Genomic DNA, 57,671 nt, shown 5'->3' with positions numbered 1-57,671 from the left:
ATCAAATAAACACGATAAGTGATGCTTTGCTTGGTTGGCACAGCAGCACTATTGTTGTTCTTTTTCGGAGATAACTTCGCCTTTGTTGTTGTAACTGACGATTTTATGTGGTTTGCCGTTTTCGTGATAGTATTGCCAATGGCCGAAGCGGTTGTTGTATCGGTAAGTACCTTTTACTTTGATTTGGCCATTGGGGTAGTAGGCTTTATAGTCTCCCAGTTTTTGGGTTTTGCGATAGGGGATTTCTTCGGAGAGCTTGCCCTGGTCGTCGTATAGGCGTACATAGCCCATTCTTTCGCCTTGGGCATACTCTTCTTCGCGAGCGGGTTTGCCGTTTTCGTGGTAGTGTTTTTGAGTGCCTTCCAACTTGCCGTCCTTGTAGGTTTCTACCAAACGGATTTGGCCATTGGGGTGATAGTATTTTCTTGTTCCGTAGGGCAGTCCATTGCGGTATTCGGCGGCTTCTCGCAGCGTACCGTCGGGATAATACAGCTCTTGGCTGATGTTTTGCTCGTTGTTGGTATAAGTGGTTTTTTCTTTGGTTTTCCCATCAGCATAATAACTCAAGACTGTTCCTTGTCTTGCGCCACGCTTGTAGGTAGCTTTTTGGAGTAGTTGGCCGTTGGGGTAATAAGACAGGTACTCTTGGTCGAGAAGGCCGTTGAGGTAATAACATTGCAACACCAGTTGGCCGTTGCGGTCATATTGTTTGAACTCGCCGGTGCGCTGGCCGTTTTGGTTTTGGGCAATGATTTGGGGGCTGCCATCGTCGAAATAAGTACGAAAAATACCATTGCTGATGCCATCGAGCAGTTCTTCTTCTGATTTTAGTTGACCGTTTTCGTGATAAGTATAGTACATACCGTTGGGCTTCCCGCCGATGAATGTCCCCTCTTCTTTGACCTGCCCACTACGGTAGAAAACCCTCATTTTGCCCTCTACTTGCCCGTTTTGAAATTCGGTTTCTTTACTTTTGTAGCCATCTTCAAACACAGCCAAAAAGCCTTGTAAGGTATCTTGTCGATACTCACCTTGTTGATAAGGCTGCCCGTCGGGCATATAAATGGTAAATGCACCTTGGCGTAGGTTGTCTACAAAGGTCAACTCACTCTGTTTGGTGCCGTTTTCGTAATATGTTTTAAACACACCTTGCTTACGGTTGTTTTCAAACAGCCCTTCGGTGGCCAAGTTGCCGTTGGGGTGGAAGCGCTTGTATTGGCCCTGAATCAAGGTATCGCCTGCTGGGGTAATATCAGCTTGGTATTGCTCTTTGAGCTGTTGGCTGGGGTGGTCATAGTATTTGGTAACCTCAAGACTGCGCTGGGCTTGTGTCGATAGCGAGACCAAACAGCATAGGGTGAAAACTAACAGGGTTTTGAAACAAAGGTGGTACATATACATCGCTCAAGTTTAGGCCAATGAAAAGAAGAAACGGGGATGAAAAGCAAAATTAGATTTTTGTTGCTGTATGAACGAATCATCGCCCAAAATTCATACATTAGCAAGCAAAATTCTATCATTCGTCTCTGTTGCAGATTTATTTTACAAACATCCTCATGTTCAAACAGACTTTTTTGTGGCTTTTGTGCGGTGTATCCTGCCTGGGGATGTGTTCGGTAATGGCGCAAGACCTCAACCTCCCCGCCGAGGCTCCTACTGATCGCGAAAAGAACTTACACTTTATCCCCTTACCGGTATTGTATTATGCCCCCGAAACAAGTCTTGGCTTTGGAGCGTTGGCTTCTTTCAACTTTAAGATAGGAGATGATTGGGACAATACCCGCACCTCTAACGTACGTAGCTATCTGCTATATACGCTCAACCAGCAGTTGGATATCAATGCGATGTATACGCTTTTCTCCGCCGGAGAGCGCTACCTGACGCGGGGGCAAGTGTCATACTCGCGTTTCCCTGAGTTTTTCTATGGGGTGGGCAATGACTTATCCGACGAAAACGAGGAGTTGGTCGATTATCGGCGTATCCGCCTAGAGCACCGCCTAGCCAAGCAAATCTTCCCACATTTTTTTGTGGGGGCGCAATATCGCCTCGCCTATCTGTATGATCTCGTGGCTGTGCCCGGGGGGATGCTAGAGGGCGGCAATATCACCGGAAGCCAAGGTTATACACTTTCAGGACTGGGATTGGCGGCGGTGTATGATACCCGCGACAACATTCTCAACCCTACACGAGGGGTTTATCTAGAGCTTTCGCACCACAGCTACCTACAGCTCTTGGGCAGCACCCAAAGCCCTAGTAGTTTGTTGGTCGATTTGCGCAAGTACGTCGGCCTTTTCGACAGCAAACATGTACTGGCTTTCCAAGGCTTCGGCTTTTTCAATGCGGGGGATGTGCCCTTCAAAGAAATGGGAGAGATGGGAGGCACAATGATTATGCGGGGCTATTACAATGGCCGTTACCGTGCACCACATCATTGGGCTGTACAGGCCGAATACCGTGCCCCTGTGGTTTGGCGCTTGGGACTGACTGGCTGGGCAGGGCTGGGTGATGTCTCTGATGAGCGCGGGCAGTTACGGTTTGATAACCTAAAGCCCAACTATGGCGCAGGGTTGCGCTTTATGATTGATACCGAAGACCGTGTAAACATCCGCCTCGATTATGGTTTTGGCCATAAGGGCATCAGTGGGTTTTATCTCGACATTACGGAAGCATTTTAGATGACTAGGGGCAAACCAAACGCCATAGGCTTAGCCATGTGCCATTATAAACACACGCCACTGGACATTTTTCAAACCCACAGTTAAGACTGTGGGCTAAGTCTTATTTTAACTCCAAAATGAGGCCTCAGCTTGTCTCAGAGCTACTTTATCCAAAAATGTCCAGCGGTGTGACCGAAACACCAATTAGTACAACTGTTCGGTATATTCGTAGAGCGCTTGTAGTAGTAGTTCGTTTTCTTCTGGAGTACCTACCGTTACCCTCAGGCAGTTGTGGCAGAGGGGTTGGTTGCTACGATTACGCACCACTATTTGCCGCTTGAGCAAGTACTCATATAGTTCGTTGGCATTTTTGACACGCATCAGGATAAAGTTGGTTTCTGAAGGGAAAATCTCCTCTATGAAGCTGAGCTTTTGTAGCTCTCCTGACAAAAACCAGCGTTGTTCCCTGATTTCTTCTACCATCAATTCCTTTTCTGAAGCATGTTGGAGGGCGTGAAGGGCTGCTTGCTGGGTATACTCGTTGATATTGTATGGGGGTTTTATCTTGTTGAGTATCTGCACAATAGGCTCGCTAGCGAAGGCCATCCCTAGGCGCAAAGCAGCCAAGCCCCAAGCCTTGGAGAAAGTCTGCAATACAACCACATTGGGGCAGTCGTAGAGCAGGCGCAAGGCCGAAAACTCGCGCTCATCACAGAAATCGATATAAGCCTCATCTACTACAATGATGCCCTCAAAGTGTTGGGCCAAATATTTCAGTTCTTCTATTCTTGCTACCACATTGCCTGTAGGGTTATTGGGAGAGCACAAGAAGACCAGTTTGGGCTGTTCTTTGCGTGCATGTTGGAGCACACGCAGGATGTCGAGGCTGAAATCTTCGTTGAGATTTTCGCGCAGTACCCGCACATCATTGATGTTGGCCGATACTTCATACATTCCATAAGTAGGAGGGGTAATGAGGATGCTGTCTTGGCCGGGTTCGCAAAAAGCCCTGATCAGCAAGTCGATAGGCTCATCACTACCGTTGCCCAAGAAGATATGTGTAGGGGCTACACGTTTGAGACGGGCAATTTGTTGCTTGAGCGCCTGCTGATGTGGGTCTGGGTAACGGTTGTAGGCCTGATTTAGCCCGGTAGAGCCAAAAGGGTTTTCGTTGGCATCAAGATACACCTCGGCCTTGGCCTGAAACTCATCCCGAGCAGAGGAGTAGGGCTTGAGGTACAAAATGTTTTTGCGGAGTAGCTTTTCGAGCGTGAAAGCCATAAAGTGTAAAGTTTTGAAAATATGTGTTTGAACAGTAATGGCGCTGATTAGGTTACAAAATTACACAAAAAACACGGATAAGTACCCTTGTGCCTAGGCTTGTTCAGAGATTTTGCCAAGAGTTTGTGCTTTTGCCCAGAAAAGCGTAGCTTTCTATTTAGCTAATCCCATCAAAGTTGGTTGGGGAAATGTATGCGCTGAAAATCCTTGACAATCAAGTAAATCTTGGTACAACTTAGTGAATCTGTTTTATGCTTGACTGGTATTTTGATACGTTTTGGCCTAAACTCCCCACAACAGCGGATTTGCCTCAAGACCCACAGCTCGATTTTGGCCGTTTGGGCTTACATCAATCTCCCCCCGAAGGGTTACAGAAATACTTGGCCAATCGGTGGGAAAGTCTTACACATTACCCCCAGACGCTGTCTGAGGCCGTAAAGCAGGCCTTGGCCAAACATCACGGGCTGCCGGCAGAGCGTTTTTTGCCGCTCAATGGCCTTTCGGAAGGGATATATCTGCTGGCGCAAGCTCACGCCGGTGCCAAAAGCAGTGTTTTGAGTCCATATCAGGGCTTGCTGCATCAGGCGCTGACAATGTACGGACATCAACTGACGATACAAGCACAGTGGCAACAGCTTTCTGCCACAGACTTGGTCTGGATTGCCAATCCGAATCCTGTTACGGGTAGTTTGTTGTATTTGGATGAGTTAGAGGAGCTTTTGTTACAATACTGCAACACACTCTTTGTAGTAGATGAGTCGTTTATTGCCTGTACACCCAATGTCGGAACTTGTGTGCGTCTAGTGGGCAGGTATCCCAACTTGACTGTCTTGCGTTCTTTTACTGTAGCCTATGCCGTTCCCGGCTTGAGAGTAGGGTATGTTGTCGGCTCCGCACAGCTGATACGTAGTGTGGCAGCCTATCAAATCCCCTTTAGTGTCAATGCAATGGCTCTGGAGACCATGCGCTACTTTCTCAGTCATAAGGAGCAGGTGGAGTTTGATGTAGAGGCAGCTTATGGGCGCGCATTGGCACTCACAAAGATGCTCCGGCAGTTACCGGCTATGGAAGTGCAACATCATCATACGCACTACCTAATAGCGAGGGTATTGCACAAACCCGAAACAGAGGTCAGCAAGTATTTGACCCGTCAAGGAATGGCCTTGCGCAATCTCTCAGAAGTGAGAGGCCTAACGCAGGGATTCTTTGGCGTTGTGGCTAGGGGAGAAGCTGCCAACCTCCAACTGTACCAAGCCCTAGAAGGCTATTTGGCACAGAACCCACCCCCCCAGAAAAAATGATGTTTGAGACAGACGCTAAGGGCTTGTTTTGATGCTGTGTGCCACTAAAACCTCACAACTCACATCAGCTATAGGATGTTGGCTCATCGGGTCGTTAGGAGGGCGGATACGGCGATTTTCGACATACCCTCTGATACTCACCTGTTTGTTGAGGAATGAGTGGATGTTGAGATTGGGGCTATCAGCTGCCGCATCTACTACCAGCTCTTGGCCATCGGCCAATACCAATACCCAATATCCACTGCCTCCGGCGCAGTAGCTTTGCACTGTTTTGCCCCATTGTTTTTGGATGAGCTGCCCGGAGAACAACTGCGTTTCACTACGAGACAATACCTCGTGCCGAGGAGTGTCGGCTGTTTGTTGTTTGCCCTTTTGAGCCCAAAGGCTCAGGCTGCCCAATAAAAGGAAGAGGGCGAGGATGAATGTTTTTTTCATTACTCCACAGATTTGGCCAATAAATAATACCTTCGTGCTTTATTGGCCAAAACGTAGTCAAAGTCAAAAGGTTGTTCCGCTTGGTCTCAACAAAAAAAAGCTTGTATGGTTATACCCCTTTGGACGCACCTATTTTGACATATGTCTACATTGGCTCAAAACCCAAATCTCTGAAATCGAAAGCTATCCCCTGTCTTATGAAACAGTTTGTGCTATTGTTATACATCTGCCTGTTGCCATACTTGAGCGGCGCCCAAACGGCCAAAATTGATCCTAGTTGGGAGTTAACCAAGACCGAGGACGGTATTATGTTGTATCGGAGGCCATACAAAAACACTAGCGATAAAGAGGTATTGGCTGTAATGACGGTTTCGGCAAGCCTCAGCGCACTCGTAGCCTTAATCAAAGACGACGAGGCCGCCCCGCAGTGGATCAACCGGATGAAGACCTTTCAGACTTTGCCCAATGCTCAGGAAGCCAAGTGGTATACTTATGGAGAGCTGAGCCTTCCTTTCCCGTATTACAACCGTGATTTGGTGAGTGAGAATATTCTCACGCAAAACAAACAAACCAAACAAGTACAGATCAATATCCGCAGCCGACCACAATACCAGCCTGAAGTTCAGGGAAAAGTCCGAATTGTGGTGGCTGAAGGTGCTTGGATTTTCACCCCCCTCCCCAACAAGGGTGGGGTAGAGGTACAGTATATGTTCTATGCTGCTTCGAATATCAGCTTGCCCAAGTGGGTTACAGAGCCGCTGGTCATCAAAGGAATCATCAGTACCATGCGCAATATGCGCTTATTGCTCCAACAACCCAAGTATGCCCAAACGCGTTTGTCATACATTGAGGAATAGCGTATCTTGCCCAAAGATTGACTAACAAAAAATTTATTTCTTTATGAAAAACTATATTAAGATAGCCGTTTTGTTGCTCTTAGCTCTGGCTTTCAATGCCTGCAAAAGTAAGAAACCAGAAGAAATGCTTGTAGGCACCTGGCAGTTTGATACAGCAGCTATGAATCAAGCCTTAGACGAGGCGCTCAAAACACAAGAGTGGGGAGCGGAGCAAAAAATGCTAATCGAAATGCTCAAAATGCAGACTTTAGACGGCTTACAAAAAGCTACTCTGACCTTCGAGCCAAAAGGCTTTCTATGGCAAAACGAAGGGGCATCGCTCAAGGGGCAGTGGGCAATCTCAGAAGATAACAAATCTATTCTCTTGACTTTTCAGCTCCCCCAACAAACCTACACACAAAAACTTGATATAGAAGAAATTAGCGAGAAGAAGTTGATTTTGTTTGTGATAGATGACGCACCCAACACACAAACAACACCAGACAGCACAGACAAACAAGCTCCTTTTCAACTCAACTTACCGACCAATCGCTGGGTGTTGACTCCAAAACAACAATAGTCAATAAAACCTCTATTTTAGCACAAAATGGAGGTTTTTGTAAATTTAGCCCCAGACTAATAGGCTTGGAGAGGGGTTGATGATATACTCATAGGTATCAACTTTATTTAGTGTCCTAATCACAGGAACACACATCGCTCGATATTTTCCAACCCCATAGTGAAAACGCGGTGGGTTAAAGCCCCAATACAACAGGGAGTGGGGGGCAAGGCAAAATACTTGAGCATTAATCGGTATAGATAATCTTTTCTCTAAAAATTGTCCCTTTCCACAAGGTAAGTACGACTTGCTTTTTGGAAATAGTGTGTCTATCCGTTATGTGGAACTAAAAAGTTACAAAACAAGTACAGCATTAGGCAATGACGCAGTCAAGCGACTCATTAACTATCTTGCGAACATCGAAAAGCTTTCCGAACTCCGCTATGTATTCAATGCCAAAAACTCTCTGATACAGAAGCCAAAGAAAAAATGCAGGCGGTGTTTCAAGGAAGCAGGAAAGTGGGACGATATTTTTGATGTGCTCTTTATCAGCTTTTTGGCTAAAAAGTAACAGTTCGACGGGCAATTTTAGCAATTTATATCAGGATTCATAGGATTTGATTTTCTTGATTCTCAAGGATTTGCAGCACATATATTTCCCAAACCAATTTTGGTTGGGTATATACCATATGGCGGAGTATTTTGGCTTTCAGTCTGTTGAAGTTTCGTCAAAGCTGAGAACAAAGTATTTGATAAAAGTCCGAATGCCCACAAAGTAGCCATAATCGAGACAAGCTGGGGCAAAAATTTCCCCCATCAGGTATTGGATTCGTTCGTTTGATAGCGGCGGGCTGACCAAGCTGGAGGCTTCCATCCATACTTCTTGGGTCGACTTGTCAAACAGTACAATAGCAGCACGACCCGCTGTGCGCCTACCCAACTGCCAAGCGATGGCCGTGTGGAGGGTGGCCTTGGGGAGTGTTACGGCTTCCGGTAGGCCTTCTACCAAGACAATGACCAATTCAACTCCGAGGCTATCAAGACAAGCCTGAAGGTCGCGGTCTATCCAGCGGGATTCCTCTATGCTACATAGGTCGGCTAGGTCATTGAATTGCATCAAAGGTACAGGCCTAGGCACAAACCAACCTAGGCTGTCGGCGCTTGTCTGTGCCGATAACTCTCCAGCAAGACTCCAACAAAGGCATAGGAGCAAATACAATGTTTTTTTTAAGGTGAACTTCATAATAACAAATTTATGAGTAAACAACAAACTATCACAAGCCACCAGCGGAAGGTGTTTGGGCGGCAGTTTTGAGTTCAATGGTTTGTGTGGGGAAGGCTATCGAAATACCGGCAGCGTCGAACCTCTCCTTGACTTGTTTGTGAAAGGCATCCCGAATATCCCGTTTCTGTCTGGGGTTGGCAATAGCTGTTTCAAAGGCAATGAAGAGGTCTAGCGAGTAAGCATTGAATTGTGTAAAGTTGATTTCATAAGAATCGCGGACTACGCCGGGGGCATTGTCTAGGGCCTCTTTGATAAGATTTTTGGCCTGTTGTAGCTGCGCCAATGTGGTGTCGTAGGTCAGGCCTATGGTAATCATATCTCGGGTATCAGGGTAGGCGCTGAAGTTGGTAATCATACTTTCGGTGATGAGGTGGTTGGGGATGGTTACATATTCTCCCCTGAAGGTTTTGAGGCGGGTAGAGCGCAGGCCGATGCTTTGGACAGTACCTTCGGTGTTGTTGATAATGACCCATTCGCCAAGGCGAAACGGTTGGTCAAACATAATGACAAAACCACTGAAAATGTTGCGTAAAACCTCCTGCGATGCCAAAGCCATAGCCAACCCTCCTAAACCTAGGCTAGCCAATAACGAACTGACGTTATAGCCAAAATTGCTCAAAACGATGATTGTTGTCAAGACAATCAGGCTGTACTTGAGTACTAGGCGAATCAGGGAGAGGACGTGCTTTTGGAGGGTATCTGTGCTTTGATTTTGGATGCTCGTATAACGCTGTGCGAGCGCATCCAAGAAGCGAATCAAAAACCAGGCAAACAAGATAGTAATGCCATTGACAACGAGGATATTAATGCTTGTATCGAGCCATTTGACCAACACCAACTGCGCAGCCGCCAAATACAGACCCACCAGCACAATCACCCCTACGATAGGCTCCTCAAACTTGTCTATAAAAATATCGTCTAAATTAGTCTTGGTTTTGCTTGTAAGGCGGCGGACATATTTTTTGAAAAAATAATAAACCACCCTTGCAGAGGCCAGAAAACCGGCAAAAATCCCCAGAAATAGCAAGTACTGCTGGATTGTATTGCCAAAATAACTTTGCTGTGCATATTGTTCAAAAAAAAGCCGTAGTGTTTCCATAGGTTTAGTGCTAAATAAGGGGGAGGCAACTTACTGACGCTGAATATAACGAGATTGGGGATATTTTTTGATAAAATTATTTGAAAACCGCCGGAAGCGGTGTATTTTGCATATAATCTCCTAAACTTAAAAAATCTATGATAGTATTTGAAAACAGCTTCATTTTTTTGGATTATGACGAGGAGCAGTCATTGGTAATGTTTGTGTATAAGCCCGAAACGACGGCTCATATGACGGATGAACAGTTTCAGGAGAATATGCGCCAATATGCCGACATTGTAGAGCAGAACAAGCCCACAAGGCTAATAGTAGACAACCGGGAGCTGCGCTATACCATCATCCCGGAGATGCAAGACTGGGTGTCGCAGGAAATAGCCCCACGCACAACAGCACTCAAAAAGTTGGCCTTTATTGTCAGCAAAGACCTCTTCGCCCAAGTATCTATGGAGCAGATGATGGAAGAAAAGGCCGTCTCAGAGGTGTACAATGTCCGTTACTTTGACAGCTTTGATGAGGCCAAAATTTGGGTGTTTGCCAAAGACTAAGCCGTAAGGCTTATTCATCATAAAGCTTGACACCGAGGGTCATAAAATAGTGTTGCTTGTCTACAGGAGTCAGCGATATTTCAGGGGCATTGCCGGAGCGGCGCGCAATATCAATCAATCCGATATTGCCTCCGCTCTTTTTTTGCTCGTGAGGTTTGGCGCGTTGCGATTTGTAAAACTCCTTCAGTTCATCGCTATTCATTCCGGCAATCTTGAGGCAACGCTCTTGCACTCGTTCGCCATCTTCACGTTTGATTTTATTGCCCGAGATAATTTCAACACCTACAGGGCTTAGGATATTACGCACCAATACAATACCGTGACCAATCTCCTTACCGTCGCGCTTGGAGAAAGTACGCTCAGCAGAGTGGATGAGAATGTTCTGGGTCATTTCAATAAAAATCGAAAACAAACGTTTGCTAAAAAGCAGGCTAGGGTTATCGGTTTTGCCTTCGAGCGCCATTCCAAGGTCGATCAAAATACCTTGCGAAAAGGCTCCATTATAAGCCATAATCACGTGGTCGGTTTTGAGGCGTTGGTAGTAGTTGAGGGTATCAAGCGATGAAGATGGGGTGGGAGCAGAATTCATAATAGAGGTTCATGACAAAGGTGTGTGTGATGTCTGAGTATATTTTGGCTTAGTGTGCTAGAGATGTATTGATGTTTAAACGATAATTGTCTTCATACGGTTGTCAACTAAATTAGCGCTTTTGCTGTAGCCCTACAAACAATAATCGACCAATGGCCTCAGCCAAGAGACCAAAAGCTTGTTTGCATCTATGTAAGTATTACTGGAAGCGATGGACAGCAGGCGGTTTTTGTTCAAGTATTGTGAGGATATGCGTATCTTTGTCGAGAGACACAAAGCGCCACACACCCTTGATGAATCAAATACCTCGAAATATACCAAGAGCATCTACAGAACAAATAGCCGCTCGCACACGCTGGTATAGGCGCTGGCACAGGCGTTTGTCTATCTTGAGTTTGGCAGCCATATTATTGGTCAGTATCACGGGGATACTCCTTGCTTGGAAAAAGCCTGTAGGCCTGATGCCGCCCACTCAAAAGGCCAAGTCCGAAGCACCGGCCATCAGTCTTGACAGCCTACAGTTAGCCGCCAAGCGCTATGTTCGGGATAGCTTAGCCTTAGATGATACCATCGAGCGTATAGACATCCGCCCGACCAAGGGCGTAGCCAAAGTGCGGTTTGAGCACCACTACATAGAATTACAACTAGCCTTACACGACGGGCAGGTATTGCAGGTAGCCACCCGCTATGCCGATTGGGTAGAAGCCCTACACGACGGCTCTCTATTTGATCGATACCTAGGCATCAAAAGCGAGGCTGCTAAGCTGATTTATAGCACGTTGGTGGGCGGCGGGCTGCTTTTTTTGTCGCTCAGTGGCTTTTGGCTTTGGTACAATCCGCGCCGCCTGCGGCAGCGCAAGCGGGTTACCAAAGCAAGAGGTTAAAGCATCAAAATATACCCAAGCTTACTTGTTGGTCAACAATATAAGATTTGTATGGAAAATAAAAACCGTTTTTGGCCGCTATATTGGCCCTTATTACTGCTGACCGGCTTGGTAGGAGCCTGTATTCCCTCTACCATTATGCCCACCCCCGAGCAAACAGGGCAGAGCTTTGCTGCGCTCGAAGTCGGTAATTTTGTAGACTATGAAGTAGAGCGAGTAGATTTTTTCTTGCTCGATGCCCCCGAAGTACAGCGCTTTCAGTTGCGAGAGATAGTGGTGGATACTTTTACCAATATCCAAGGGAGTAAAAGCTACCGGATAGAACGCTACCGCCGTGCCAATGCACAGCAGTTTTGGCGGATTGACTCTATATGGACTGCCCGCATCGAAGGAGCGCAATACATCCGTACCGAAAACAACATCCCTTACATACGCCTTGTGTTTCCGCCTCGCAACGGCCTTACTTGGGATGGGAACCAAGTCAATGCCCTGCGTTCACAACAATATGTTGTCAAAGAGCTGGGGCAGGAACGCATCATCAACAATCAACCTTTTTTAAGCACCCTCAAAGTAGAACAAGCCAACGACTCTAGCTTGGTAGAGCTGAACCGTGCCTATGAGATTTATGCTCAAGGAGTGGGCTTGGTTGAAAAGTCCTTGCAGCGCTTTTTTTATTGCCAAGGCAATGACTGCATTGGCAATAATATTATTAGTTTTGGATTCACCTATACCCAAAAAGTAACTACCTATGGCAAACTTTCCACTACACCGACCGCTATATTGGGTCCTACTTTTGCTGATTATCAGTCCGGTAGCCGCCAAGGCCCAACGTCAGAATAATGTAGCCAAATACTTTGTAGCCTTTACCGACAAGAAAGACTCTCCCTACAGCCTCTCACGCAAAGGAGCCAAAGCCTATCTTTCGGATCGCTCGCTGGAGCGCCGCAAGCGGCAGGGTATCAAACTGACAGAGCGCGACCTGCCTGTGAATCCAAATTATGTGGTGAAGGTAATGGAGGCCGGCGCAGAGGTATGGTATAGCTCTCGATGGATGAATGGAGTGGTGGTGAGTGTACACGTAATCGAACGTGAGAAAGTCAGACAGCTGCCTTTTGTCAAAGAACTCATACCGCTTACCAGTGGCCCTGGGCATACCCGTGTAACAGCCCCCCCAGTGGAGTTGCCCAGCGGCGAAGTCATCAATATCAAGATAGAAGCTGACGAAGACTATGGTCAGGCGCTCAACCAAATTCAACAGCTGGGCGCACACGAAATGCACCGACAGGGCTTCAAAGGCAAGGGGATGCTTGTAGCTGTGTTTGATGCCGGATTTGAAAATCTTCCCCAACTTGATGCTATGCGTCATTTGTTTGTCAATGGACGTATTTTGGATACCTACAACTTTGTCGAAGACAATGGATATGTGTATGGTAAAGGGGGCGACCACGGCACCAAGGTGCTCTCTACTATGGCGGCCTATGACCCGGGCAAAATCATTGGCACAGCCCCCGAGGCAAGTTATTTGCTTTACCGTACAGAGGATGCTTCGTCGGAGTATCGTATTGAGGAGTTTAACTGGCTGTTGGCTGCCGAGCGCGCCGACAGCGCCGGAGCCGATGTCATCAACTCTTCATTGGGTTACAATAACTTCGACGACAAATCGATGAGCTACACTTATGAGCAGATGGATGGCAACACGGCTTATGTTACTCAAGCCGCCGATATGGCCGCCGCCGTCGGAATGCTCGTCGTAACCAGCGCCGGAAACGAAGGACGGAGCAAGTGGAAATACATCACTGCTCCCGCCGATGCCGACTCTGTCCTCACTGTAGGGGCTGTAGACAGCAAAGGCAGCTATGCCGAGTTTAGCTCCAAAGGCAATACCCCCGACGGGCGCACCAAGCCTGATGTAGTGGCCAAAGGCGCGGCAACCACGGTCGTCTCTCCCGGAAACCGCGTAACGGTCTCCAACGGCACTTCTTTCTCCAGCCCACTGATGGCAGGCTTTGCCACAAGCCTATGGCAAGCCTATCCCAAGCTCAACAATATGGAGGTGATTGACATCTTGCGGCGAAGCGGCAGCCAAGCCCAAAAACCTGACTCGCTACTAGGTTATGGTATCCCTGACTACGAGCGCGCTAAAGAAGCTTCCGGCAAAAAACCCAAGATGCAAGGATGGTTTGATACCCTAGAGTCATTGCCCAAAAGCTTGCCTATAGACCCCCGCAGCGGCATTCATACCGGGCAAAACACTCCTGTGTTACAAGCCGATACCCTAGTGGTGTTGCTCAACTACGACCTGACACAACCCATAGAGCGATTGCTCCAAGCAGAAGCGAAGGCGCACCATACAGAATAATGGTGTATCACAAAACACTAGGTCTCAAAAATACGATGTACACCAGCCAAGACTCACAAGGTTTGAGGATTGACAGGATTTGGTTTGCTTGATTCTCAAGGGTTTTCAGTGGACATATTTCCAAAATCAATTTTGATTTTGGGGTAATAACCCTGATAATCAGTGGTTTACTTACGTGTTTTGAGACCTCCCTCACGCCACGGGACGTTTTTGGAAAAGTAGCCTAGTGTTCCAGCTTCGAGACAAGCAGAGGCCTTATTTTTTGGGCAAAATGAGACTTAACCCATAGTTCTAACGGTCGGATTTGAAAAATACCTAATCAAGCCAAGAACAATAGCACCCAAGTATAGCGCCATTGGGATATAGAAAGCAGTGATGACCATCGAGGTAATCCAAGCGGCAAAACTACCCACAAACAGCAACAGACTAACTACCCAGAGCCAAGTGTGGGAAGTATCAAACCCCCACGTAAAACAAAAAAGCCTACAAACAGCATACTCAGCGCACTGGCAACGAGCATCATCCACAGGGCAAATTGGGGATAGAGCAGCCATAGGAGCAATGGGCTTAAGATAATACCACCAAAAAATGAGTAAAGAAACACAACACTTAGCAACGACCAAAAGGAATTGTTCCGATACCGACGGGTGCGCTTTTGATGGCGTGTTGTAACTTGTTTTTTTGATTGCTTGGGGTTGACTTTGTCGCCTTGTATGTGTTGGCTACTTGGGGAGCGCAAGAGCACAACCTCCGGATAAGCGGTGTGAGACATTACAAAAACTGCTGAATATCAATAGACCAAGAGTGTAACGGTAAGCAATATAGGCGCTTTTGCGGTACATAGGCTAGAGGTACTTAGTGAGAGTGAGATGCCCTTGCTTTACGTGTAGCAGAGAGAGAGGTTGTGTTTGGATGCGTCAAAACTTTTACGCATCTTGTAAGCAACTAACAACTAACAAACCCCTACTATGCGTTATTTCAAATGGTTTTTATTAGCCTTGTCAGCCCTTGGTCTGCTGTACCTCTTGGCTGCTCCCGTAAACATCACACCTGTGGTGTGGAAGCCTGACACGGCTCCGGCGCTCTCAGAAGCCCCCTACCAACCCCACACCGACTTGGCCGCGTTGACAACCATCGAACTCGATGGAGTAGGGCCTGAAGACATAGATTTTGCCCCTGACGGCCTGTTGTATACCGGCTTGGAAGATGGACGCATTATGGCCATAGACCCGCAAACGGGTAAATCGAAAATCGTTGCCAAAACCAAAGGACGACCACTAGGGTTACGCTTTGATGCGAAGGGGCAACTATATATCGCCGATGCATATAAGGGATTGTTGCGCTTAGACCCTAGTAGCGGGCAGCTCAACCTCTTGACCAATACCGCAGATAGCCTGCCTTTTAAATTTACTGACGACCTCGACATAGCCCGCGATGGAACGGTCTATTTTAGTGATGCTTCATACAAGTTTGCCTACCACGACAAGGTGGCTTACCCTCTCGAAAGCGGACTGCATGGGCGCTTGCTCAGCTACCACCCTAAGCTTGGGATGGCAAAGGTCTTGCTGGATGAATTAGGGTTTGCCAATGGCGTAACACTCAGTCCTGACGAAGATTACCTGCTTGTAACCGAAACGCTCCGCTATCGAGTTCGTAAATATTGGCTCAAGGGTGATAAAAAAGGACAGAGCGAAATCTGGCTCGATAACTTGCCGGGCTTCCCCGATGGCATTCTCTACGATGGGCAAGGACTGTATTGGATAGCCCTGTACAACCCTCGCAATGCCATTCTTGACCGTATTTTGCCATCGCCTATGTTGCGCAAAGTAGTATATCGTTTGCCGACTTTTTTGCAGCCCAAAGTTACCAATACGGCGCTGGCCATCGCAGTAGACGCACAAGGGAAGGTAAAGCATACCCTTTATGATACGTCGGGTAAGTATGGCAACCTGACCAATATCGTCCGCCGAGGGGATACACTCTACTTTGGGTCGTTACACGAACGCAGCATTGGAGTATTGTCGCTTAGCGCCCTTAAGTAGCCCATCTCGACACTTACTCAGCCTTACCGAGCACATTCCTGATGGCTTCCGCGTCCATTCCTGTCTGTAGGCGTGGGTCATAGAGCCATCGGATGAGCTGACGGTCATAGTTGGTGAAGTGTTGGGTAAGCGTCCATTTTTCATAAAAAATACTTCCTGCGTAGCGGTCTGCGTCTTTCATCAGCCCCAGGGCTTGGGTGAGCTCCTCGCGCAGGAGGTGTCTTTGTGCCACTGGATCCGTGAGGCGTTCGGTATCTACCCAAACACCTCCTTGTTGGATACATCCTTGCATATCATATCTGACTGCAAAAAGCCCTCTATTATATTTGATAAAGCTTTTGGGCAGTTCAAAACGTTTGGCAAAAGCTTTGCCACTGCCCGTGAAGAGCTGTAAATTGGCCGGCAGGTCAGGAGGACATTTTTGGAGCCTCACCTCCGGCAGGTCAATCAACCCATTCAGCTCTGCTATTAGGCTGTCGAGCGTGGGCTGCAAATGTATCGGTAGGTACTCATACCCGCCAATCAGGATGGCTTGTTCCCAACGAATGAGCGTTTGGGGGGTATCGCCATACTCACTGCCTAGGGCTACTTCCAAGAAATAATCTAAGGTTTGTTCGAAATTGGCAGGGGCAGTGTGTACCGGCGTATCGTTTTGGCAAGCCATAAGGCAAGTACTCAGAAATAGGAAGGCAGCACAAAATCGGCACATTGCTTAAGGGAGGAGGTGAATATAAACCTTTGTTTGGGGTAGTTGGGCTTGTATGTCCTTGCCAAGGGTAGCCTTGACAGCCATTAGGTAGCGGCGTGTATGTTGTCGGGTTGTACTGTCGTTAGTCGACGGGTACAGCCGTTTGTCGACCCAAATATACACTTTACGCAGACTAGGAACTGCTGTACAGACTTGTAGGTTATGCAGATGTTCTTGAATACTCTTACGAATGTCACGCCGAACACTTTCATTGCTGTCGGGTATTGCTACCTGCAAGATGAGGTGTAAGTGGGTGAAAGGTGGCCATTCACATAAATCTTCCAATAAATAGCCAAGGTGTATCAAATCATTGCGCTCTTCGTGTACCAAGAGCTTGAAATGCGACACTTCAGGCTTAAATTTGACCTGATATAGAGAAACGGCAGTGTCAGGATAGTTTTTGGTCGTATTTTTGAGAATCACTTTTTGGGCAACAAGTGGCATTTGACCAAGCAAGAATAGAAGACAAAACACCAACGGTATAGTGATATTTTGTAACAATATTGGGGGTGTTTTTAAGATAGGGTAGATTTTATGACAAAACATCATTTCGCAATAGTATATTTGAATTTGACAAACAGGCTCAATACCTAAAGCAACCTACCTACACAACGGATAACCAAACTAATAGTTGAATAAAACAAGTTTTTTCGTTTGTAGCTCTCAGGGGCGCTTTATTATAAAGACAAACAGTAAGTTATACAACGCGCACCACATCATCGTTTATGCAAATCGCAGGTTATCAGGTCAAGGAGTATCTACAGCAAGGCAACTATACCCAAATAGCAGAAGGGTTTAGTGGGGATGAGCGGGTAATCTTGAAAATAAGCAGGTTAGAGGGTAGCTATCAAGATACTTCCTCAAGTTTATATGAAGAGTATCAGACGATGAAAAGCCTGGAGGGTTCATTTTTCTTGCGCCCCATAGCGCTCTTAGAACACGAAAGCAAGGCCGTATTGGTTAGGGATTTTTTTGAAGGTTTATCGCTCAAGAAACACCTCTCCCAGAAGCGTCTTTCGATAGCAGAGTTTTTTGACTTGGCCTTGCAAATAACCGATGCCCTGATAGCTATCCATCAGTCACAAATTATCCACAAAGACCTCAATCCAAACAATATCCTGTATAATCCCGAAACCGGTGAAATCAGGGTAATCGATTTTGGGATGTCGTCGCGTATCAGCCTGAAATCCAAAAACCTAGGAAACCCGCAACGCTTAGAAGGCACACTGTCTTATATGGCTCCTGAGCAAACTGGGCGGATGAACCGCATGGTTGATCACCGCAGCGACTTGTACAGCCTAGGGGTTACGTTTTATGAGATGCTCAGCCAGCGCCTGCCTTTTGAGTACACCACTGCGATAGAGCTAGTGCATGCCCATTTGGCCTTAGCGCCACCACCCGTCCAAACACATCGTAGCGATGTGCCACGAATGTTGTCGGAAATTGTTGCCAAACTGTTGGCTAAAAACGCAGAAGACCGTTATCAATCAGCAGCCGGACTAATGCACGATTTACAAACGGCTAAACAATATACTACACAGGGCATCAACCCACAGGAAATAAAACTGGGTCTGCGCGATATTTCGACACGCTTTGTTGTACCTCAGAAGCTACACGGCCGTGCACAAGCCCTTGATTTGTTGATGCAAAGCTTCCAAGAAAGTATGACTGGACAAAAGCCCCTCGTATTGGTCAATGGACTTTCAGGTGTGGGCAAATCTGCATTGGTAGCAGAAGTACACAAGCCGATGTCTGAGGCTAGAGGCGTGTTCTTGGAGGGTAAATTTGACCAGTTTCAGCGAGATGTTCCCTATTATGCTTGGCAACAGGTCTTGAACCAACTTACAGAGCTGTTATTGACAGAGCCAGAAGAAAGGCTGCAAGAATGGCAAGCAAGGCTACAAGCCGCCGTAGGAAGTTCGGGGAAAGTAATCACAGAGCTTTCGCCCATTACAGAGAGTATCTTGGGCAAACAGCCCAATCTACCCGAAGTAGAGGCCAACGAAGCACAAAACCGCTTTTTGTATACTCTCAAAAACTTTATTGGGTGTGTAGCCGAAAAGTCTCCTCCTTTGATTCTCTTTGTGGATGATTGGCAATGGGCAGACCTGCCCTCTATTGCCTTGTTGCAAGAGTTACTCACTGACCCTGGCATCAAGTTTTTGTTGGTCATTGCAGCTTATCGCGACAACGAAGTCAGCCCTACACATTCTTTTGCCCAACTCTTGGGTGATTTGGCCAAATTGGATGACGCTACCAGGCCTAATATCAAGGAAATCAAGCTCCAAAACCTCTCGGAGGAAGACGTGGCCAATATCATCCGAGAGGCTTTTATGGGAGATATTCAAGACTTTGAGCAGCTTTCCAAATATATCTATGCCAAAACCAGGGGTAATGCCTTCTTTGTGATACAGGTATTGAAATACTTGTATGAAGAAGGTATTTTGCGTAGCGAATACCAGCAAAACGGACAATACTATTGCTGGATTTGGGAAAACAGCAAAATACAGGCACTTCAGGTAAGTGATAATGTGGTAGAGCTGATGCTTCGCCAAATTCAGAAATTACCCATCGACACCCAACACCTGTTGCAATACGCCTCTTGTCTGGGCAATTTCTTTGATATCAAAGTACTTTCTACCTTAGAGTCGCTACCACTCAAGACCATCAATCAGACCCTCAATGCAGCGCTTCAGGAGGGGATGCTGATACCTGTAGATACGGGAGAGCGCTTTCATACACAGTACAAATTTGCGCACGACCGCATACGGCAGGCTTTTTATGAATCTGTAAGTGAGGAGGCGGCCAAGCAAGACCAACACCTGCGCCTAGCCACTGTGTTGTGGGAAATGTATGGCGGTGAGCAGTATCTCGAAACCCATCTCTTTGAGTTGGTCAACCAATACAACAAGTGTATTCCCCTGTTGCAAACAACAGCTGAAAAGCTACGGGTAGCCCAGCTCAACCTGCAAGCTGGAACCAAGGCACGCGCCTCGGCTGCGTATGAGCCGGCACTGTACTATACCAAGGAAGGAGTCAGACTCATGCATACAATCGATGGTTGGCAAAAGCATTATTCTCTGACCCTAGCATTGGCCTTGGCCAACCTGCAAGCGCGCTACCTTACTGGCGACTTTGCCAACGTAGAGCACGAAGTGGCAAATCTGTTACACAAAACCCAAAATGTACTCGATAAGGTCGCTGTCCATGAGCTACACTTAGCCATCCTCAAAGCCCAGAATAAACTTTTGGAGGCCATTGATGTAGGTTTGGAGGCTTTGTTGTTGCTTAATATCAAAATACCGCGCAAACCTTCCAAATTGCAAATTATTTGGCAGGTGATGCGTACAAAATCGCTCTTGAGTAAACCCGAAAAGCTTCTCACTCGCCCTCAAACAGACAACCCGCTACACATAGCCATCGAGCGCCTGCTTTCAACAATTAGCCCGGCAGCCTATTTTGTTAATCCGGATATCCTGCCCTTAATCATCACAACACAAGCCCAAGCCGCTTACCATAACGGTCACAACCTGTTTTCACCATATTCTTACATTTCTTTCGCCCTGATACAGTCAGGGGTCTTGAATGATATCGAGGGAGGCTATAAGCTAGGAAAAGTCGCTGTAGAGCTGCGTTACCAGCTCAAGTCTGACAATATCGCCAGCCGCCTTAGTTTTGTGTGGGGGTGTAATGTCAATCACTGGAAAAGCCCCCTGACCGAAGTCGCCCAAGAATTACATCAAACCCATATCCAAGCCATGCAAAGCGGGGATTTTGAGTTTGCAATGCTGTCTTCTGTGGTAGGTATAGGTACGCTGATATTCTCAGGGGCAGGGCTGAATAAAGTAAAAGAGCGCCTTATAGCGCAAGAGCTGGTGGTCAAGAATGAACTAAAGCAGCCGGCCAAACATGACAATCACCTAGTTGCTTGTTTCTTATATGCCAAAGCGTCTGGTGATGAAGGTTTTTTGAGAACCTATGAAGGACACCCGCTGACAGAGGACTCGTATATTGATAAAGCCATCACTTTGGGAGACAAAACAAGCCTGTTCTCAACATATGTGGCTAAATTACTTGAAGCTGTTTTGCTCAATAATCACACAGACGGCAAGTCATACATCACCAAGGCAGAGGTTATCAAGGATGCCAGCGCAGGCACTACATTTTTAACTCACTTTTATTACTTCAAAGCGCTTATTTTGGCGCAAGAGAGTCTTCATAACCCATCGAAGGCCGGGAGCAATAAAACGGCTATTGTCAAATCACTGAAAATGTTGCAAAAGTGGGCTGTTCATAACCCCAAAGTATATGCGCAAAAAGCCACTTTTGTACAAGCAATGTTGGCTCAATTAGCTGGGAAAACATACCAAACAGCCCGGTTGTTTGACCAAGCCCTACAGTTAGCCAACGACCACCAAATGCGCAATGACCAAGCACTCATACAAGAGGCCTTTGCGAGATTTTACCTCAAGACCGGGCAAAATACGCTGGCTGATTTGCTCATCCTACAAGCTTACCGTAGTTATGGCCTTTGGGGGGCGGAGAAAAAGACCTATCTGCTCGAACATGAGTTCAAACAGCTCTTTGTAGATGCAGGCAACGGACAGACTATTCAGGTTCAAAAGACGACTATGGGAGCCAGCGAGTTCAGCTCTCAACACAGCAACATCGAAGACTCGAAGTCTTCGGGTGGGCTGCAACGCCTAGATATAGAAGTTGTCATCAAGAGTTCGCAGATAATATCGCAAGAAATAGTATACCAACAACTGGTATATAAGATGCTTGGGATGGTAATAGCCAATGCCGGAGCAGACAAAGGAGCATTGATTATCTCAAAAGGAGATGCAGGACTGTTTTTGGAAGCCATCAGCAATATGAATCAAGAGAGCACTACAGATGATGAGTTGCTGAATTTACCCTTGCGCAAGGCTAAAAATCTGCTGCCTGACAGCTTGATTAATTATGCCCTTCGGCTACAAGGTAATAACAGTACCGCCCCTCCTACTATATTGACTCGCCCACACGAGAACCAACTCTTCAGCAAAGACCCGTATTTCCAAGAGCATAGACCGGAGTCGGTGATGATGATTGCACTGCTGAAACAACAGAAGTTAGTAGGGCTTTTGTATCTTGAAAACAGCCACAATACTGGTGTTTTTTCACAAGACAGAGCCAACTTGCTAGCCCTGTTGTCCTCTCAGATTGCAATTTCTATCGAAAATGCACAGCTTTATGAAAACCTAGAAGAAAAGGTAAAAGAGCGTACTGTAGAAGTGATGCGGCAGAAAGACTATATCGAAGAACAGAAAAACGAAATCGAAATCAAAGCACGCGATATCAAGGCTAGCATCAACTACGCTCAAAATATCCAACAAGCTATTTTGCCCTCCAAACAAGAATTGGCACAGTACCTGCCTGAGTCATTTGTACTCTTTCAACCAAGAGACGTGGTATCGGGCGACTTCTATTGGATGAAACACGTCAATGGCATCACTTTCTTAGCCGCAGTAGATTGTACGGGGCACGGCGTACCTGGCGCGTTTATGAGCCTTATAGGCAGTAGTTTGCTGACCGAAATCGTGATACAGCGCCGCATTAGCTCTCCCGGATTGATTTTAGAAGAGCTGCACAAAGGCATTGTGCAGGCTTTGCACCAAGAAGAAAATAAAAACCGTGATGGGATGGACATTGCCCTTATAGCAATTGATCATCACGCAAACACCCTTACTTTTGCCGGAGCCAAGAATCCTTTGTTGATTGCCCACAACGGTGAAATGTTGGTATACAAAGCCGACAAAAGCCCAATAGGAGGGGAGTGGGAGCGTAATAACAAAGAGCGTAAGTTTGTGCAAACAGTGTTTTCTCTTTCAGGAGACCCATCGCTAGGAGAACCTCTTGTGCCTCAACCTAGCACTACTTTTTACATTTTCTCCGATGGCTACCAAGACCAATTCGGCGGGCCTAATGGTCGAAAGCTTACTTCCAAAGGTTTTAGAGAGTTACTTCAAAAAATACACCAAAAACCAGTAATAGAACAAAAAGACAGCTTGGTAGAACATCTTGAGCATTGGGTTCAACACTCAGGCAAGAAAGAATCGCAACTGGATGATATACTGATAATTGGATTTAGAGTATAGGTGCGATAAAAATCTGACTTATGTATTGAAGTTTAAAAACTATTTTGCTTTTTTGGTATCAATAATGATTATTGACACCAAAAATGACGACCAACTTTCAAACATACCCATTCATCTTTGCTAGAAGAGATGATGCAGATTATGTGTTATACCCCCTAAAAGGGCAATTGCCTCAGGATTTATATGGGGCAGTGTATATCACCTCTCCCGTCGGAACTGTGAACTCCGGCGGGCTGCCTTATCCCGAAACCTATGCGGATGGTACGGCCAATAAAGAATATGCATCGCCCCTGATGAATGGCGACGGGATGATTCTCAAGATAGACTTCAACACTCCCGGACAAGCACGCCTGCAAGCCAAGGTGCTCAAGCCACCTTGTTATCATGCTGATGAGGCCACTGGACGTATGGGGACGCTCGCTAAATGCAAACAATACAAGCATTATGCGTTTCGGAATATGGGCATAGCTCGGCCCTCGCCTATCTTGGGCGCACGCAATATGCTCAATACGACAGTCGTCCCGTTTACGCGTAAGGGTGAGACCACCCCAAGATTGATGGCAACCTATGATGTAGGTCGGCCTTTCGAGTTTGACCCCAAAACACTCGAACTCATCACCCCTATAGGAGCCAATGCTGATTGGGTAAACGCCACTCCGGCAATGTTGCGATTTCCTTTTCCTTTGATACAAACCACTGCACATCCGGTATTTGACCCGGCTACCTCCGAGCTGTTTTTGGTCAATTATACCAAGTCGATGGAGAATATCTTTGCTGTCTTAGAACTCAGGTATATCAATGATGTCAAACAAGAGGGCATTGAAAAAAAACTAGCCGAAATAGCGCATTGCTATGATAATAAGCATGAACGGAGAAAAGCAGCACAGAAACTCCTAAAACAAGCCCATCGTACCCAAAGGGCAGCCAAACTGATTGCCAAAGTACTCAAAACCTTGAGTTGTATCAAACTAGGAACTTGGTCAGCCAAACTGGCCGACCAAGTATTCTTGATGCGATGGGACACCCAGGGACAAACACTGCAAAAATGGCGCGTGATAGATGAAGAGGGGAGTGATTTGAAAATACAGCAATGTATGCACCAGCTAGGCATCACACAAGACTATGTCTTGTTGGCTGACTCTTCCTTTAAATTTACGCTAGATACCTTGGTCAACAATCCCTTCTCACACAACCCAGATATAGACCGATTTATCAGGGAGCTACTGGGTGCACCAATGATTCCGTATTTAGATCTGTACCTTGTCAGAAGAGCGGAGCTCAACCCTGCCAATGATACCGTAAAGGCGCGTAAACTCAAGCAGCCTATTCCGCTAGAAGCCATCCACTTTTCTTGTAACTATGCCAACCCCAATGGTCAAATCACACTCTATGCCTCTCATAATGCGGCTGCATGCGCAGCAGAATGGTTGAGAACATATGATGTGCGGGCTACTGACGGGCAAGCAATAGACAAACAATTACATGGCTTGCTTGCAATTGGGGCTATGGATTTAGGGCGTATCGGTAAATTCATAATCGATGCCGAAAAGGCCGAAATCCAACAACAAATATTACTACAAGCACCACTCAACTCCGAGCAACAGCCAATAGGAGAAAAAGGAGAGCATACTTGGGCTATGAGTATGTATGCTTATCGAGGAATGCTTGATGCAGCAGAAAATGTCAACAAAATTCATCAACTGTATTTTATTAGTGCAGGCTTAGATGAACAAGTACTGAGCAAGTATATATACGATTTATATGAAGAGTATCCCAATCGGCTACTTTCAGCACAAAGAGTATTAGACTATACTAAAAAAGGAATCCCATGTTGTTTGTTGAGGGTAGATACAGGCAATATGAAAATCCAAGATCACTATAATTTTCCAAAAAGTTATAATTTGTACTCTTTACAGTTTGTTCCTCGATATAGAACAACTTTCAACATATCTGATGAAGACTTGGCTCAAGACGGATACTTGTTGTGTACTTTGCGGCAAAAATTTGAAGATAATCGAAACGATTATCGTTCGGAAATATGGATTTTTGATGCAGCCAATCTTGCCCAAGGGCCGGTAACTGTCTTAGGGCATCCTAAGTTACATTATGGTTTTACGTTACACTCAGCCTGGATAGCGACCACGGAATCACCCCAAAACAACCCTCACAAAATTAATATTCGAACCGATTATGACGAGTTGCTGCGGTCTATTTGGTGGCTGCCCAAACGCCGCCGGATACAACAGTTATTTGAAGAACATATATACCCACACTTTGAGGCAAACACATAAAATGAGGCTGCTTACATCGAGTAAGCTTCAGAAGTTACTACACTGTATATTTTCTAGTTTGGTACTGGTTCATTAAGCTGTGTACCCCAAGATGGTATATAGCTACAAAAAGTTACTGATTTTTAGCGCTCTTTTGCGTGCTTTGTGACCAAATTTACATCGAGTATTAGGAGGGAGCGGAATGAGCAAAGTGCCCACAAAAAACTGAAAATACCTAGTACTGTGGTAGAGTGATAATTATTTTCAATCATTGCGCTAGTTTGTTTGATGCTTTGAGAACATTTCACTTTCTTTACATATATACATACCTGAGCTCCAAACCTCAATGACCGCCAACCCCAACTTTCGCCCGTTCATCTTCGGTACGCGCAATGCGACTGACTTTACCCTCAATATCCTCCAAGGCCAAATGCCAGAGGATTTGTACGGAGTTGTATATTTAGCAGCCCCTAGTGGTTCGGTCAACTCCGAGGGCTTGCCATATCCCGAAAAATACCCTGATGGTACTAATAACAGAGAGTATGCTACTCCGTTGATGAATGGCGATGGGATGATTTATAAAATAGACTTCAACACTCCCGGACAAGCACAGCTGCAAACCAAGCTCCTCAAGACACCCTGTTACTATGCCGACGAAGCCACCTGCCGTACGGGGCCTTTGGCCAACGAGAAACATTACAAACATTACTTTTTTAGAAATATGGGTATTGCCCGGCTCTCCCCCATCTTGGGAGCGCGCAATATGCTCAACACGGCAGTCATTCCGTTTCAGCGCCAGGGCGAGTCAAGCCCACGCTTACTGGCTACCTACGATGTAGGGCGGCCCTTTGAGTTTGATCCGCAGAGCCTAGAGCTCATCACACCCATAGGCCTCAATACGGAGTGGGTGGCTGCCACCCCACCGCTCTTACGCTTTCCTTTTCCCTTGGCGCAGTCTACAGCTCACCCAGTATTTGACCCCAAAACACGGGAGCTGTTTATGGTCAATTATACCAAGTCGATGGAAACCTTGCTTTCTTCTATCCAACTCTTGGGCGACAGCTTGCTCGATGCCACGCGTAGCGAAGAGGAATTGGATAAGATTGCCGAAGAATATCTCCGCACCGAAGACAAACAGACCGCCCAACAAGCCCTCACACGCTTGCTGGCGCGTAGCGAAAAAGGCATAGGCGGTTGGTTGAGAAGTCTTATTAGCAAGTTGGGTATCAAAGCAATAGATACTACAGCGCCTCCTGACCAAGTATTTCTGATGCGTTGGAATGGTCAAGACCAAAACCTGCAAAAATGGCGGGTGCTCGACACAGAGGGCAAGGATCTCCGCATCCAACAGTGTATGCACCAACTCGGCATCACAGAAGATTATGTACTCTTGGCCGATTCGTCGTTTAAGTTCACCCTCGATACCCTCATCAACAATCCCTTCCCACACAACCCCCGAATAGACCGATTCATCCGAGAGTTGATAGGAGCGCCGATGTTGCCTTATTTGGACATTTACCTCGTAAAACGCAGCGAACTGAGCAATGCCGCTACCGTCCAAGCACGTAAAATGCCAACACCCGTTCCCCTGGAGGCCATTCACTTCTCTTGTAATTACGCCAACCCCAACAATCAAATTACCCTCTATGCCGCCCACAATACCGCTGCCTGTGCTGCAGAGTGGCTACGCCCCTATGATACACAAGCAACCGACGGCCAACCGATAGAACAACAGATGATGAGTTTGTTTGCTATTGGCGCTATGGATATGGGGCGTATCGGCAAGTTTGTCATCGATGCTGCCTCTGGTGAAATCAAACAACAAGAGCTGCTCCACGTCCCCCTAGACCCCGAAAAACAAGCCACCGACCCCGATGGCAAGCATACTTGGTCTGTCGGGCTGTATACCTACCGTGGGATGATTGCTCCAGACGAACAGGTAGACGCTATCCGACAACTGTATCTTGTCAGTACTGCGTTAGACCATCGCACCCTCAGCCGATACATATACAGATTGTACCAAAATCATCCCAAACGCTTAGTTTCACCTGAGCGTTTGTTAGAATATACCCGAAAAGGTGTGCCCTATAACTTGATTAGGGTAGATACGGACTCGATGCAAGTGGCAGATTTTTATGCATTCCCAGCGGACTATAATATGTTTTCGGTGCAGTTTATCCCACGCAAACGCCAAGGAGCCCTACCGGAAGGGGTAGACCCCGCACAAGACGGCTACTTGCTCTGTACTATGGTAAATCGCCTGCCCAATCAACAGGAAGGTTATCGCTGCGAAATGTGGCTATTTGATGCCGCCAACCTCAGCCAAGGGCCGGTTGCAGTATTAGGACACCCTGAGTTACAGTATGGCTTTACGCTACACTCTACTTGGATTGCACAGGCCGTATCGCCTCAAAATACACCCTACCGGATTGACATTCGCCAAGACTATGACGCACTGCTACGGACAATCTGGTGGCTACCCAAGCGCCGACGCATCCGCCAATTGTTCGAACAGTATATTTATCCGCATTTTTGAGGCGTGTACACATTGCCTTAAACCGGATTTATGCGTAACTTTAGGCAAGTATAAGTTTACGAATGCCTCAAAGCGCGAATCAGTATGAAAAACTTGACCATTCACCCAACAACCCCCTCAATAGCAGAATTCCAAGAGCTGAGGCAGCTCGTTGGCTGGGAAACCCTCCCTGACCTGCTCGTCGAAAAAGCCCTTGCAGGAACTATATTCGGTATTTGCATCCGCCACCAAGATCAAGCCGTGGCCTGCGGGCGTATCGTGGGCGACGGCAGTTTGTACTATTACTTGCAAGATGTAATCGTACATCCTGACTTTCAACACAAGGGATTGGCCAAAATGGTGATGGCGTATTTACTAAGCTACCTAGAGAAAAATGCTCACCCTCAGGCCATTATCGCTTGGGTAAAACAGCCTTCTATTATGGCTAATTTTTTTGAGCAATATGGCTTCACACAACGCTCCGATAGTGAATTAATGGTCTGCCAAAACATAAACAGCTCGGCGATTTAATGGCTTGTATAAATTATTATGTTAATCTTAGCCCTCATACTTATTTTGGCCATTGGTCTTATCGCGATACTCAGCAACCAAAAGCCTGAAGCAGCCAAGGCAGGAGCCAAGCCCAAAAAAGAGCTCCCCAACAAAGCCAGCAAAGAAGAACAAAACTGGCAGCGCTACTTGGCGCAATTTGGCGCACACACTGGCGAAGTGGTAGATATGGAAGAGACTTTTGTGGTAGGGGTGAAGTACAACAATGACCACACCAACATACCACGCCAACAGATCATCGCCAAATGCCGTGCCGGCGACAAATTGCTGCTCATCCCTGAACCCAACAACCCCAAGGATTCTTATGCCGTGATGGTCTGCCGCCTGAGTGGAGAGCAAATCGGCTACATCAATGCAGACCTTGCGATGGATGTAGGCGCTAGGCTTAACAGCGGTGTGAGGGTTGATGCCGAAATCATCTTTATCGAAAAAATACACAACCTGCTCGAAGTACGTATCCGTCTCAGCAAGTACAGACGCCGCAGAGACCTCCCCCAAATTAAATAACCCACGCCTAGTAGCCACCTAAAAGTGAAGTACCAAGCCTGGGAAAAGACTTTGGCGGACCGCTGTTACTTAGCGTACTTTTTTCCAAGTAGTTACGAAGCCCTCATCCTCTGTTTCTAACTTTTTAGCGTCGAGGTAGCGGATGATGATGATAGTGCTGTTGCCAATAATATTGGCAATGCTGAAAGGGCCAAACTCGTTTTCGATGGTAGAGCGAGTAGCCCACGATTTTTGAGCTACGAAGAGCGAGTTTTGGTATACCTCACCATCTTGTAAGGAACTGCTCTCCCATTCTCCTTGCCCATAGGTTTATACCAAAATTCACAGGGTTTGATTTCCTTGATTATCAAGGATTTTCAGTGCGCAGATTTCCCAAACCAATTGTGATTGGGTATAACGGTGGGATTTGGAAAATAGCCGGCAGCGTGAGGTTTTTACAAATTTGGCTTGTAGTTTGAGCTGTGAGGTTTCCAAAATACCAGTGTGTACAAACAATGCCCAATACCATTAGCAACACCCAACCAACGATATGAAAGCAAAAAATCAACACGATTCGACCAAGATAAGCAAGTTCCTAAGCCTCGTACTCCGTCACCAACCCGAAGCTATCGGCATCACCCTCGACCCCAAGGCTGGACAGAGGTAGCCCCGCTGATAAAAGCCATGCGTCAAAAAGGCTTTGATATAGACCTCGACCTACTCAAAACAGTGGTAGCCACCAATGCCAAAAAGCGCTTTGCCCTTAGTGAAGATTTTACCCAAATCAGGGCCAACCAAGAACATTCTATCTCGGTAGACTTGGCTTACGAGGTCCAAAGCCCTCCCGAAATACTCTACCACGTCACAGCACAGCAACACGTAGCCGCCATTTGGCGCGAGGGCATACACAAAGGCCAACGACACCACGTACACCTCAGCCCCGACCCCGCCACCGCCCACAACGTAGGCCAACGACACGGTAAGCCCTATGTCTTTGTAGTGCTAGCCCAAGAAATGCACGCCGCCGGACACCTCTTCTACTGCACCCAAAATGGTGTGTGGCTCACCAAACACGTCCCTACACAGTTTTTGAGGGAGGGGTAGATAGTAATGATATAAAGAACGCAAAGTAAAGTGAAAATCCCCACTACTTTGGCCTTTGTGTGTATACCCTCAGTTGGGTTGATAAGTAACTCATCGAGGTTGCTCTCAACCAACACTGGTGTGTGTATTGTTAAGTACTCATCATCTCCACCTTAGTAGCCACCCAGCGGCGGTCTATGAGGGTAGGGAAGAGGGCCAGTTGTTGGCGGTTGATTTTTCCCCAGCCGGGCATACTACATACGCCGGGAGGGCCATTGAGGCCGAGGCAGGTAGTAGCCTGAAAGGCCTGCTTGCCGGTTTGTTCGTCGGGATGGCGGATGGCGATGCGTAGCCCTACTTCGCGGAGTTGAGTCTCTTGTTCGGGGCTGAGCGGGGGCAGCGCGCCCGGGTGGATGCCGTCGATACCGATGTATTGGAACTGTGCCTCTGTGATTTGCAGCATCGGCAATCCGACCCAAGTTTGGCGCACAGCATCTTCCCACAGGCGGGCTTTTTGGACGGCATAGGGGGCAGTAAAGAAAAGCAGTTGTTCACTCAAGTAGCCAGCTTCGTAGCCCATAGCGAGTTTGAGTTTTTCGGGGCGTGGGTTACCTTTTACGCCTGTTAGGCGTACCCGGTCGGGGGCTATTTGTTCGAGCTGTATCTGTGTCAGATCGGCGGTTACGTCGGGGGTGATGTAGGCCGCCGGATTGTGTATTTCATATACCAATTGCTCTCGGATGGTATTGCGGGAGACCTTGCCTCCTTGGCTAGTGAGGCGTGTGAACTCGGTGCGCCCGTCGGGCCAGATTTCGGCAATGGGATAGGCAAGGTTGTGGAGAGAGTAGTTGGGGGGGAACTCGGCATAGGAGTTGCCTCCGGAGGCTTGGCCACCACACTCGATTACGTGCCCAGCTACGATTCCCGCAGCCAGCAAGTCAAGCTCGGCAGGTGCTTGAGCATCGTCTAGCGTCCAGCCGTAATGGTGTACTAAGATACCCAGCACGAGGGCAGGGTCAGCCACGCGCCCCGTCAGGACGAGGTCAGCCCCTTGGCTGAGGGCTTCGGCCACCCCAGCGGCACCGGTGTATACGTTGGCGTGGGTAAGGCGGTATTTTTCGGGGTCAAAAGGCTCTCCTGAGTCTAGGTGCTGCAAAAGCTCCCCACCTTGGCGTAGTTCGTCGATACGAGCACTGAAATCATCGCCCGTAACAACAGCCACCCGAAACCCTTCGATACCCTGTGCACGCATCGTCTTGACGACACGCTCTGCCGCGCCCCAAGGGTTCAGGCCACCGCCACTGCTTACAATCTTGATTCCTTGGCGGTAGGCCAATGGGTAGAGGCTTTTGGCCAAAAAGTCGATATCACGGGCGTATCCTGCGCCAGTGTCGCGCTGTTTGTCTTTTTGGAGAATCGACAGGGTCAGTTCGGCCAGAGCATCCATCATAATATAGTCAGCGGCTTTGGCCTTGGCAATGGCAATGGCCGCTTGGGGGCTATCGCCGTAAAAGCCTTGTCCTCCGGCAATGCGGACAGGCGTGTTGGGTAAGGACGTATGCATATAGTAGGTTATTGTTGGGTTATTGGGATAAATATAAAGATTTTGGGTTAAAAATACAGTGTACCGCGCAAACTTAGCTGCTGCTTTTCGGAGTTTGTGTTTCCGGCGCTTTTTCCGTATTTTTGATTTACCACAAAATACCCTTGGTTTTATTTTCCACAAAACCCTCTTTATCAGATGATGACAGAAAACAGTGCTTTTGAAAAGGTATGGGTCATTGACAATGCCCAGCAAAAGCGCAACCAACAAAAGCGCCTTGAGCAGCAGCTACAGCAGTTACAATTGCAACTAGCCTTGTTTGAAGAGCGTTTCGAAGCCACCCTAGAGGCAGCGCCCGCACAGCCTGCCCTGCCGCCCCAATGGGCGGAAAGCCCCTATCTCTGTTTTGGATATTTGAGCGACAATGATTGGCTCACCTCTGCCTAGTTCCTTACAGAAAATAGCCATAACACCCGCCCCGCACAGGCGGGTGTTTGTCTACAAACACCACATTAGTATCAATTTGTAAAGCCCCAACCAATGAGAAAGCGATTTAACATTACCGGCTCTTGCAATGCAGAGGAGCATTATATGATGGATGACAGTCGCCGTTTTGCAGGTATCCTTCAAATGGTGGAGTTTGGCGATTACTTCGTCATCAACCGCCCACGGCAGTACGGCAAAACGACCATGCTTTTTTCATTGTATTATTTATTGGAACAAGAACCAAAGGCCATTCCTTTATTGATGAGCTTTCAGGGTCTCAGTGAATCAGTATATGTTTCGGCAGACACCTTCAGTCAGTTTTTTTTCAAAGAATTGAAAGCAGCGCTGAGCCAGCCCCAAGGCGGCTTCTCGCAGGAAATACTTGCCAACTTGGCTCCTGTACAGACGCTCGACGACCTCTCGGAGCGCATTACAGGCATTGCCCGACAAACCGATAAGAAGCTGGTTTTATTGGTCGATGAGGTAGATGCCAGCAGCAACTACGAACCTTTTTTGTTGCTTCTGGCAATGTTGCGCCACAAGTATTTGCACCGCCATCAGCCACGGCATCAAACCTTCCACAGCATCGTATTGGCGGGGGTACACGACATCAAGTCTTTGAAGTTCAAACTACGCAACCCCGATGATGCATAGGTAAACAGCCCCTGGAATATCGCTGCCGACTTCAATGTCGTGATGGAGTTTTATCCCGATGAGATTGCCTATATGCTCCGCCAATACAGCGAAGCCGAAGGCGTATCGATGGACTTTGAGGCCATCGCCGAGCGGCTCTATTACCACACGTCGGGCTATCCTTTCTTGGTTTCGAAGCTTTGCAAAAACATCGCCGAGCTGATTTTACCCAAGCGCCAAGACCGTAGCTATTGGGACTTGGCCGATGTGGAGGCCAGCGTGCAACTGCTGCTTAGGGAGCGTAATACCAATTTCGACAGCCTTATCAAAAACCTTGAAAATAACCAGAATCTTTACAATCTGGTGTACAGAGTTTTGGTAGAAGGCGAGGTCATTCCTTACAACCCCGATGCGCCTTTGGCGCAACTAGGCCGGACTTATGGGATTTTTCGCGATTATCATAACCTTGCCATTCACAACCGCATCTATGAACAGTGTATTTATAACTATATGACTGCCAAGAGACTACAGTTAATGATTGATGAAAAGAAATATAACTTTGGCGACCAGTTCCTCACCGACGACGGTGCCTTGGATTTGGAACGGGTGCTGCGCAAGTTTCAAAGTTTTATGAAGCAGCAATACAGCGCCAAAAATAACCAACTCTACCTATCTGCACTACAAATACATCATCGAGTTGAAGCTGTGGCGCGGCGACAAAGCACACCAGAAAGGCCTCAACCAACTCGCCGATTACCTCGACAAACACAGCGTAGACCGTGGCTACCTGCTCATCTTCGACGACCGGCAGAAGCCCAGCTGGCGCGAAGAACTAATCCAGCACCAAGAAAAGGAGATTTTTGCCGTTTGGGTGTAGGATTGAAAATCCTTGTGCATCGAGTAAATCTGAGTATAAAAATAAAGTCGCTTGTGTCAGATTCACAAGCGACGGTAGCTATCTTTGTTATTGTCGTTTTTTCTTGGGTTGGAATAATGGATAGTGCTCATCAAACATTTGGGTGAAAACCTCTTGTGCTTTGAGCCAGCCTTTGCTATAGCTTTGGTGAAGAGGCGTATTACTGTAATTTTGTGCTGAAGAGTGGTTTTGTTGCTGTCTCATAATGTCATATGTTATATGGTTGTAATGTAGATGCAAGTCTAGTGTTTAGACGCAGATCTGCGTATTCTGGTTGCATCGGGCTTTTATTTTTGCTCAAAAAAACTCCTCGACCAAAAGGCAGCCGAGGAGTTTCTTGTTTGTATTTTTGTGCTGGGCTTAGTTGTTAGACAAATAAGTAGCAACACCATCACGGGTAGCTTGCATTGCTTCTTTACCTTCAGACCAGTTTGCGGGGCATACTTCACCTTTTTCTTCTACGTGGCGGAGTGCATCAACCATACGGATGGCCTCGTCAATATTGCGGCCAAGGGGTAGGTTATTGATAACACAGTGTTGCACCACACCGGCTTTGTCAATCAAGAAAGTACCACGGAAGGCCACAGGAGCACCTTCAAAAGCGAAGTTACCTTCTTCGTCATAAGTATAATCACCGGCCAAAACACCGTAGTTGGTGGCGATAGTTTTAGCAGTATCTGCTACGATAGGATAAGTAACACCTTGAATACCACCGTTTTGCTTAGGAGTGCTCAACCAAGCAAGATGTGTCTCTTCAGTATCAGTAGAGCAGCCTATCACGACAGCGTCGCGTTTCTCAAACTCGGCCAGTTTCTCTTGGAAAGCCAAAATTTCAGTAGGGCATACAAAGGTGAAATCTTTTGGGTAGAAAAAGAACACCACATATTTTTTGCCCAAGTATTGGGTCAAAGAGAAGTTTTCTACGATTTCATCGCCATTGATAACAGCGGGAGCGCTGAATACGGGGGCTTTTCTGTTGATTAAGCTCATAAAGCGTTGTTTTATGATTTGGTTATGATAAAATACAAGGGAATATGTTAAGCATTGGGAGTTTGAATAAGCACCCTAGCATTAGGGTCTATTTTTTCTCCACTGATTTGCAAGGTGATTGATTTTATATGTAGATTTTTTACACGATTTTTTTCAAAAAAACAATGCAGCAATGCTTGTAGTTCTTCGTGCTCAAAATCAATAATCTCCTGTGTATTGGTGCAATAGATGTGATTATGTTGGGTTAAATTGGCTTCATACCGAACAATATGGTTGGCTGTCGGTACTTTCTGAATTAATCCTACTTCTGCGAAAGTATCTAGAGTCTTGTAAACGGTTCCCAAAGAGATACTAGGATTTCTAGGACGTACTTCTGCCCACAATTCTTCAGCAGTAGGGTGTGTACCCAAAGCACATAGCGCTTCATAAATTACAATTCGCTGTTGGGTAACTTTCAGCCCTTTTTCGGCTAGGTGATGCTTGATTTGTGCGTAATTTTCGGACAAAGTACTATTAGAGAATAATTCTTGTTTGAGATTTGATACAAAGTTAAAACCTCCTCAAAGACAAAGCAAGCCCTTGAAATTTTTGGAGCTACTTTTCTGTAAAATACTTTTATCAATACAATTATCCCTGAGTTAGATACAATTCAGGGGCTTGATTTGGGGTGTTACTGGAATGACAAAGTAACTTGCATTGCTGAAGTGGATGTGGCTTAAGAAATGGGTTTATATTCATTATAGACAATGTAGTTTTGATGGCTTTGGGGCAAATAGTAAAAACTTAGCATCAAAGCATTTCCGTATTCTTATGCTGGGTGCTATATTGACCAAAAAATAATACAAACGCCTAATCAATCTTAGAGTATATGACAAAAAAACACCCTATCACTTGCTGTTGCCTGCGCAGTTTCGCCGTGTTTTTGTTGAGTTTTAACGCGTTATTTGCTCAGGTACACACTGGTGCACCTAAGGAATCGGTGTATGGACGCGAGGCGATGGTTGTAACGGCACACCCCGACGCAACAGCCATTGGTTTAGCGATTCTCAAACAAGGCGGCAATGCCTTTGACGCTGCCGTGGCGGTAGAGTTTGCACTGGCTGTATGTTTTCCAGTGGCGGGCAATATTGGGGGAGGAGGCTTTGCGCTTTTCCGATTAGCCGACGGGCAATTAGGGGCTATCGACTACCGAGAGAAAGCCCCTCTAGCGGCTCATCGGGAGTTTTTTTGGGGTGCGGATGGCCAAGCAGAGCCTCACCGCAGCCAACACGGCCATCAGGCAGCTGGTGTACCCGGTACGGTGGCCGGAATGGCTGCCCTACACGCCCGCTATGGGCAACTGCCGTGGGAGACTGTAGTCCAGCCGGCTGTCGAGCTTGCCGCCCGTGGTGTGGCATTGACCCCACAAGAGGCTGCCCGCCTCAATCGCTACCGAGAGGCTTTTGAACAATACAATACCCGCCCGCCCTACCTTGCCGAGCGTGTATGGCAGGCAGGCGACACCCTCCATCACCACGATCTGGCAGCCACCCTGATTCGGATTCGCGAAGACGGTCACGAGGGCTTTTATGGTGGCACTACCGCTGACCTGATTGTAGCCGAAATGCAGCGCGGCGGAGGACTCATCACCCACGAAGATCTGCGTCAATACCGCCCTGTTTGGCGGACACCCTTAGTAGATACTTGGGAAGATTACCGCTTTGTATCTATGTCGCCTCCTTCGAGTGGCGGATTGTTACTGCTACAGCTCTGGCGGATGATTCGCCCCTATGGGCTGGCACGTTATGGATTTCATCATCCCTATACTGTGCAGGTGATGGTAGAGGCCGAGCGGCGCGCCTATGCCGATCGGTCAGAGTATATGGGGGATGGAGATTTTTATCCGGTACCCGTACACAACCTGCTCGATAGCGGCTATTTGATGCGCAGGATGCAAAGCTTTGATTCGCTACATGCGACACCTTCGACAGCAATCAAAGCCGGGTATTTTACTACGCCGGGTAGCGAAGAAACTACACACTATAGTCTGGTAGATCCAGCCGGTAATGCCCTCTCCGTAACGACCACACTCAACGGGGCTTTTGGCTCCAAAGTAGTGGTGGCAGGAGCAGGATTCTTGCTCAACAACGAAATGGATGATTTCAGCATCAAACCCGGAGTGCCCAATATGTATGGCGCTGTGGGTGGGGAGGCCAACGCTGTCGCTCCGGGCAAGCGCCCTCTCAGCTCGATGACACCTACCATTGTCGAAAAAGCCGGGGCACTGTATATGGTCGTGGGTACGCCAGGAGGTACTACGATTCCCACCTCTGTATTTCAGGTTACGGCCAATGTACTGCTCTTTGGGATGGGTATGCAGGAAGCTATCAATGCACCCCGGTTCCACCATCAATGGCTGCCTGATGTGGTTTTTGTAGAAGAAGAGGCCTTCAGCCCTAGCACACGCCAAAGGCTCACAGACAGGGGCTATATCCTCCAAAACCGAGAACCCATCGGTAGGGTAGAGGGTATTTTGCGCCTGCCCGACGGTAGGTTGGAAGGCGCAGCAGACCCAAGGGGCGATGATACCGCAGCTGGTTTTTAGTTTTTAGCAAAAAAAATGCTTATGACTATGAATAGTTCAAGAAAAACACTAATTTAGCCTATCGAAGCATAGAGCTGTGAAGCGCATAACAGACGGCTCTTGTTTAATACGTAGTTTTTAGATTTCAGAGAAAGGGCTTTTCCAGTTGGAGAAGCTTTTTCTTTTTTGCTAGCTATCCCAAGCTACAGTTTGATTGGAGGAGGTGTAGAGTTTGATTTCCACACGTCACTGGATATCTTTGGAAAAGTAGCTCTGAGACAAGCTGAGGCCTTATTTTTGGGGTAAAATCAGATTTAGCCCACACAGTGGGACCTGAAAAATGTCCAGTGGTGTGATTTTCATATATTTCCCACGCACTGCTGGATATTTTATGAAAGAACAATAAAAAAGCCACCCCAAAAAAATGGGGAGACTCCTGCGGAAATATATGTACCCTGGGGGCTAATAGTCGCCCAAGGTCTCTTCTAGTTGGTCTAGGGCTTGGGCAAGCTGCTCATCATTGGGTGCGATGCCGTGCCACTTGTGTGTGCCTACCATAAAATCAATACCATAACCCATTTCGGTATGCAGCATTACGAGGATAGGCTTTTCTTTTTTGGATAGGCTTCGGGCGTGAATAAGTGTTTTGAGCACTTCTTTCATATCGTTACCTTGGGTGATGTCAATAACATTCCAACCAAAAGCCTTCCATTTGGCCGAAAGGTCTTGCAAATCCATCACTTCACTGGTAGGGCCATCTATCTGCTGGCCGTTGTAGTCGATGATAGCAATGAGGTTGTCTACCTTATGGTGAGCGGCATACATAGCAGCCTCCCATATTTGACCTTCTTGCTGTTCTCCATCACCCATCAGCACATACACTAGCCCGTCGTCGTTGCGCAGGGTTTTGGCTTGAGCCGCGCCGATAGCAGCCGAAAGCCCTTGTCCTAAGGAGCCTGAAGCGATACGGATACCCTCAAGCCCTTCGTGTGTGGTAGGGTGTCCTTGAAGGCGGGAGTTGATATGGCGGAAAGTAGCCAGTTCTTTGATATCAAAAAAGCCTGCACGCGCCAACACGCTATACCAAACGGGGGAAATATGGCCATTGGACAAGAAAAACAAGTCCTCACCCTCGCCCTCCATCGTAAAAGGCAGCTCGTAGCGCATTACTTTAAAATACAAGGCCACTAGCAGCTCTGTACAACCTAGAGAGCCGCCGGGGTGGCCGGATTGTACTTGATGAACCATACGCACAATATCGCGGCGTACTTGGGAAGCAATGCGCTCCAATTCTTCTGTTTCCATAAAATATTTACAAAAGTCAAAATTATACCAAGATTTATTTGATTTGAGGATTTGCCTGATTCTCAATGATTTTTGACCATACATCTCCTAAATCATTTTTCATTGACTAGAGCACTGGGCAATCAGGCGTTAAATCAAAATTTGGGCGCTATGGTCGGCAGTTTTTACCTTGTTGATAATCTGGGTGATGACACCATTTTCATCAATGACAAATGTAGTACGGACAATCCCCATATAAGTCTTGCCATACATTTGTTTTTCTTGCCAAACACCATAGGCTTGAGCTACGGCTTGGTCGGTATCTGCTATTAGCGGGAAAGGCAGTTCGTATTTATCGATAAATTTTTGGTGAGACTTTTCGTCATCGGGGCTTACCCCGATGACTTGGTATCCGGCGGCCTGTAAGCTGGCGTAGTTGTCGCGCAGGTTGCAAGCTTGAGCAGTACAGCCTTTGGTATTGTCTTTGGGATAAAAATAAAGCACTATCTTTTGGCCTATAAAATCAGCTAGGGATATGGGCTCGCCATTTTGGTTTTTCGCTTCAAAAAGGGGGGCTTTGTCGCCTACTTTTAGTTGCATAGTATCAATTGTTTTGGCTTGGTGAAGCAAAGGTACTTAATAGTTGGGCTTGAAACAAGTCATTCATAAGCGCTCATCTTATGTTGGGAGCTCATACGGCGTTCGTAGTAGGCTTGTAGGCCGATGGCGCGTCGTTCGTTAGCAGTAACGAGCACATACACTCGGTCAAAATTATAGGCAGAGGTTTGGGTTTGAATGGTTTTTTTGGCATTTTCACAGGGCAATATGGCTTGCAGCTGTTGTTCTCGAACCAAGAAAAGCAAGCCTTGTTGATTGGTAGCTTTGGTGAGGTATATTTCGGTATCGGCGGCCTGCGCTACAATAGTCCGCAGCGAAGGGAGTGTCCCGATAGCCTGATTGTGATACATCCAGTCATCGGCGGTTTTGAGGGCCGCTTGGCGTAAAATTTCGGCATTGGTGTTGGTGAGAGCTGTTTTGCCTTTAATAACGGCCAATAGGTGGGCTTGGCGCTTGTCGCGGGGTGGAATACTATAGCGAATCAAGTAGTTATAAACTGTTGTGCGGTTGGTGTGGTACATCGCCGCGATTTCGGCTAGGCTCATTTGGCTATCACAGTAATAGTGGCGTAAATCTGCTTCACTAATGAGGGGAATTCCTTCGTTGAGGGGAAGACTGCCCTGCCGGTAAGCCTTGAGATAGCACAGCTGGCACAGCCCCCGCGCACGATGTTTGATCTCGGTAGTACCACAAGATATACAAGATTGATGTTTTTTGCTCCAATATTTATTCATATATCTGATAGGTTTTGTTGCTATGCAGTGTCGTTGTAATTGAAAGACTATTTTCCGTGGGGTTATACTGAAAGGGTTGGGCAGTGAGGAAAGTACAGATAAAAGAACGCTATACTGCTTTGAGTGTGATTAGCAGTATCAATTTCCTTGAGGCTGGGCTTGCAAAACTATCGCCAGTAGTTAATCCCTGTGTTACGGAAGAATTTGGTGTTTATTTACAAATATTCAACTTTTTAATGATGTATTCCACTGAAAAATGATTCACTACAAGCTAAATACTTACAAGCGTAATATCTGACCAATTTAACAATAATTGATTGCAATGACAAATCTCAATCTCATTTCTCCGGCCTTGGCTTACATCGACGGTCAGTGGGTAGGCCATCCCGAAGGCAAGACTTTTGGCGTAAACAATCCGGCTAACGGAAAATCATTAGCACAGGTCCCCGATATGGGGACAATTGAGGCCCAAGAAGCTATCGAAGCCGCAGCCCAGGCTTTCGAGCTTTGGCGCAAACAGACGGCCATTGTGCGGGCTGACTTGCTTTGGCGTTGGTATGAGTTGATACGCGCCCATGCAGAGGTGTTGGCGGAGTTGATTACCGCTGAGCAAGGCAAGCCCTTGGCTGAAGCACGCGGCGAAGTAGCCTATGGCAACTCCTTTGTGCGGTGGTTTGCCGAAGAGGCGCGGCGCAGCTATGGCACACTCATCCCGACAGAGTCACCCGACCGCAGGCTGATGGTTATCAAACAACCGGTAGGAGTGGTGGCAGCCATTACTCCTTGGAACTTCCCGCTGGCGATGATTACGCGCAAATTGGCTCCGGCGCTGGCTGCCGGCTGTACTGTCGTGCTGAAGCCCTCAGAAGAAACTCCGCTGACAGCTTTGGCTTTGGCCAAATTGGCCGAGATGGCAGGTATTCCCCCCGGAGTGCTCAATGTCGTTACAGGCTTGGATGCCCCTATGTTGGGCTTGCTTTTTTGTACACATCCTACCGTACGCAAATTGTCATTTACTGGTTCTACGGCAGTGGGCAAGCGATTGATGCAACAATCAGCTGATGGTCTAAAGCGGCTTTCGCTAGAGCTAGGCGGCAATGCGCCTTTTATTGTCTTTGATGATGCCGACCTCAACGCCGCTGTAGAAGGCGCTATTGTCGCCAAATACCGTAATGGAGGCCAGACCTGTGTTTGTGCCAATAGGATATTGGTTCAAGATGCTGTTTATGAGTCTTTTGTAGAAAAATTCTCTCAAGCCGTCAGCTTCTTACAAGTGGGGCAAGGCGATGAGCCACAAGTAGATATAGGGCCGCTCATCAATCCTCGTGCCTTAGAAAAGGTCAAAGGCCTGTTGGCAGATGCGCAGGCGAAAGGAGCACACATTGTGTTGGGGGGCAAACCCCACGCACTAGGAGGGACATTTTTTGAGCCTACCGTCTTGACAGAGGCCAAGCCTGCTATGTTGTTGAGCCAAGAGGAAATATTTGGCCCCGTAGCGCCCATATACCGCTTCCGAACAGAGGAAGAGGCCATCTCGTTGGCCAACAGCACTCCCTATGGATTGGCTGCATACTTCTATGGGCGAGACATTGGGCGTGTTTGGCGCGTGGCCGAAGCACTCGAATATGGTATGGTAGGAGTCAACACGGGTTTGGTATCTACTGCGGTAGCACCTTTTGGAGGTATCAAACATTCCGGATTGGGGCGTGAGGGCGCACGCGAAGGACTGGAAGAGTACTTGCAAATCAAATATATGGCCTTGGGGGGGCTTTGAAGGTAGCGTATTGAGGGCAATAGAAAATATGAAGTACTTATTAAGTCTGATAATCTATTGATTATTAGTGTTTTGTGTGGGATGCAGACACGTAATTTTGGAACCAAAAAGCCACCTCAAATCCTTGGGGTGGCTTCGGTATATGTATTATCAACCACACCACTGTACATTTTTGGAAAAGTAGCTCGGAGCTGAAACTCCGAGACAAGCTGAGACCTTATTTTTGGGGTATAATATTGAGCTCATAAGTTACTAAGTCTACATCAATGGTAGTGGTATTTTGGCATTTGGTGTAGTGGTTCGGCTTACATCCCGGAGGGGATGGTATGTTTATAGCACATCAAGGTATTGAGGACGAATGTCTTGCCTATCGTTTGGCTATAAACATCAGCCCCCTGCAGGGGCAACTACCCTCGCTGCTTGCAATCTTCCGAAGGCGGGCTTCAAAGCGAAGCAATGAAAGCAAGGGTATCACGCCACTGGATATTGTTGGCTTTCGTCGTTGTTGTGCTTATTTTGCCCTCTGTTCTTGACAGATGTTTGGGTGTAAAGGAAGAAGCCATATTTCGTTTTTTTAGAAAATATCCAGTGGCGTGTCAGACCCTTATCGCCATCCCCCTCCTAGGGCTTTGTAAATCGTTACTTTCCCGGCCAATAGTTTGGCCTTGGTTTCTACCAATTCTATTTTTTCGTTGAGGGCTTCCCTTTGGGTGAGGAGCACTTCCATGTAGTCTGCACGGGCAGCACGGTATAAGTTATTGGCTACTTCTACAGACTGTGTAAGCAGAGCTACTTCCTGTTTTTTGGTCTGATAGCTCTGTCGGTAGTTTTCTATCTTGGCCCATTGGTTCAAAACCTCCATATGCGCTGTCAATAGGGTTTGTTCGTAGCGATACAGGGCTTGTTGTTGTTGGGCGTTTGCGTTGCGGTATTGTGTGGCGATGGTTTTTCGGTTGAGCAAGGGGGCAATCAATTCGCCTCCGAGGCCATACAAGACTGAGTGTGGGTCGAGCAGCCGCTCGGGGCTGAATGCGTTTGTGCCTAGGCCTGCGTTCAGGCGCAGGGCAGGGTAGAAGTTGGCGCGAGCTACCTCAAGCTCTAGGTGAGAGGCTTGTAGAGCCAGCTCAGCCTGACGGATATCGGCACGGTTGGCCAGCAGTTGTAGGGGCAGGCCGGTCTGTATGCTGTCGGCATCGATATCAAAAAAGCGTGTAGCATCTCGCTCGATGGGCTGTGGAAAGCGCCCTAGAAGCCAGTTGAGGCGGTTTTCGGTAGCAACGATTTGTTGTTTGACCTCAAACTGTAGGTTCTGGGTATTGAGCCACTGTGCCTCAAAGCGGTTGACGGCCAGTTGGGTGGCCTTGGCATTGTCTTTTTCTTTCTGTACAATCTCCAATACCGCCCGCTGTAGCTCGGTATTTTGCTGGATGATCAGCAGGAGATTGTCTAGCGCCAGCAATTCGTAATAGCTAGCGGCTACTTCGGCTACTAGGTTGGTAACCATAAAATGTCTTCCTTCTATGGTGGCCAGATATTTCAAAACGGCTGATTTTTTGGCTTTGCGGAGTTTTTGCCAGATATCTACTTCCCAAGAGGCTACTGCCGCCACGCTCAAGTCGGCCAGGGGGCTTGGGAATCGCCGCCCGGGGGCTACTTCTAGGTTTTCTTCTAGCGCTCCGGCGCGGGTATATCGCCCGGGTTTGTCTAGCCCCAGCCCTATTTGCAGCCCCAAATTAGGCTGGTATTCCCCTTGGCGCGCCAATACTTCATTTTGCCTGATGGCAATCTCTTGTAGCGCAATGTGTAGCTCTTGGTTGTGTTGGAGGGCTTCTTCGATGAGTGTATGGAGGTGTGGATCGTCAAAATAATGACTCCAATGTTGGTAGGCCACACTATTGGTATCGGCGGGGGCTTGTGTATCAAACTGTGATGGGAGTGCCAAGTCCTTTGGCTTGCCTGTGGGGAGGCTAGGCAAACAGGCACTCAACAGCAGCAAGCTGCTCCAGAGCAGTATACGGGAGAGAGATTTAGGACTCATTTTTGAATATTTTTTTGATGAACAATGTCAAGTAGCTTTTTTGGCTCGCTACTGTGGGCTCATGTTGTTGAACAAATTCTTCTGAGAGCGGGGTGTGGTCTTCGTCGCGGATGAGTTGGCGGCCTTCGGCCAATTTACCAAACACATAATACAGCCCGGGCACAATCACGACTCCGAACAGTGTTCCGAAGAGCATTCCGCCCAAGGCCGAAGCGCCGATGGTTTGGTTGCCGACAGCGCCAGCACCGGTAGCCCTTACCAGCGGAATCAGCCCGGCAATAAAGGCGAAGGAGGTCATCAGGATAGGCCTGAAGCGCATCTTAGCCCCTTCGATAGCCGCCTCACGCACGCTCAAACCCTGTTGTTGGCGCTGTACGGCAAACTCTACAATCAGCACGGCGTTTTTGCCTAGCAAACCTATCAACATAATCAGCCCTATTTGTGCGTAGATGTCATTGGCCAGGCCCATAGCCTTGAGCAGCAGAAAAGACCCAAACACCCCGGGAGGGAGAGACAGCAACACGGCCAAGGGGATGATAAAGCTCTCGTATTGGGCAGAGAGCACCAAGTATACAAATATCAGCACCACAGCAAAGATGTAAAAGGCCTCTGCGCCCCTGCGGGCTTCGTCATACGAGAGTCCTTCCCAAGCAATGTCATAGCCTTGGGGTAGGGTCTGGGCGGCTACCTCTTGGATAGCCTTGATGGCCTCGCCCGAAGTATAGCCAGGCGCCGGCACACCCCTGATAGAAGACGAGGTGTAGAGATTGAAGCGGGTGATTTCGTTGGGTCCTTGGGTTTTTTTGAGCTTCATAAACGAAGAATAAGGCACCATTTCCCCCTGATCGTTCTTGATGAACAAGTCCAGCAAATCTGCCGGCAGCCGGCGATATTCGGGAGCTGCTTGGGTATATACCTTAAAAAAGTTGTTGAAGCGGGTGAAGCCTTGCTCGTAGCTGCTGCCGATGAGGATATCGAGATTTTCCATGGCTCTGCCAATAGAAACCCCCTTTTGCATGGCGGCCTGATTGTCTATAATCAGCTCATATTGTGGGTAATTGGCCGCATAAAACGTAAACAAACCACTGAGTTCTTTGCGCTTTTGTAGGGCTTGCATAAACTGGGTATTGACCTTGTCAAACTCCTGATAGTCTACTGTAGGGCTTTTGTCAATCATCCGCAGCGAAAACCCGTCCGAAGAGCCATATCCGGGCACTGCCGGAGGCTCAAAAAACTCGATGACAGCCCCTAGGTTGGCTGTTTTTTCTTCTAGTGCTTCTATGATTTCGTGTACCGACTGATGACGTTCTTGCCAGTCTTTGAGGTTGATCAAACAAGTACCGGCATTGGAACCACGCCCCTCGGTCAGGATTTCGTAGCCGGCTAAGGATGTAACCGAATGGATGCCTTCGATTGACTCGGCGATTTTTTGGAGTTTTTGCGAAACCTCATTGGTGCGTTCTAGGGTAGCGCCCGGAGGGGTTTGGATGATGGCATAGAGCATGCCTTGGTCTTCGTTGGGGATAAATCCGGCGGGTAGGTGCTCATTGACTGTATATACGCCCACACAAAAGGCCAACAATAGCCCGAAGGTAATGAGTCTGCGGTTGACAATCAGCCCCAACAAGGAGGTATAGCGCCCCGTTAGGTGTTCAAAATTACGGTTGAACCAATCCAAGAACCACTGTACGGGTGATTTGCGGCGGGGTTTGTTGTGGGTGTTTTTGAGAATCATAGCCGACAACACGGGCGTAAGCGTAAGCGCCACTATTCCCGAAATAACAATGGCGCTGGCCATCGTAATCGAAAACTGCCGGTAAAATACGCCCACAGGGCCGGGCATAAAGGCAATAGGCACAAACACCGACACCATCACAAGGGTGATGGCGATGATGGCTCCGCTGATTTCGCCCAAGACTTCTTTTACGGCCCGATAGGGCGATAGGTGTGCTGTGGCCATTTTCTCGTGAACGGCCTCTACCACTACTATCGCATCATCCACTACGATGCCGATGGCCAATACCAAGGCAAATAAGGTGATGAGATTGATGGTTAGGCCGAAAAGCTGCATAAACAAAAATGCGCCAATCAACGAAACCGGTACGGCAATAATCGGAATCAGGGTAGAGCGTATATCTCCCAAGAACAAAAACACCACCAAGGCCACCAACACAAAAGCCTCTATCAGCGTATGTAGCACCTTGTCTACAGAAGCATCCACAAACTTGGACACATCATAGCTAATCTCATATTCCATCCCCGGGGGGAAGTCTTTTTTGAGCTCTTGGAGCTTCGCTTTGACAGTGGCAATCACCTCTTGGGCATTGCTGCCGATGTTTTGCTTGAGCACCATTGAAGCCGAGGGATAGCCGTCTTTGTTGGAGTAGATATTGACAAACTCGCTACCCAGCTCGGCGCTGGCCACATCTTTGAGTTTGAGGATTTCGCCCTCAGCATTGGCACGGATGATGATGTCTTCGTATTCTTCAGCCTTATTAAAACGCCCCTTATAAATCAATACATACTCTAGCGACTGGGCTGTTTTGCCGGAGCTTTGCCCCAGCCTACCCGGGCGGCCTATCACACTCTGCTCCTCTAGGGCGTGCATCACCTCTTCAGTCGATACATTGTAGGCACGCATACGGTCAGGCTTGAGCCAAATACGCATGGCAAACTGCCGGCTGCCCAGTATTTGGGCTCTGCCCATCCCCTTGATGCGTTGTAGTTCCGGCAAAATATTGACATAGGCATAGTTGAACAAAAACTTCTCGTCTGCCCCTTGGTCTTTGCTATACAAATTGACATACATCAGCATACTCGGCTGTATGGGTGTGATAATTACCCCTTCGCGCTGTACCAAGGGCGGGAGGTTGTTCATCACCTGATCGACGCGGGTTTTGACATTGACCACTGCCGCGTTGGGGTCCGTTCCCGGCTCAAAAACAACCTGTATGGTAGCTTCTCCGGCGCTGGTTGCGTCTGAGATGATATATTGCATCCCCTGTACGCCATTGATGGCCCGCTCCAGCGGAATGAGGGTAGACTGTACCAAGACATCGGCGCTGGCTCCGGGGTAATCAATGAAGATAGACACCCTGGGCGGGGCAATCTCCGGAAACTGAGAAACGGGCAAGGTATACATCGCCAAAAAGCCCAGAAAAACTAAGGCAATAGACATCGCCATGGCCAATACCGGCCTATGAATGAATTTGGAAAACATAGCTTTAGGGAATTATTCGGCGTGTAATTGGGTAAGTTGAGCAAGCAAGGCATCCAAGCTGCGTAGCTGGTAGTGGACTTTGTCGCCGTTTTTGACCTTGCGCAGTCCTTCGACTAGGATATTGTCGGCGGCTGTTAGTCCTTTCGTAACTACGAGCAGGTGAGGCATTTCGGCTCCCGTCATAATTTCACGCATCTGTACCACACCTTGAGGATCAATCACAAAGACATAGCGCTTACCCAATACCTCAAAGCTGGCTTGTTGGGGTATCAGGAGTGCGCCCTTCAGGGCTACCGGCATCAGGATATTACCAGTTTCACCGTGTCGGAGGAGGCGTTTGGGATTGTCAAAAGTAGCTCTAAAAGCAATATTGCCCGTTTCGTTGTTGAAATCGGCCTCGATGGTTTCTACTGTTCCTTTTTGTTCAAACAGCCGTCCATTGGCCATTTGTAAACTAACTTGAGGGAGTTTACCTTGTGCCTCATTGGCCACAAAGTCGAGGTATTCGGCCTCGGGTACATTGAAGTACACCCAAATCTTGCTGTTGTCGGAGAGGGTCGTCAGCAGCTCGCCTTCGCTCAACAAGCTTCCTAGTCGCACCTGAAAGCGCCCCATCATTCCGCTAAAAGGCGCTCTTATTTCGGTAAATTGGAGGTGTGTTTGTGCCAGCGCCAAATCAGCCTTGGCCTTGTCAAGTTTGGCCTTGGCTAGCGCCAGCTCACTGGGCGACACAATGTTTTGATCGGCCAACTGCTTGGTATTGAGGTACTCTACCTCCACAAAACGTACTTCGGCAGCCACTTTTTGTACTTCGGCGTTATAAATCAACGGGTTGAGGCGAAACATCAGCTGACCTTGTTGGATGCTCCGACCTTCGTCTACATAAATCTCTTGCAAGTATCCTTTTTCGAGCGCCCGTAGCTCTATGTGTTGGTATGCGCGAACCTGACATACATAAGTCTTGAAGACGGTCGTATCTTTCTCAACAGGCCGAGTAGCCAAAAAAGTAGCCTCTTTTTCGGAATGTGAGGCCTGCTCACAGCCCGCGCCAAGCATCAGTAAACACGCTGCGCCGGCAAGCAATAATTGTTTCATAAGTTTGTCTTTGAATGTAAAAAAGCAATGCTTCCGCCGACATCTCCTGCGAAGATGCGACGCAAAACTCAAGCATCCAGCAGCCCCACAGGCCGACAGATGTTTACACCAAAAAGCTTATGATTCGTAAAAAATAAGGGAGTGAAACGCGATATAACGCGGCGTTCTATTGGCCCAGAAAGCAAACCCCACCGCCAGAGTGGTAGCTGCGCCCCCCAACAGCCGACAATACCAGACCAAAGTATGCGAGGCTTGGCCGGGTTGGAGAAATAGTTTGGGCAGAAAAGGAGGACTGCTTTTTTTGAGTATCTTGGCTTTTTGAGTACCTAGCTGTTCTTGTACTTCGCCCCCTTCTTTTTCTAACTTGCGTTCTTCTTTAGAAGCTTCGGCAGGCAGTAGCTGCCATAGCCCCGTCTTTTGGATGGTATGATAACCCAGCACCCCTGTCATCAATAAGGCCAAATACAAACACAGGCTCTGCTTACAGGCAGGCTTGAGGCATTGGAACCAATATGGATTAGGGTGTCTCACTTTTTATACAAGGGCTTTATTGGAGCAAATGTAGCGCTTTTTTTGATTATGCAAGCTTTTTGGTGTTTTTTTTAGACAAGACCCAGTTTAAACGGCGGGATTTGAAAAATGTCTGGTAGCGTGCCAAGGATTTGAAGTTTGAAGAGAAGTTTTTATAGTCTACACCAAAAAGCGTATATTGGGCGTTGCTTTAGGGTTTTTGCGTCAAGTCCATTCGGTACACTTGATGTATTCAGTAGGTGGCTGTTTGGAGAAACTGGTACGCAAGCGTCCTTTTGCATCGAGCAAACCAATCTTGGCGTTGCTCTGTCTGCTTCCTTGGGGAGGGGCTACAAGGCCAAGGCCATCAACAACAAACATACTTTTGGATGAGAATAATCAGTGGTTTTTCCCAAATACTCACCCTTGCGGAACTTCCGCTAAAGGGAGCACTATCGGATACGTCGTTGGCACCCATTGAAAACGGCGCTATTGTATTGGACAACAATGGCCGTGTGGTGGTGGCGGGGTCGTCAGCCGCTATTTTGGCACAATATCCTCAAGCCGAGCTGACGACAGTTCCCGCTGATTGGGTGCTGCTGCCTGCTTTTGTTGACTGCCATACGCACATCTGCTATGCGGGCAGCAGGGCAATGGATTTTGCGGCACGCAATGCCGGGCAGAGCTATCTCGAAATAGCTCAAGCCGGAGGCGGTATCTGGAGTACGGTACAACAGACCCGCAAAGCAAGTCAAGAAGACCTCACAGACCAGATGTTGACACGGCTAGCCCAATTGCTCAAGCAAGGCATCGGGACGGTAGAGGTCAAGAGCGGCTATGGGTTGAGCCTTACAGAGGAGCTGAAGATGTTGCGGGCTATCGGCAAGGCACAGCACAACACCCCACAACGTCTGGTGCCCACGTGTTTGGCGGCGCATATCAAGCCCCGCGACTTTGAGGGAGATCATCGGGCCTATCTGGAGATGGTTTTGGCCGATTTGCTGCCCAAGGTTTGGGAAGAAGGGCTGGCACGACGGGTAGATATATTTGTCGAAAAAACGGCCTTTGATGCGCCTGATAGCCAAGATTTTATACAAAAAGCCCAAGCGCTGGGCTTTGACTGCACCCTACACGCCGACCAGTTTACGGCCATGGGGGCGGAGTTGGCTGTAGGTTTGGGTGCTGTTTCGGCAGACCACCTAGAGGCCAGTGGTGAGGCGGCGGTCAAGGCTTTGGCACATAGCGATACGGTGGCCGTCGTATTGCCGGGCGCTTCTATGGGCTTGGGGGAGCCTTTTGCCCCTGCGCGTGGCCTGCTCGATGCGGGCGCTTGTGTGGCGATTGCCTCTGACTACAACCCCGGCTCAGCCCCCATGGGGATGCTCTTGTTGCAGGCTGCGGTATTGGCCAGTTACCAAAAGCTGAGCACTGCCGAAGTGTTGGCCGGCCTTACGTATCGTGCTGCGCAGGCCTTGCGGCTTTCTGGCGTTGGTCGTTTGGCTCCCGGCTACCAGGCCGATATGCAGGCCTATGCCTGTGGCGATTATCGTGAGATTGTCTACCAACAGGGGCGGTTGCTGCCCTCGGCGGTATGGCTACAGGGGCAGCTTGTGTTGTAGACCCGCTTTGGGGTCAATCTCCCGATATAGCGGTTCCTACAAGGCTCAAAAACTCAGAATCCTGCCAATACTCCCTGAAATCAGGGTCTTTAGTTGCTTCCGCTCTATGGTCTCCTTTTTCGGCAATGGCGCTTTGGAGGTAGTGTAGCATCTTTTGTTTGTCGTGCCAGCGGGCGTAGATACAGGCCGTATTGTAGAGCATACCGCTGCTATCGGGGTATTTTTTTAGGCCTTCGGTATACACCTGTAGGGAGTCTTCGAGGCGTTCGAGGTGGTAGAGCGCCTGTGCTTTTCGGAAGTAGAGGTCATCTTCCCATTGGGTATGCTGCGGGTATTGTGCCAGCAGGTCAAACCCTTGCTGAGCAGCGTCTAGGGAGGCGTGGTCTTGCCCAAGGCGGCGGTAAAACCCCGATACATTGCTCCAAGCCAAGAGAATCGTGTCGATATTGTCGGGCGTAGGCGCTATTTGGGTGGCTTTGAGGGTGGCCTCGAGGCCGAGTTGGGGGTTTCCGCTGTTGCCGTATACAGCCCCTTTGGTAATCCAGTAGGTGGGGTTGTCGGGAGCGAGAGCCAACACACGGTCGATGAGGCGCTGGGTTTCTTGGTCATAGTTGGCTCTGCGGAATCGGGAGACGACCTCGTCGTGATATCTTTCGGCCACTATTTTGGGGAAGTGGTGCTCAAGAAAGCGTATAGCCTCTGCGCTGAGGGGCGTGTCTGTGTGATAAAGCGTTTCGAGCTTGGTAAGCCGCTGAAGGCTCTCGGGCAACTCTTGGATGAAGTTGTGGGAGATGTTGAGATGGGTGAGATAAGGAAACTCGCCAATCTCATCGGGGAGAAACAAAAGCCCCTGATAAGACAGGTCAAGGCGAGTGCCTTCGCTCATAAAAATTTCGAGCATTGTTTTGATGGGCAGCACCTCGTGTTCGAAACAGTAACGCAGCCCTTCCTTATGGCAAATCAGCATTGCTTTGGCAATTTGCTTCGGCTCCAGAAAAGGGAAATCGATAAATAGCTCGTGGTTGACAGCCTCCAGAAAGTCTAGGGCAATATTGAAACGCTTCGACCATTCTGTATGGATGCTGTTTTGAAAATCAAAATCTGCCAGTGCATCAGCCAGTTCTTCTTGGTCGTATGTATACATGAGTTCCGTAACAGCCTTCATCAAGTCGGGGTTTTGCTCATCATACAATACCCCCACCATATACGACCAAAAGTGATTGGGCACGCCGCCGCCTGCCAAGAGTTTGAGTGCCAGTATCTGGTTGGGTGTTTCGTTAGAAAACAACAAAGCCTCGATTTTTGCAAGTTGTTGTTGTGTTTCAGCGGTGTGGGTCAGTAGATAGAGAGATTGTGATGACATAGGTCGAAAAGCTAGGTTTGTAGTGGTTTACTCCGATTCTGTCAATAAATTCTTTGGCGGTTTGTTGATCCCCAATGTATTTTTTGTCAATTCGTTTGTATTTTTTCTGTCCGCAGTTGGAACAGAAGTTTTATTTTATAATTTTGATAAAAATTAAAATTTTTTTACATTTTTGATTTTTGTAATTACTTCTGCTCGCGTTTTTGAATTTCCTTTTTGACTTGATTAAGGTTGGAGATTAAAGGCTGTAAAGTTATTAAGCAACCGCTTGCAATTACAATTAGCGCATAGTTTTTATTTTTAATAGCAAGGAAAACGAATATTCCACAAGCTGTAAGCATTGCAATTCCTAATCCCATTAGTATTACCTGTCGTTTCTTCTTTTCAGCGAAGAGTTCTTCCAATGTTAGTGTTGATAGCTTTTTATTTTTTGCCATTGTTATTTGTTTTTTTATAACTGTGTCGGTTGAAATTTCTGCCAAAACCAAGCTTTACGCAGTGTGAGCCGGGCGTTGTCGTAAAAACGGGGTTTTACGCAGTGCCAAATGTCTGTTTAGCTTGATGGGAAACCTTCGTGAACAAATTTCCTTCATTACCTATCAAGTTAAACTACACAATGTACATTTGCAAGTGTGGAGGGTAAAAATTTCTCATAATGGTTTTCAGCTATACACAGGCAGGCATTTTTATTTGTCCGTAGTTCGTTGTTTTATCCAAGTTACAATTTCTTGAAAGTCAAGTTGTCCCGATGCTACTGCGATAACAAAGTCGTACTTTTCGTCTTGTGTTGATTGTATGTCTTTGCCAAAATTCATCAAAACCAAACGCCTCAAAACGTAGCCCGTCCTTTTGTTACCGTCTATAAAAGGGTGATTTTTGACTATGCTTTCCAAAATCGCACCTGCTTTTTCTTCGGGGTTTGGGTAAAATTCAGTTTCTCCAAACCCGCTAAAAGGTCGTTTAAGTGCCGATTTTAGTCCGTTTTCATCTCTCACGCCTTGGGAACCGCCAAACTCTCGTATCAAAACTTGATGAATGCCAAGGACTTCTTGATAGTCTATCATTTCGCCAATTTTTCAAGTAGTTCACGGTCTTCGGTCAAAATTGTGTTTAAGTTTAACGAAAGGCGCATTTTTTCTACAGTAGTTTTTTCTACTTGGCGAAGGTATTGCAAAAGTTCACCTAACACTTCGTTAGGTAACTTGTCCACTATTTGCACTATTTCTTGTTTAAGTTCCATAATCATTCCTTTTTTAGATATTGCGAAGATACATATTATTTGGATAAAGTTGTTTCAAAAACTTTAAAAATTACTCTGTGAAGTAACGGTTGCCTTAAGCTTGATTTAACCCCTGAACCACCATTTTTGCCAAGTCGCTGTTATGTCTTTGTTTATTTTAATTTTTGATAAATTTACCAATATAATTTTTACCGTTACTTCCTTTTATTTTTATAAAATACAACCCACTATTTAAAGAACTTAAGTCAACTGTAATGGTATCATCAGAAAAAGAGGTGGCTACATAAATTCTCCGACCAAGATTATTATAAAATTCAATATTATTAGATGTATAGTCGCTTTTATTAATTGGAATCGTGATTTCACCTGATGTAGGGTTTGGAAATATCTCAATATTAGCATAACTTGAAGTGTTTTGGAGTGAAAGAGGCACATAATCCATTGGCGTACTCATCTGCTCAGAAAAAACACCACCTGAAACACTCCAATTGTACCAGGTTCCTCCATTGCCTGATTGCCAAGTATTTAGATTAAAAGTTTTGCTTCCCGTACTGTCTCCTTTAATTTGGTATGCTTTTAATGCTATTCCTCCTAAATTCCAAGTTAAAGGATTTCCTGCTGTGCAGTTTTCGGGTGATTTAACAGAAAGCTCATAATTCGGCTGAATAAAATATGCATTATCATCATGAGTAGGATAGCCTCCATAAACCTTTGCTATACCATTAGTGTCAACACAAACTGCTGTATATTCATCACAAGCAATAGCTTTAGCATACTCACCATAGTCGGTGAAAACTCTTGCAAGAAAAGTAACAAGCCTTCCTTTTCTGTCAGGATTATCAAAATGTGTATCGGTGATGGTGTTATTTAAAAAGTAATTATTAATAAACCGTGTTGAATCAACAGTTACCCGATTATTGAAAGGATTAGCTAAAGCATTTGCAGAAGTAATAGTTCCATTTTTAGCTGTAAAATAATATTTACCTTGTATGGCCATTCCTGCACTTGTTCCTCCTATAACTATGTTTCTTTGTTGGATTGCTTGATTAATGGCATTATCAATTGGTGTGCCCCTCCAATAGCTTATGTAATCCCATTGATTGCCACCTGCAAACCAAATAGCTTCTGCTTTTTGAATTTTTTGAAGAATATAAGGTTCAGTGCTTGCTGAAGCATTATGACAAACAATAGTTTCAACTGAATTTACGGCAACCTCTAAACCGGAATAGAAATATGAATTATAGCCATCAGCGCCTGTTGTCCTTAATACAAGTATATCTCCTCCATTGGCTCTTTGAAGAAACCATTTCATAGCATTGTCATTCTCGGTTGCTCCGCCCATAAGGCATAATCCTCCTATAGGGTTGGTAACAGTATCTGTTGCATTGCCAGTTAAATAGGAGGTATAGTTTTGTCCAAAACCAATAAATGGAATTGTCATTAAAATAAAGAGTAAAATCTTCTTCATGTTTTTAAGTTTATATGGTTGTTTTTGGCAATGAGGCATAACAATCAAGCTTTACACAGTGTGAGCGCAGCGAGCATTGTCATAAAAACGGGGTTTTTACGCACTGCCAAATGTCCGTTTAACTTGATGGGAAACGTTGGTGAACAAGTTCCCTTCGTTACGAATCAAGTTAAACTACACAATGGATATTTGCAAGTGTGGAGGGCAAAAATTTCTCATAACGTCAGTCTGCCCAAAAATCAACTCCTGCGAAGATAGCAAAAAGCTAAGAAAAATCTATTTTTTGCTCTTTTTGGCTAATTTTAAGCCACTTACAGCAAAGATATTTTATACTTTTCAAAGTATTCGCACCAAATATGCGTCTCGCTACGGGCTTGTATCGCCTTGGTAAAGCGTGTTTTAATGGGTTTTTAGACAGATTGACGGTTCTCACCTATACGCAGGCAGGGTTTTTAACCACTGAACTTCCTACGAAGAACTGAACTTTAAATTTATCACTTTCCTGTACTATGAAGCACGAATTGAAAATCAGCGAAGCTAAACCCCTGCCTGCGTATAGGTGATGTTATGCCTTCGCCCTTCTTTTTCTGTCATCTGTTTTGTTGTCATTTCGTGTCTGTTTGGGTGCGTTGGCTTATTCTTTTTTATCTCCATTTTTCACCAAGTCTTCTGCTAACATTTTCGCTTGGGTGATTACCGTGTCAACTGCTTTTTCTTGTAAGTCTGGCGGATAACCGTGTAGTCTTAATATTCGTCTGATGTTTCGTCTTAATGCCGATTGTACGCTTTCTTTAATTGTCCAATCTATGGTGGTGCTATTGCGGACTGTTTTCAAAAGTTCTTGGGCTATGTGTTTTAGAATGTCGTCACCCAATATAGCAACTGCACTGTTGTTTACTTCCAAAGCCGTATAAAAAGCGTACTCGCGATAGTCCAATCCCAATTTTTCACCCCGTTTATCAGCTTCTTTCATTTGTTGGGCAAAGGGGATAAGGACTTTTTCCAAAAACTCTACTGTGTCAATCATTCCATTGTGGTAGCGTTTGATGGCATCTTCCAACATTTCGGAAAACTTCTTGCTTTCCACCAAGTTGATTTTTGTCCGCTTCTTGATTTCGTCCTTGAGTAGTTTTTTCAATAACTCAACGGCTAAATTCTTTTGCGGCAAGTCTTTCAGTTCTTGCAAAAAGCGTTCGTCCAAAATTTCAATATTGGGCTTTTTCAGTCCTGCGGCATCAAAAATATCAATCACATTGTCGGCGGTGATGGCTTCCGAAATGATTTGCTTGATAGCCGTTTCCATTTCTTCGTCCGTCTTTCCGCCTTCGTTTCGGTCGGATATTTTTACCAACCTTGATTTGATGGCTTGAAATAATGCCACATCATCACGGATTGCCATCGCTTTTTCGTGGGGAACGGAAATAGCAAAGGCTTTCAATAAGTTTTTGGTGTTTTCGGTAAAACTCTGCTCCCCGTTTTCCTGACTGAAAATGTAATCTACAATTACAGGAATAAATCTTAGTTTTTCTTCGGGTGTAAGCTTGAAAAATTTACGCCAATCAAAATGCCTTAACTGATAGTCTATTGCTTCGTGAAGTTCCAACATTTTGGCAACTGCCAATTCCTGGTCAAGGGTCGGTTTTCCTTCACCACCGCTTGCGGTGTATTCGGCTAAGGCAGTTTTTAGTTCTTGTGCAATGCCCAAATAATCCACCACCAATCCGCCTTCTTTGCCTTCGGTAAATACTCGGTTTACCCGTGCTATGGCTTGCATCAGGTTATGCCCACGCATGGGCTTGTCCACATAGAGCGTATGCAAACAAGGGGCATCAAATCCTGTGAGCCACATATCCCGAACAATGACCAACTTTAAGGGGTCGTTCGGATTTTTCAGGCGGTCGCCAATGGCTTTTCTTCTGGGCTTGTTGCGAATGTGGGGCTGCATATTCAGGGCATCACTGCTGCTGCCCGTCATAATCACTTTTATCGTGCCTTTGTCGTCATCGTCTGAGTGCCAAAGCGGGCGGATTTTGGTAATAGCATCATAGAGTTCCACACAAATTCTTCGGCTCATACACACTATCATTGCTTTGCCTTCCAATACTGCATTGCGTTGCTCGAAGTGATAGACCAAATCTTCTGCAATTTTTTGAAGTCGGTTTGGGTTGCCTACTATGGCTTCCAAGCGTGTCCATTTTGCCCGCATTTGCTGGCGATTGCTCAGTTCTTCGCCTTCGGTGAGTTCTTCAAAAGCTTCGTCAATGCTTACTTTTTCATCTTCGTTAAAATGGACTTTTGCCAATCGGCTCTCATAGAAAATCGGAACGGTAGCTTTATCGTTTACGGCTTGCTGAATGTCATAAATATCCACATAGTTACCGAAAACGGCTTGGGTGTTTTTGTCGGTGGTTTCTATGGGTGTGCCTGTGAAACCTATAAATGTGGCATTGGGCAAAGCATCACGCAAATGTTTGGCAAAGCCATCAATAAAATCGTATTGGCTTCTGTGGGCTTCATCTGCTATGACTACAATATTTTTTCGTTCGCTTAATGCCTGTATGTCTGCACCGATATATTCTACCGCTGGCTCATTGACCACATTCGGGTTTTCATTTTGCACAATGTCGGTTTGCATTGGCATAAACTTCTGAATGGTTGTAAATACGATACCGCCCGAAGCTACTTTTAATAATTTTCTTAAATCTTTTCGGTCTTCGGCTTTTTGGGGTTCTTGCCTTAAAAGTTGCTGACAATTGGTAAAGGTTTCGTGCAATTGCTCGTCAAGGTCGTTTCTGTCTGTCAAAATTACCAAAGTGGGGTTTTCCATTCTCGGCTCAATAATGAGCTTGCCCGAAAAGAAAACCATACTCAAACTTTTGCCGCTTCCTTGTGTGTGCCAAATGACACCGCCACGTCTGTCGCCATTGCTGCCGCTGGCGATTACAGTGCTTTCTACGGCTTTGTTTACGGCATAATACTGATGATAGGCAGCTACTTTTTTGAGTGTTTTGCTGTCGCTTTTTTCAAAGACGATAAAGTGGCGGATTAAATCCAACAGCGTGTGTTTGTTCAGCATACCTTCAAACAAAATCTGCATTCCCAAGTCATTGTGCGATGCCTCGGTTCTTCCGTCCTTTGTTCGCCAACGCATAAACCTGCCGTAATCGCTGGTAATGGTGCCACAACGGGCATCCCAACCATCGCTGATAATGAGCAAACTGTTGTAAGTGAAAAGCGAAGGAATGGCTTGTTTGTAGGTTTGCAGTTGGTTGAATGCCGATTTCAGGTTGGCGTTTTCGTCCACGGGATTTTTGAGTTCTATCACTACCAAAGGCAAGCCGTTGACAAACAGGATAATATCGGGGCGTTTGTTTTGGTTGCCTTCAATTACCGTAAACTGATTGACGGCTAAAAACTCGTTGTTTTCGGGATTTTTAAAGTCAACGATATAAATTTTCTCGCCACGAATACCGCTTTCGGTTCGCATTTCTACATCTACGCCATCCGTCAGGTAACGGTGAAAGTTTTCGTTGCTGATTAAGGCATTGGGGCTTTCGGTACGCAATACTTTTTTCAGGGCATCTTCTTTGGCATCTTGCGAAAGGGTAGGGTTGAGTTTGTCAATGGCAGCACGCAAACGGGTAGTGAGCACCACTTCGTTGTATTGCCTTTCGGGGTGCTCGCCATCTGGGGAAATGACCGTTCCCAACTGATAGGCGTAGCCCAAACCTTGCAGATAGCCAAGGGCAATTTCTTCTATTTCGTTTTCGGTGATGCTGTTTTTCATTTGTCTGAACCTTGATTTATTTGATGTTGGGATTACCCTGATTTTTTTGATTGAACTTTTTGTTCTGAACTCTTTTGAACTCCAAGCTCTTCGCACCGAAATTGATTAG

The 57,671-nt window shown here is 46.9% G+C and carries 46 protein-coding genes; 21 read left to right on the top strand and 25 right to left on the bottom strand.

The window, feature by feature from the left end; all coding sequences use genetic code 11:
• Positions 1 to 48: 48 nt before the first annotated feature.
• Positions 49 to 1,395 (bottom strand): toxin-antitoxin system YwqK family antitoxin, encoded by a 1,347-nt coding sequence (locus G499_RS0113870; RefSeq protein WP_161627759.1) that lies wholly within the window; start codon positions 1,393 to 1,395, stop codon positions 49 to 51.
• Between the two features lie 161 nt (positions 1,396 to 1,556).
• On the opposite strand from G499_RS0113870, the gene G499_RS0113865 reads away from it, so the two are divergent.
• A complete protein-coding gene (locus G499_RS0113865) occupies positions 1,557 to 2,675 on the top strand; it encodes a BamA/TamA family outer membrane protein (RefSeq protein WP_035727771.1) in 1,119 nt (372 codons plus the stop codon).
• A 186-nt stretch (positions 2,676 to 2,861) separates the two neighbouring features.
• Here the strand turns inward: G499_RS0113865 and hisC are convergent, their stop codons facing one another.
• Positions 2,862 to 3,938: a histidinol-phosphate transaminase gene (gene hisC / locus G499_RS0113860; RefSeq protein WP_027000439.1), complete on the bottom strand. Its 1,077-nt coding sequence runs from the start codon at positions 3,936 to 3,938 to the stop codon at positions 2,862 to 2,864.
• A 251-nt stretch (positions 3,939 to 4,189) separates the two neighbouring features.
• Between hisC and G499_RS0113855 the strand changes: the two genes are divergently transcribed.
• Complete coding sequence (locus tag G499_RS0113855; protein WP_027000438.1) at positions 4,190 to 5,239, top strand: aminotransferase class I/II-fold pyridoxal phosphate-dependent enzyme; 1,050 nt, start codon at positions 4,190 to 4,192, stop codon at positions 5,237 to 5,239.
• 15 nt (positions 5,240 to 5,254) lie between these two features.
• Here G499_RS0113855 and G499_RS0113850 read toward each other — a convergent pair whose 3' ends face one another.
• On the bottom strand, positions 5,255 to 5,674 hold the full coding sequence (locus tag G499_RS0113850) for a hypothetical protein (protein ID WP_027000437.1): 420 nt from the start codon (positions 5,672 to 5,674) through the stop codon (positions 5,255 to 5,257).
• A 197-nt stretch (positions 5,675 to 5,871) separates the two neighbouring features.
• On the opposite strand from G499_RS0113850, the gene G499_RS0113845 reads away from it, so the two are divergent.
• On the top strand, positions 5,872 to 6,531 hold the full coding sequence (locus G499_RS0113845; RefSeq protein ID WP_027000436.1) for an SRPBCC family protein: 660 nt from the start codon (positions 5,872 to 5,874) through the stop codon (positions 6,529 to 6,531).
• Between the two features lie 43 nt (positions 6,532 to 6,574).
• Entirely contained in the window at positions 6,575 to 7,090 is a 516-nt protein-coding gene (locus G499_RS0113840) for a hypothetical protein (protein ID WP_027000435.1), read from the top strand.
• A 688-nt stretch (positions 7,091 to 7,778) separates the two neighbouring features.
• Here the strand turns inward: G499_RS0113840 and G499_RS0113825 are convergent.
• Positions 7,779 to 8,312, bottom strand: coding sequence for a TPM domain-containing protein (locus G499_RS0113825; protein WP_027000433.1), 534 nt, complete (start codon positions 8,310 to 8,312; stop codon positions 7,779 to 7,781).
• Between the two features lie 31 nt (positions 8,313 to 8,343).
• Positions 8,344 to 9,453 (bottom strand): mechanosensitive ion channel family protein, encoded by a 1,110-nt coding sequence (locus tag G499_RS0113820; RefSeq protein ID WP_027000432.1) that lies wholly within the window; start codon positions 9,451 to 9,453, stop codon positions 8,344 to 8,346.
• A 137-nt stretch (positions 9,454 to 9,590) separates the two neighbouring features.
• On the opposite strand from G499_RS0113820, the gene G499_RS0113815 reads away from it, so the two are divergent.
• Positions 9,591 to 9,998 (top strand): STAS/SEC14 domain-containing protein, encoded by a 408-nt coding sequence (locus G499_RS0113815; RefSeq protein WP_027000431.1) that lies wholly within the window; start codon positions 9,591 to 9,593, stop codon positions 9,996 to 9,998.
• Between the two features lie 10 nt (positions 9,999 to 10,008).
• On the opposite strand, the gene G499_RS0113810 is transcribed toward G499_RS0113815, so the two are convergent.
• Positions 10,009 to 10,587, bottom strand: a complete 579-nt coding sequence (locus G499_RS0113810; protein ID WP_027000430.1) for a SiaB family protein kinase — start codon at positions 10,585 to 10,587, stop codon at positions 10,009 to 10,011.
• 293 nt (positions 10,588 to 10,880) lie between these two features.
• Between G499_RS0113810 and G499_RS0113805 the strand changes: the two genes are divergently transcribed.
• The 4 genes from G499_RS0113805 (at position 10,881) to G499_RS0113785 (ending at position 15,872) form a co-directional block, all read left to right on the top strand.
• Entirely contained in the window at positions 10,881 to 11,471 is a 591-nt protein-coding gene (locus tag G499_RS0113805; RefSeq protein ID WP_051296266.1) for a PepSY-associated TM helix domain-containing protein, read from the top strand.
• Positions 11,472 to 11,522: 51 nt separating this feature from the next.
• On the top strand, positions 11,523 to 12,311 hold the full coding sequence (locus tag G499_RS0113800; RefSeq protein WP_027000428.1) for a hypothetical protein: 789 nt from the start codon (positions 11,523 to 11,525) through the stop codon (positions 12,309 to 12,311).
• On the top strand, positions 12,220 to 13,830 hold the full coding sequence (locus G499_RS20085; RefSeq protein WP_081413810.1) for a S8 family peptidase: 1,611 nt from the start codon (positions 12,220 to 12,222) through the stop codon (positions 13,828 to 13,830). The genes G499_RS0113800 and G499_RS20085 overlap by 92 nt, the downstream gene beginning before the upstream one ends.
• 968 nt (positions 13,831 to 14,798) lie before the next feature.
• Positions 14,799 to 15,872, top strand: a complete 1,074-nt coding sequence (locus G499_RS0113785; RefSeq protein WP_027000426.1) for an SMP-30/gluconolactonase/LRE family protein — start codon at positions 14,799 to 14,801, stop codon at positions 15,870 to 15,872.
• Between the two features lie 13 nt (positions 15,873 to 15,885).
• On the opposite strand, the gene G499_RS0113780 is transcribed toward G499_RS0113785, so the two are convergent.
• Positions 15,886 to 16,536 (bottom strand): DUF2927 domain-containing protein, encoded by a 651-nt coding sequence (locus tag G499_RS0113780; protein WP_161627758.1) that lies wholly within the window; start codon positions 16,534 to 16,536, stop codon positions 15,886 to 15,888.
• A gap of 48 nt (positions 16,537 to 16,584) precedes the next feature.
• Positions 16,585 to 17,064: a hypothetical protein gene (locus G499_RS0113775; protein ID WP_154658464.1), complete on the bottom strand. Its 480-nt coding sequence runs from the start codon at positions 17,062 to 17,064 to the stop codon at positions 16,585 to 16,587.
• A gap of 281 nt (positions 17,065 to 17,345) precedes the next feature.
• Between G499_RS0113775 and G499_RS0113770 the strand changes: the two genes are divergently transcribed.
• From G499_RS0113770 to G499_RS20075, 6 genes are all read left to right on the top strand, one after another.
• The gene (locus tag G499_RS0113770; RefSeq protein ID WP_027000423.1) at positions 17,346 to 22,757 is read left to right on the top strand and encodes a trifunctional serine/threonine-protein kinase/ATP-binding protein/SpoIIE family protein phosphatase; all 5,412 of its coding nucleotides are present in this window, start codon (positions 17,346 to 17,348) and stop codon (positions 22,755 to 22,757) included.
• Positions 22,758 to 22,840: 83 nt separating this feature from the next.
• Positions 22,841 to 25,048: a carotenoid oxygenase family protein gene (locus tag G499_RS0113765; RefSeq protein ID WP_027000422.1), complete on the top strand. Its 2,208-nt coding sequence runs from the start codon at positions 22,841 to 22,843 to the stop codon at positions 25,046 to 25,048.
• Between the two features lie 325 nt (positions 25,049 to 25,373).
• The gene (locus tag G499_RS0113760) at positions 25,374 to 27,563 is read left to right on the top strand and encodes a carotenoid oxygenase family protein (protein WP_027000421.1); all 2,190 of its coding nucleotides are present in this window, start codon (positions 25,374 to 25,376) and stop codon (positions 27,561 to 27,563) included.
• Between the two features lie 84 nt (positions 27,564 to 27,647).
• Positions 27,648 to 28,073 (top strand): GNAT family N-acetyltransferase, encoded by a 426-nt coding sequence (locus G499_RS20080; RefSeq protein ID WP_051296264.1) that lies wholly within the window; start codon positions 27,648 to 27,650, stop codon positions 28,071 to 28,073.
• A gap of 18 nt (positions 28,074 to 28,091) precedes the next feature.
• Positions 28,092 to 28,619 carry an HIRAN domain-containing protein gene (locus G499_RS0113750; protein WP_027000420.1) on the top strand — a complete coding sequence of 176 codons (528 nt, stop codon included), beginning with the start codon at positions 28,092 to 28,094 and terminating at the stop codon, positions 28,617 to 28,619.
• A gap of 663 nt (positions 28,620 to 29,282) precedes the next feature.
• Entirely contained in the window at positions 29,283 to 29,702 is a 420-nt protein-coding gene (locus tag G499_RS20075) for an RNA 2'-phosphotransferase (RefSeq protein WP_245576744.1), read from the top strand.
• 130 nt (positions 29,703 to 29,832) lie between these two features.
• Here the strand turns inward: G499_RS20075 and G499_RS0113735 are convergent, their stop codons facing one another.
• A complete protein-coding gene (locus G499_RS0113735) occupies positions 29,833 to 31,245 on the bottom strand; it encodes an acyclic terpene utilization AtuA family protein (RefSeq protein ID WP_027000419.1) in 1,413 nt (470 codons plus the stop codon).
• 177 nt (positions 31,246 to 31,422) lie between these two features.
• Between G499_RS0113735 and G499_RS0113730 the strand changes: the two genes are divergently transcribed.
• From G499_RS0113730 to G499_RS22145, 3 genes are all read left to right on the top strand, one after another.
• Positions 31,423 to 31,671, top strand: a complete 249-nt coding sequence (locus tag G499_RS0113730) for a hypothetical protein (RefSeq protein ID WP_027000418.1) — start codon at positions 31,423 to 31,425, stop codon at positions 31,669 to 31,671.
• Between the two features lie 93 nt (positions 31,672 to 31,764).
• Positions 31,765 to 32,364, top strand: a complete 600-nt coding sequence (locus tag G499_RS22150; RefSeq protein ID WP_051296263.1) for a DEAD/DEAH box helicase family protein — start codon at positions 31,765 to 31,767, stop codon at positions 32,362 to 32,364.
• A gap of 39 nt (positions 32,365 to 32,403) precedes the next feature.
• On the top strand, positions 32,404 to 33,366 hold the full coding sequence (locus G499_RS22145; RefSeq protein WP_211231625.1) for a hypothetical protein: 963 nt from the start codon (positions 32,404 to 32,406) through the stop codon (positions 33,364 to 33,366).
• A 253-nt stretch (positions 33,367 to 33,619) separates the two neighbouring features.
• On the opposite strand, the gene G499_RS0113715 is transcribed toward G499_RS22145, so the two are convergent.
• Positions 33,620 to 34,249: a peroxiredoxin gene (locus G499_RS0113715; protein ID WP_027000417.1), complete on the bottom strand. Its 630-nt coding sequence runs from the start codon at positions 34,247 to 34,249 to the stop codon at positions 33,620 to 33,622.
• 47 nt (positions 34,250 to 34,296) lie between these two features.
• A complete protein-coding gene (locus G499_RS0113710; RefSeq protein ID WP_027000416.1) occupies positions 34,297 to 34,755 on the bottom strand; it encodes a Fur family transcriptional regulator in 459 nt (152 codons plus the stop codon).
• A gap of 362 nt (positions 34,756 to 35,117) precedes the next feature.
• Here G499_RS0113710 and ggt point away from each other — a divergent pair, with 362 nt between their 5' ends.
• Positions 35,118 to 36,833, top strand: coding sequence for a gamma-glutamyltransferase (gene ggt / locus G499_RS0113705; RefSeq protein ID WP_027000415.1), 1,716 nt, complete (start codon positions 35,118 to 35,120; stop codon positions 36,831 to 36,833).
• A 441-nt stretch (positions 36,834 to 37,274) separates the two neighbouring features.
• On the opposite strand, the gene G499_RS0113700 is transcribed toward ggt, so the two are convergent.
• The 3 genes from G499_RS0113700 to G499_RS0113690 form a co-directional block, all read right to left on the bottom strand.
• Entirely contained in the window at positions 37,275 to 38,117 is an 843-nt protein-coding gene (locus G499_RS0113700) for a transketolase (protein ID WP_027000414.1), read from the bottom strand.
• A 129-nt stretch (positions 38,118 to 38,246) separates the two neighbouring features.
• The gene (gene bcp, locus G499_RS0113695) at positions 38,247 to 38,696 is read right to left on the bottom strand and encodes a thioredoxin-dependent thiol peroxidase (RefSeq protein ID WP_027000413.1); all 450 of its coding nucleotides are present in this window, start codon (positions 38,694 to 38,696) and stop codon (positions 38,247 to 38,249) included.
• A 59-nt stretch (positions 38,697 to 38,755) separates the two neighbouring features.
• Positions 38,756 to 39,448: a hypothetical protein gene (locus G499_RS0113690; RefSeq protein WP_027000412.1), complete on the bottom strand. Its 693-nt coding sequence runs from the start codon at positions 39,446 to 39,448 to the stop codon at positions 38,756 to 38,758.
• Positions 39,449 to 39,770: 322 nt separating this feature from the next.
• Here G499_RS0113690 and G499_RS0113685 point away from each other — a divergent pair, with 322 nt between their 5' ends.
• The gene (locus G499_RS0113685) at positions 39,771 to 41,222 is read left to right on the top strand and encodes an NAD-dependent succinate-semialdehyde dehydrogenase (RefSeq protein ID WP_027000411.1); all 1,452 of its coding nucleotides are present in this window, start codon (positions 39,771 to 39,773) and stop codon (positions 41,220 to 41,222) included.
• A gap of 604 nt (positions 41,223 to 41,826) precedes the next feature.
• Here G499_RS0113685 and G499_RS0113680 read toward each other — a convergent pair.
• From G499_RS0113680 to G499_RS21875, 5 genes are all read right to left on the bottom strand, one after another.
• Positions 41,827 to 43,260 carry an efflux transporter outer membrane subunit gene (locus G499_RS0113680; RefSeq protein WP_027000410.1) on the bottom strand — a complete coding sequence of 478 codons (1,434 nt, stop codon included), beginning with the start codon at positions 43,258 to 43,260 and terminating at the stop codon, positions 41,827 to 41,829.
• Positions 43,250 to 46,480, bottom strand: coding sequence for an efflux RND transporter permease subunit (locus G499_RS0113675; protein WP_027000409.1), 3,231 nt, complete (start codon positions 46,478 to 46,480; stop codon positions 43,250 to 43,252). The genes G499_RS0113680 and G499_RS0113675 overlap by 11 nt, the downstream gene beginning before the upstream one ends.
• Before the next feature lie 12 nt (positions 46,481 to 46,492).
• Positions 46,493 to 47,575, bottom strand: coding sequence for an efflux RND transporter periplasmic adaptor subunit (locus G499_RS0113670; protein ID WP_027000408.1), 1,083 nt, complete (start codon positions 47,573 to 47,575; stop codon positions 46,493 to 46,495).
• 117 nt (positions 47,576 to 47,692) lie between these two features.
• Positions 47,693 to 48,106: a hypothetical protein gene (locus G499_RS0113665; protein WP_154658462.1), complete on the bottom strand. Its 414-nt coding sequence runs from the start codon at positions 48,104 to 48,106 to the stop codon at positions 47,693 to 47,695.
• A gap of 204 nt (positions 48,107 to 48,310) precedes the next feature.
• A complete protein-coding gene (locus tag G499_RS21875; protein ID WP_154658461.1) occupies positions 48,311 to 48,466 on the bottom strand; it encodes a hypothetical protein in 156 nt (51 codons plus the stop codon).
• An 8-nt stretch (positions 48,467 to 48,474) separates the two neighbouring features.
• Between G499_RS21875 and hutI the strand changes: the two genes are divergently transcribed.
• Positions 48,475 to 49,704, top strand: coding sequence for an imidazolonepropionase (gene hutI, locus G499_RS0113655; protein WP_027000406.1), 1,230 nt, complete (start codon positions 48,475 to 48,477; stop codon positions 49,702 to 49,704).
• Between the two features lie 13 nt (positions 49,705 to 49,717).
• On the opposite strand, the gene G499_RS0113650 is transcribed toward hutI, so the two are convergent.
• From G499_RS0113650 to G499_RS0113625, 6 genes are all read right to left on the bottom strand, one after another.
• Positions 49,718 to 51,067, bottom strand: a complete 1,350-nt coding sequence (locus G499_RS0113650) for a tetratricopeptide repeat protein (RefSeq protein ID WP_027000405.1) — start codon at positions 51,065 to 51,067, stop codon at positions 49,718 to 49,720.
• A 185-nt stretch (positions 51,068 to 51,252) separates the two neighbouring features.
• A complete protein-coding gene (locus G499_RS0113645; RefSeq protein ID WP_154658460.1) occupies positions 51,253 to 51,549 on the bottom strand; it encodes a hypothetical protein in 297 nt (98 codons plus the stop codon).
• 204 nt (positions 51,550 to 51,753) lie between these two features.
• Positions 51,754 to 52,131, bottom strand: coding sequence for a type II toxin-antitoxin system death-on-curing family toxin (locus G499_RS0113640; protein ID WP_027000403.1), 378 nt, complete (start codon positions 52,129 to 52,131; stop codon positions 51,754 to 51,756).
• Positions 52,128 to 52,307, bottom strand: coding sequence for a hypothetical protein (locus G499_RS0113635; protein WP_027000402.1), 180 nt, complete (start codon positions 52,305 to 52,307; stop codon positions 52,128 to 52,130). The genes G499_RS0113640 and G499_RS0113635 overlap by 4 nt, the downstream gene beginning before the upstream one ends.
• 157 nt (positions 52,308 to 52,464) lie before the next feature.
• Complete coding sequence (locus G499_RS20065; protein WP_051296261.1) at positions 52,465 to 53,775, bottom strand: T9SS type A sorting domain-containing protein; 1,311 nt, start codon at positions 53,773 to 53,775, stop codon at positions 52,465 to 52,467.
• A gap of 634 nt (positions 53,776 to 54,409) precedes the next feature.
• Positions 54,410 to 57,562 (bottom strand): type I restriction endonuclease subunit R, encoded by a 3,153-nt coding sequence (locus G499_RS0113625; RefSeq protein ID WP_027000401.1) that lies wholly within the window; start codon positions 57,560 to 57,562, stop codon positions 54,410 to 54,412.
• Between the last annotated feature and the right edge of the window lie 109 nt (positions 57,563 to 57,671).

It is taken from the genome of Eisenibacter elegans DSM 3317 (assembly GCF_000430505.1).
GTDB classification, from domain to species: domain Bacteria; phylum Bacteroidota; class Bacteroidia; order Cytophagales; family Microscillaceae; genus Eisenibacter; species Eisenibacter elegans.
This window is presented reverse-complemented; position numbering and strand designations above follow the sequence as displayed.

Coding starts and splice junctions, on each gene's coding strand:
- G499_RS0113765 (WP_027000422.1), top strand. CDS start 22,841: ATGACGACCAACTTTCAAACATACCCATTCATCTTTGCTAGAAGAGAT.
- hutI (WP_027000406.1), top strand. CDS start 48,475: ATGAGAATAATCAGTGGTTTTTCCCAAATACTCACCCTTGCGGAACTT.
- G499_RS0113780 (WP_161627758.1), bottom strand. CDS start 16,536: ATGGCTTGCCAAAACGATACGCCGGTACACACTGCCCCTGCCAATTTC.
- G499_RS0113715 (WP_027000417.1), bottom strand. CDS start 34,249: ATGAGCTTAATCAACAGAAAAGCCCCCGTATTCAGCGCTCCCGCTGTT.
- G499_RS0113680 (WP_027000410.1), bottom strand. CDS start 43,260: ATGAGTCCTAAATCTCTCTCCCGTATACTGCTCTGGAGCAGCTTGCTG.
- G499_RS20085 (WP_081413810.1), top strand. CDS start 12,220: ATGGCAAACTTTCCACTACACCGACCGCTATATTGGGTCCTACTTTTG.
- G499_RS0113700 (WP_027000414.1), bottom strand. CDS start 38,117: ATGGAAACAGAAGAATTGGAGCGCATTGCTTCCCAAGTACGCCGCGAT.
- G499_RS0113635 (WP_027000402.1), bottom strand. CDS start 52,307: ATGGAACTTAAACAAGAAATAGTGCAAATAGTGGACAAGTTACCTAAC.
- G499_RS20075 (WP_245576744.1), top strand. CDS start 29,283: ATGCGTCAAAAAGGCTTTGATATAGACCTCGACCTACTCAAAACAGTG.
- G499_RS0113815 (WP_027000431.1), top strand. CDS start 9,591: ATGATAGTATTTGAAAACAGCTTCATTTTTTTGGATTATGACGAGGAG.
- G499_RS0113800 (WP_027000428.1), top strand. CDS start 11,523: ATGGAAAATAAAAACCGTTTTTGGCCGCTATATTGGCCCTTATTACTG.
- G499_RS0113675 (WP_027000409.1), bottom strand. CDS start 46,480: ATGTTTTCCAAATTCATTCATAGGCCGGTATTGGCCATGGCGATGTCT.
- G499_RS0113870 (WP_161627759.1), bottom strand. CDS start 1,395: ATGTACCACCTTTGTTTCAAAACCCTGTTAGTTTTCACCCTATGCTGT.
- G499_RS0113845 (WP_027000436.1), top strand. CDS start 5,872: ATGAAACAGTTTGTGCTATTGTTATACATCTGCCTGTTGCCATACTTG.
- G499_RS0113650 (WP_027000405.1), bottom strand. CDS start 51,067: ATGTCATCACAATCTCTCTATCTACTGACCCACACCGCTGAAACACAA.
- bcp (WP_027000413.1), bottom strand. CDS start 38,696: ATGCAACTAAAAGTAGGCGACAAAGCCCCCCTTTTTGAAGCGAAAAAC.
- G499_RS20080 (WP_051296264.1), top strand. CDS start 27,648: ATGAAAAACTTGACCATTCACCCAACAACCCCCTCAATAGCAGAATTC.
- G499_RS0113625 (WP_027000401.1), bottom strand. CDS start 57,562: ATGAAAAACAGCATCACCGAAAACGAAATAGAAGAAATTGCCCTTGGC.
- G499_RS0113865 (WP_035727771.1), top strand. CDS start 1,557: ATGTTCAAACAGACTTTTTTGTGGCTTTTGTGCGGTGTATCCTGCCTG.
- G499_RS22150 (WP_051296263.1), top strand. CDS start 31,765: ATGAGAAAGCGATTTAACATTACCGGCTCTTGCAATGCAGAGGAGCAT.
- hisC (WP_027000439.1), bottom strand. CDS start 3,938: ATGGCTTTCACGCTCGAAAAGCTACTCCGCAAAAACATTTTGTACCTC.
- G499_RS0113760 (WP_027000421.1), top strand. CDS start 25,374: ATGACCGCCAACCCCAACTTTCGCCCGTTCATCTTCGGTACGCGCAAT.
- G499_RS0113850 (WP_027000437.1), bottom strand. CDS start 5,674: ATGAAAAAAACATTCATCCTCGCCCTCTTCCTTTTATTGGGCAGCCTG.
- G499_RS0113735 (WP_027000419.1), bottom strand. CDS start 31,245: ATGCATACGTCCTTACCCAACACGCCTGTCCGCATTGCCGGAGGACAA.
- G499_RS0113775 (WP_154658464.1), bottom strand. CDS start 17,064: ATGCCACTTGTTGCCCAAAAAGTGATTCTCAAAAATACGACCAAAAAC.
- G499_RS0113810 (WP_027000430.1), bottom strand. CDS start 10,587: ATGAATTCTGCTCCCACCCCATCTTCATCGCTTGATACCCTCAACTAC.
- G499_RS0113825 (WP_027000433.1), bottom strand. CDS start 8,312: ATGAAGTTCACCTTAAAAAAAACATTGTATTTGCTCCTATGCCTTTGT.
- G499_RS21875 (WP_154658461.1), bottom strand. CDS start 48,466: ATGTTTGTTGTTGATGGCCTTGGCCTTGTAGCCCCTCCCCAAGGAAGC.
- G499_RS0113855 (WP_027000438.1), top strand. CDS start 4,190: ATGCTTGACTGGTATTTTGATACGTTTTGGCCTAAACTCCCCACAACA.
- G499_RS20065 (WP_051296261.1), bottom strand. CDS start 53,775: ATGAAGAAGATTTTACTCTTTATTTTAATGACAATTCCATTTATTGGT.
- G499_RS0113770 (WP_027000423.1), top strand. CDS start 17,346: ATGCAAATCGCAGGTTATCAGGTCAAGGAGTATCTACAGCAAGGCAAC.
- G499_RS0113805 (WP_051296266.1), top strand. CDS start 10,881: ATGAATCAAATACCTCGAAATATACCAAGAGCATCTACAGAACAAATA.
- G499_RS0113685 (WP_027000411.1), top strand. CDS start 39,771: ATGACAAATCTCAATCTCATTTCTCCGGCCTTGGCTTACATCGACGGT.
- G499_RS0113730 (WP_027000418.1), top strand. CDS start 31,423: ATGATGACAGAAAACAGTGCTTTTGAAAAGGTATGGGTCATTGACAAT.
- ggt (WP_027000415.1), top strand. CDS start 35,118: ATGACAAAAAAACACCCTATCACTTGCTGTTGCCTGCGCAGTTTCGCC.
- G499_RS0113690 (WP_027000412.1), bottom strand. CDS start 39,448: ATGAATAAATATTGGAGCAAAAAACATCAATCTTGTATATCTTGTGGT.
- G499_RS0113840 (WP_027000435.1), top strand. CDS start 6,575: ATGAAAAACTATATTAAGATAGCCGTTTTGTTGCTCTTAGCTCTGGCT.
- G499_RS0113640 (WP_027000403.1), bottom strand. CDS start 52,131: ATGATAGACTATCAAGAAGTCCTTGGCATTCATCAAGTTTTGATACGA.
- G499_RS0113785 (WP_027000426.1), top strand. CDS start 14,799: ATGCGTTATTTCAAATGGTTTTTATTAGCCTTGTCAGCCCTTGGTCTG.
- G499_RS0113670 (WP_027000408.1), bottom strand. CDS start 47,575: ATGAAACAATTATTGCTTGCCGGCGCAGCGTGTTTACTGATGCTTGGC.
- G499_RS0113750 (WP_027000420.1), top strand. CDS start 28,092: ATGTTAATCTTAGCCCTCATACTTATTTTGGCCATTGGTCTTATCGCG.
- G499_RS0113820 (WP_027000432.1), bottom strand. CDS start 9,453: ATGGAAACACTACGGCTTTTTTTTGAACAATATGCACAGCAAAGTTAT.